The sequence below is a fragment of the Acinetobacter sp. 1542444 genome, from assembly GCF_000581835.1.
GTDB classification, from domain to species: Bacteria; Pseudomonadota; Gammaproteobacteria; order Pseudomonadales; family Moraxellaceae; genus Acinetobacter; species Acinetobacter pittii.
In genome coordinates this window covers 1-57,671 of sequence record NZ_JEYA01000003.1, presented here as the reverse complement: position 1 = coordinate 57,671, position 57,671 = coordinate 1, and the positions used below count along the sequence as shown (strand labels likewise).

The following is a 57,671-nucleotide window of genomic DNA, read 5'->3' as shown; positions in this document are numbered from 1 at the left end:
CGGTCTTAAACGTAAGCTCGCGCCTTCTAAAGCTGCTTCAATTGCATTCTTCCCTTTTTCTTGAGCCAAGGCGGCGAACTCAACAATTAAAATTGCATTTTTACAAGACAATCCAATTGTGGTTAACAGTGCAATTTGGAAATACACATCATTTGGGAGGCCAAAAATATAAGAGAAAATGACACTTCCTCCGACCCCTAGCGGAATAGAGGTCATCACGGCTGCAGGAATGCTTAAGCTTTCATAGAGTGCGGCTAAACATAGGAAAATAAAGCCTGCCGAAATTAAATATAACCAGACGGCCTGATTTGTCGACTTCTGTTCTTCAAAAGATAAACCTGTCCATGCCAAGCCAACATCCTTTTGCTGATTTACGAGTTGTTCAACATCTTTCATTGCCTGACCTGAACTGCTGCCACTTGCAACATCTGCTTGAAGCTGTAAGGCACTATACCCCATATAACGTTTTACAATTTCAGGAGCACCGCCCCAACTGAAGTTAGCAAATGAGCTAAAAGGTACCATTTCATTTTGGTTATTACGTACAGACCAATTATATAAATCTTCCGGTTTTGATCTGAACTGGGCATCACCTTGGATCATGACACGCTTGATACGACCACGGTCAATAAAGTCATTCACATACGTTCCACCCCACGCACTCGACAAAGTGTTGTTAATCGCAGGAAGCTCTAATCCATTTGCTAATGCTTGTTTCTGGTCAATTTTGATATTGAGGTTTGCTTTACTGTTAGTAGATTGCTTATCAAAGTTTTCAAAACTTGAATAGTTTTTGCTCTGTGTTTGCAACTGGCGGAAGGTGTTATCTAGAAAATCTTGCCCTTGACCATTTAAATCTTGAATCCATAAATCCAGACCATCTGTTTGACCCAAACCATTGACCGAAGCAGGTAATGTCACATTAATTTGTGCATTCCTAAATTGACTAAAATATTTCATCGCACGCTTTTGTATAGCGTCAGCTGAATTTTCTTTTCCAGTACGCACATCCCAAGGTTTTAAGGCAATAAAGCCTTGAGCCAAGTTCTGGCCTGTACCAGAATAATTTCGGCCATAGCGGATCAAAACCAAATCCACATTCTTATCTTCTTGAGTTAAGAAATATTGGCGGACTTGTTCTCCAATTTTCTGACTTTGCGAGATTGGAGCGCTATCAACAAGTTTAATTTGAACACTTAAAATGCCTTGGTCTTCTTTAGGAATAAATCCACTTTTTAAACCACTATAGAACAGTGCAAAAACTGCAATCAAAGCCACAAAAATCACGATAACTGATTTACTGTAACGGATGCTTGTTTGAACGATTTTGATATATTGATTTTTAAGTTGATCAATTTTTTTATTAAACCAAACTGCCCAGCGCATAGGCTCTGGATTCGGTTTTAAAATTAAGGCACATAAAGCGGGTGTTAAGACTAATGCCACAACGAGTGATAACGCCATAGCTGCAACTAATGTAATGGAAAACTGACGGTAAATCACGCCAATTGAACCACCTAAAAACGACATTGGAATAAAAACAGCAGTTAAAACCAATGTAATTCCGACTAAGGCTCCACTAATTTCTCCCATCGACTCAATGGCTGCTTCTTTCGGCGTTAAATGCTGTTCATGCATGAGCCGTTCAACATTCTCAACCACCACAATCGCATCATCGACTAGCAAACCAATGGCGAGCACCAATGCAAACAGCGTTAAGGTGTTAATACTAAAACCGAGTACATATAAAACAGCAAAAGTTCCTAAAATAACAACCGGAACGGTAATACTCGGAATGAGTGTAGCGCGCCAGCTTTGCAAAAATAGGAACATTACCAAAATAACTAAAATAATCGCTTCAATAAGGGTCTTTACGACTTCCTTAATCGACTCTTGAACAAAAGGCGTGTTATCACGTGGATAAACAATTTTATAACCCGCAGGTAATTTAGTTGTAAGTTGATCTAGAGTTTGATGAATGAGTTTAGAGGTCTGAATGGCATTTGCACCCGAAGACAGTGAAATACCTAAACCTGCGGCAGGATAACCATTAATGGTATTAAAAGACTGATAGTTTTCTGCACCCAACTCAACTCTAGCAATATCTTTTAAATAGACATAACTCGCTGTTTGATTTGATTTCACTACAATATTTTTAAAATCTTCGACTGTTTTTAGTCGAGAACCAGCTGTAACTTTAGTATTTAAATATTGTCCATCAATAACAGGTAAATCACCGATTGCACCTGCGGCAACTTGTGTATTTTGAGCAGTAATTGCATTCGCTACATCACTTGGCATTAAATTATATTGTTTTAATTTCTCTGGATTTAGCCAAATTCGCATCGCATATTGCGAACCGAAAACATCAGACTCACCCACCCCTTCAATACGGTTCAGGTCATCTACCACATGCGTAGTTAAATAGTCCGATAGCTCAATATTGCCCGATTTACCAGTTGAGTCATATAAGCCTACCACCATAAAAGTATCGCCGAGTGACTTACTCACGGTCACCCCTTGGCGTTGTACTTCATCGGGTAAACGTCTTATGACACCACTAATACTATTTTGTACTTGGACCTGTGCTGTATCTGGATTTGTTCCATTATCAAAACTAATGGTAATTCGGCTACGTCCTGATGAATCACTGGTAGAGCTGAAATAAAGTAAATTATCAATACCTTGTATTTGTTGTTCTAAAATCTGAGTAACACTTTGCTCAACCGTTTGTGCATCCGCACCGCTATAACTTGCCGAGACTGTAATTTTAGGAGGGGCAATATCAGGATAGCGCTCTACGGGTAAATTCAGCACCGAGAAAATACCAAATGCCATAACAATAATTGCGAGTACACTGGCAAAAATGGGACGCTGAATAAAAAATTTAGATAGCATGGCTGCTCAGAATTAGGTCGTCAATTAACAGATGGCAATACCAAATTTGCCCTCTTGATCATCAACGAGCGATATAAAAAAGACAAGTAGAATTAACACAATAAATGCAATTAGAACAAAAACAAAGCAAGAACTGGCATTTCCTACAAACCCATAAACAAGGTTTTAATAAGTGTCACTGAAAATTCATGAATTCTTCATGATCACGTCAAGTTCAATCATCAGACTAAATACGTTTCGACTAAAACAATATGAGTAGAATTATGTCTAAAAGAGCACTTTTATGCTTAAGTTTAATTAGCTTGGTTGGTTGTAATGATGACGATAAAACTGAAAACTCGCCAACCACACCAGAATATCAACTTCCTAAAATTTTAGTGGTAGGACACCGCGGCGCGAGCGCTTTACGTCCTGAACATACGTTAGCTTCATATCAAAAAGCGATTGATGATGGCGCAGATTTCATTGAACCTGATCTAGTCTCTACAAAAGATGGCGTATTGGTTACTCGCCATGAAAATGAGATTCGTGGAACAACCAATGTAAGCACTTTAAGCCAGTTTGCAGATCGTAAAACAACAAAAAATATTGATGGTAAAGACTTAACAGGCTGGTTTACAGAAGATTTCACTTTAAGTGAATTACAGCAGCTTAAAGCGCGTGAACGCATTCCAGAGTTCCGACCAGCAAACACAGCCTATAATGACCTTTACCCTGTCCCGACTCTAGAGCAAGTGATTGAACTGGCTGAAGCAAATTATAAGAAAACGGGAAAAATTATTGGTTTATATATTGAAACCAAACATCCGACTTACTTTAAAAACCAGAAACTGGCAATGGAAGATACCCTTCTTAAAACCTTAGCCAAATACGAATATACACGTGATATTGCACCTGTCTATTTACAGTCTTTTGAAGTGAGTAATCTAAAATATTTAAAAGATCAGCTCGACCTTCATAAAACGATTAAACATGCACAAATTATTCAATTATATGACGCTAAAACCTCTCAACCAGCCGACTTCGTTGAATCTGGTGAAACTAAAACTTATGCTGATTTAGCCACAGCAGAAGGCTTAAAAGACGTAGCTAAATATGCAAACGGTGTAGGACCAAGTAAAGGCTATATTCTTAACTTTAATGACAGTGGCTCAGTTCAAACAACTTCGTTTATCACTGATGCACATACAGCTGGGTTAAAAGTACATCCTTATACTTTCCGCCCAGAAAATTATTATTTACCAACACATTTAAAGTGCAGTCAAGATAAACCAGCGGAGCGCTGTCCATCTGGTGCTTTAAAAGAGTTTGAAGCCTATTTTAAAGCTGGTGTTGATGGTGTCTTTACAGATGACCCAGCACTTGGCCGTGAAGCCGTTATTAATTTTGAAAAAGCTGCAAAATGAATAAAGTTTCTAACAAAAAACAGGGCAATAAATGCCCTGTTTTTTTTATTTCTCTACAACATTATCAAAATAAAGTGGGATCCACTGATATTGCTCAGCATTTACTTTATAAACATGGCCAATGCCCGGAAATGGTAAATGTGGTGCGGCAACCCATTGTTGCTTATTTGAAATTTCAGCAAACATTTTTAAACGTGTATTAATCGCCTGCTCAGAATTCACATCAAAATCTACCCCAGTTTTTGGAGCATCAAATTGCAATGAATGTGAGTGGACAATGTCTCCAACAAAAATGATTTGCTGATCATTACTTTTTAAGCGGAAGCTATGATGACCTGGTGTATGACCACGAGTATCGATTACCTCAAAACCTTGAATGACATCGCCGTCTTTAAATGTCTTGAATGCTTTTTTTGCTTGGTATGGAGCAAGAGCAGTTTTTACGTTTTTAACAGTACCTAAATAATTTTCTTTTTTGTCTGCTGGCACTGTTTTTTCAGAAGCTGGATTTAACCAGTAATCAGCTTCACGCTCATGTGCATATACAGTTGCATTTGGAAATACAGCTTTTCCATTTTGAGCAATACCGCACACATGGTCTGGGTGTAGATGAGTAAGTAAAACAGTTTTTACATCAGCAAGCTTATAACCAGCCAATTCAATATTTTTTGCAATCGAGCCAAGTTGCGGGCCAAAACAACTTGCTGCACCACTGTCTACAAGCGTTAAGCTTTTTCCATCATCAACTAAAAATGCATTTACCGAGGTTTGAATCCCTTTCTCATTAACAGCAGCATATTTCGTTAAGATTTTAGTTTTCTGAGCCTGATTTAAGTTTTTGAATAAATCAGGATTTAAATAAATCGTACCATCAAGCAAAGAAGTTACGCGGTAGTTTCCAAATTGATGGTGATAATATCCTGGTACTTGCGGGGTTGCTGTTGGCTCAGCATAACTTGCATGGATGCTTCCAATTGCAAGGCCCAACGCTACACATAATTTTTTCATCTTTTCTTCTCTATTGAGTTATAAAGTCGAAATCTTTAAAAAAGATTTAATAATTTTTTAAGACCCAAATTATATAATGCATGAAAAGTGTCAGAAATATAAGTATATGAATAGCTATTCTCCCTATAAGGGTAAAAGCGGTCTTAAGCGCATATTAAATGCAACGGGCTACTCTATTTCAGGATTTAAAGCAGCTTATAAAAATGAGGCAGCTTTTCGCCAAATTGTTTTGATTAACATTATTTTGATTCCGGTTAGTTTTTTTCTTGATGTGAGCCGTAGTGAGCATGTGTTACTAATTATTGTATGTCTTTTTGCAATGATCGTTGAGCTATTCAACTCTGCTATTGAGGCAGTGGTTGACCGAGTCTCTCTTGAAAAACATCAGCTTTCTAAAAATGCAAAAGATATGGGAAGTGCTGCCCAATTTGTTGCACTCTCTATCATTGCTATTACATGGTTAATTATTTTATTAGGCTAAAAAAAACCATGCCTACAAGTAAATAAGCATGGTTGTAACAAAAGAGGAACTTCTAGCTGCTGTTCCTGTTTTTAATATAAATAATGGAACTTAATTATTTCTTAAAATTACGTGAAAAATAAAAAAAATCCCTGCATAAGCAGGGATTTTTTTGGTTAAAGCGTTGATGCGTTATTACATCATGCCGCCCATACCACCCATACCGCCCATATCTGGAACAGCTGGTTTATCTTCAGGAATGTCAGTAATCATACATTCTGTAGTTAACATTAAGCCAGCAACAGAAGCTGCATGCTCAAGAGCAGAACGAGTTACTTTAGCTGGGTCAAGAATACCCATTTCTAACATATCGCCATATTCACCAGTTGCAGCGTTGTAACCAAAGTTACCTTCACCACCTTTAACTGCATTGATCACTACAGATGGCTCATCACCAGCGTTTGCAACGATTTGACGAAGTGGAGCTTCGATCGCACGACGTAAAATGTTGATACCTGCTGTTTGGTCTTCATTAGCGCCTTTTAAGCCATCTAATGCATTAACCGCACGTACTAGAGCAACACCACCACCAGCAACAACACCTTCTTCAACTGCTGCACGAGTTGCATGAAGCGCATCGTCTACACGGTCTTTCTTCTCTTTCATTTCAACTTCAGTTGCTGCACCGATTTTAATTACAGCAACACCGCCTGCTAATTTAGCAACGCGTTCTTGTAATTTTTCACGGTCATATTCTGAAGTAGATTCTTCAATTTGAGCACGGATTTGTTGAACACGCTCAGCAATACCAGCAGCATCACCAGCACCATCAACAATAACAGTGTTTTCTTTAGAAACAGTGATTTTGTGCGCAGTACCTAAATCTTGAAGAGTTGCTTGCTCTAAAGACATACCAACTTCTTCAGAAATAACAGTTGCACCAGTCAAGATTGCGATGTCTTGAAGCATTGCTTTACGACGGTCACCGAAACCAGGAGCTTTAACAGCACATACTTTGATAATACCGCGCATGTTGTTTACAACAAGTGTAGCAAGCGCTTCACCTTCAACATCTTCAGCGATGATAAGAAGTGGTTTACCAGTTTTTGCAACTGCTTCTAAAACAGAAATCAATTCACGGATGTTGCTGATTTTCTTGTCTACAAGAAGAATGAACGGGTTTTCAAGTTCAGCAGTTAAAGTATCTTGTTTGTTTGCGAAGTATGGAGAGATATAACCACGGTCAAACTGCATACCTTCTACAACGTCTAACGCGTCTTCGAAGCCAGAACCTTCTTCTACAGTAATTACGCCTTCTTTACCTACTTTTTCCATCGCTTGAGCGATAAGTTTACCAACAGTAGTATCAGAGTTAGCAGAGATAGAACCTACTTGCTCGATCGCTTTAAAATCATCAGCTGGTTTTGCATTTGAACGGATATTTTCAACTACAGTTTTTACTGCGATATCGATACCACGTTTTAAATCCATTGGGTTCATGCCTGCAGTTACAGATTTGATCCCTTCATTTAAAATTGCTTGAGCAAGTACAGTTGCAGTTGTAGTACCGTCACCAGCGATATCGTTAGTTTTGCTAGAAACTTCACGAACAAGTTGAGCACCCATGTTTTCAAACTTGTCTTTTAATGAAATTTCTTTAGCAACAGTTACGCCGTCTTTAGTGATGTGCGGAGCACCGAAAGAACGGTCAATAACTACGTTACGACCTTTAGGGCCTAAAGTCACTTTAACCGCATCTGCAAGTACGTTTACGCCTGCAATCATTTTTGAGCGAGCTGAATCACCAAATTTTACATCTTTAGCTGACATATTAAACTCCGAATCTTTTTAAATACTGAATCTGATAATGAATTGAGTTATGGATTGATTAGCCTTCCAACACAGCTAAAATGTCTGACTCTTTCATGATTAAGAGTTCTTCACCACTTACTTTCACTGTTGTACCTGCATAAGTACCAAACAATACTTTGTCACCAACTTTAACATCCAAAGCACGTACGCCATTCTCAGTGATTTGACCATTACCTACTGCAATTACTTCACCTTGAGATGGTTTTTCAGCAGCAGAACCTGGAAGTAAAATACCACCAGCAGTTTTGGTTTCTTCTTCTACGCGACGAATTACAACGCGATCATGTAATGGACGAATGTTGCTCATAATTAACTCCATCAGACTAAGTCTTTTTGATTAATCGTTATTGCTTTAATCCAGAGCAATAACAAAATATTTAGATGTCACTTTTGTGGGGATGAAAAAAAAGGCTTCAAGGGGAAAATGAAAAAAAACTTATCTTTTTTGGTCATTTTTTAACAGGTTGTGAAGAGTTTTTATTAAATTTAAAGCACAAAATAAAAGAGGCTATTTTCACAGCCTCTTTTATAAAAATAAATTTTAATGTTAAACAAAGAGTTGCTGATTATTCAACAATTCATCTAATGTTGTATTCACCTGATTTAAAGTTATCAATGACACACTACTAAACGTTGTACCTTCGCCATCTCGGTCAAGACTAATAGTCGTGTTTCCAGCACCTTGCTCTACAGTAATAAATTTCGCTAATGTGCTCACGTCTTTAGAATAGTCAATTAATAATTCACTTAAATCAATTTTGTCAGCTTGTAGATCAGTTCTTAGATCACCTAAAGTAAAATCTAACACCGTGTCATGTCCATTCCCGCCAGCCGCATCTTGGCTATTTAGCAATTGGAACAGAATAGTATCTGTACCTTCATTGGTGATATAAGTATCGTTACCTTCACGCCCATTCAAAACATTATTACCAGAGTTACCTGTTAAAAGATTATCTAAAGCATTGCCTGTTGCATTTAAATGAGCAGAACCAACCAGCTCCAAATCTTCAACATAACGCCCGCTTTCTAGACCTGTCGACCAATCAGAATATCCAACCAGACTATAACTCACAGAGCTAACTATTTTATCGTGTCCACCAAAATCCGTATCTTTAAGTTCAGACCCAACTATTTGTGTTTCTGAATAACCACTTTGAATCCACACGTTTTCGTAATGGCTCGTATCTACCCAAGTCTCTTCATTATGACCATCAAACACATATTGTTGCTCATAATAACCCTGTTCAATCCATTGAGATTCATAGTGCCCATCTTGAACGAGTTGTTGTTCAAGATGCCCAACCTCTACAGTATTAGGACCCGATAGTTCATATCCTGCCTGCCACTGATTTAAATTATAATCATAGTAGGTATTCACATATTGATTATACGAACCATCATCTGAATAGTAATTTATGCCATTTGAGTCCATGTAAACATCTATTACGCCATCAACGACCCATGTATCTTGGTAATAGCTTGTATCAATCCAAATATCTTGGGAATAGCTTGTGTCAATCCAAACATTCTCAAAATGGCTTGTATCTACCCATATGTTATCAGTATAACCAGAAGCTACCCATTGCTCCTCATAATGACTTGTATCTATCCAGACATCTTGAAATACATTAACAGTAGCAACGCCATACTCTTGAACAAAATCACTTATATGATCAACTACATACGTATTATCCGTAGCATCACCTTTAAACTGATCAACAGTGATTGTAGTTAAATCATTAATTGCTTTACTGATAGTTTCACTACGATTTCCAGCACGATCAATAACGGTAAGGTCAAATGACGTTGCAGTCCCATACACATAAGTAGAGAAAGTTCCATCTGCCATGACCGTAGTACTCGTTACAGAAGGTTCTTGATCAGCAAAATAATAAGTGACTTCAACAGTAGCATTACTTTCGGCATGCCCTACCAGCCAATTACCCCATTCATTTATGGCAAGCTGGGTGACCACTTTCGGTGCTGTTGTATCATTTATAGCAACAACCGTTGTACCTATACTCACATTTTGATTGGCATCAACTATTTTTACCGTCAATGTTTCGCCATGCCAATATTGTGACCATAATTGAGTTAAGAAACTACCTTCACTTCCGACAGTAGTCTGACCAACTAAATTATTATTAGCATCAAAAATATTAACTGTTGAATATGCTTCCGCTTGTCCTGAAAGTACATTTCCATCTGCTAAAACAAGCTGAGTTGCTGCATTTGGCGCGACGATGTCTATGGGTGCGGTAATTTCGGTGTAAGCGCTTTGATAGCCATTTTGCTCCACAACAATGCGTAAAGTTTGCCCATTCGCCTGAGGTGAGTATAACTGGATATTAAAATGCCCTGTTTCATCTACAGAACCACCACCAATATAATTACTATACACATCATAAATACGCACCTCACTATTGAGCGAAGCAGTTCCCTCAATAAAAAAACCATTTTCAGATACCACAATATGCTCTGCTGATGGCGGTGCATTAGTATCTGCATTAAAAGTAATATTAAATGGCTTACTTATATTTTTGGCTAAATCTATCGCAGTGATGAATAACTGCTCTCCACGTAATATAGGTGGATAAATACTAGCGTTAAAATATCCAGTCTCATCCGTTTGAAATTCTGCTCGTAAATCTCCATCCGCATCCATTACCTGAATGATTGCTTTTGAATCAGTTTGTCCGGTAATACCATAACCGTCATTACTAATCACCACATCATTAATTACTGGAGCAATATTGTCTAAAGGCGCAATAATTTCAGAGATTAGGCTGTATTGATTCGTATTCTGGTCATAAACTCGAACTTGTAATGTCTGTCCCTGTAGATAGTAATCAATTAACTGAATAGCAAAACTACCATCTTCATTCACAACATTATTCCACCCTCCATTAATGATCTGACTATCAGTAGATGTAACAACAATCGACATTCCTGCTGTTGCCTTTCCTGTTAGAATATGACCATCTACATCCAGTTTTAGCTCTGTTGCAGTAATTGGTGAGTTGGTAAATACTGGTACTAATTCATGAGCAACTTCGCTTCGGTTGCCAGCAATATCTTTGACAACAATACTCAAGTTTTGTGTCTGGTATTGACTCAGATTAATCCATTGATTAAATGTGCCATCGTACCAAACATAAGTTGTTGCGATAACTGCACCATATTGATCAATAATTTCAATCGTTGCATTTGGCTCAGCCTCACCAAAAAGCAATCCGTCTGAGGTTAATGTAATATTTGAAGCAGCTGATGGTGCAACATCATCAATTAAAGCATTATGTTTAACCTCAATACTTCGGTTACTTGCTTGATCAATTACAACAAATATAAGCTCTTCTCCATGTAAATAGACTTGATTAAAATAACCTGACACGTTACCAGTACTATCTACATAACCATAGCCTACAACCTCACCCGTAGCATTTTTGACTTCAATCCGAGTATTTACTTCTGCTTGCGCAGTAAAGTTTTGACCGTTTGAGTCGAGCACAATATTTTCAATCGGATTTGGCGAGATATCATCAATCAAAGCATTCTGCTTGACCTCTGTACTGCGGTTACCTGCTCGGTCAACTACAACAAAAGTAAGCTCTTCTCCATGTAAATAGACTTGATTAAAAGAACCTGACACATTACCAATACTATCTACATAACCAGAACCTACGACCTCACCCGCAGTATTTTTAACTTCGATTCGGCTATCGGCTTCTGCTTGCGCTGTAAAGTTTTGACCATTTTCATTTAAGACGATGTTTTCAATCGGATTTGGTGCAATATCATCAGTTAAAGCATTTTGCTTAAATTCAATACTTTGATTACCTGCTTTATCTATAACAATAAAAGTGAGTTCCTCACCTTTTAAATAAACCTGATTGAAGTGACCTGACACATTACCAGTACTATCGACATAACCATAGCCAACAAACTCACCCGCAGCATTTTTGACACTAATAAAACTATTTGCTTCTGCTTGTGCTGTAAAATTTTGCCCATTTTCATTAAAGATGATGTTTTCAATCGGCTTTGGTGCAATGGTATCCATCAAAGCATTTAACTTCATTTCATCACTACGGTTACCTACTCGGTCTATAACAACGAACGTTAATTCTTCTCCATGTAAATACACTTGATAGAAGTAACCCGTCACATTACCAGTGCTATCGGTAGAACCCCAACCTATCTGACTACCAAATGAGTCAAAAATTTCAATCTGACTATTTGCTTCTGCTTGTGCCGTAAAACTTTGGCCATTCGCATCAAGTACAATATTTTTAATCGGATTTGGCACAATATCATCAAATGGAGCCTTAACTGAAACAGCTTCACTCACATTTCCAGCAAGGTCTTTAACAATGACTGTAAACTCTTCACCATGTAAATTGTAAGTACCGAAAGAAAAAGTGAATGTACCATCAGCATTTACGCTATGACTCCACGTATTCATCTGCTGACCATTTTGATCAAAAATCTGGATGAAGGTATTTGGTTCAGCTACACCAGAAAGGGATGAACCATCTTCACTAAAGACCAGATTACTTGCAGCTACAGGAGCAATATCATCAAGCGGTGCTTTTACAGTAGCCCCGTCACTCAAATTACCAGCCTGATCAACTACAACTACTTTAAATACTTCTCCATGCATGTAGTTACTATTTAAATAGAGGTTAAATGTTCCATCCCAATTAACATTATTATTCCAAAGATTTAATAATTGACCATTCTGATCAAATATTTGAATCGTAGAATTGGGCTCAGCCATACCAGTTAGATATGAACCATCTTCGCTAAATACTAAATTAGTCGCATTTTCTGGTGCCGTATTATCAAGAAAGGCTGTTTGTTTTACTTCAACGCTACGATTACCAGCTTGATCAATCACAACAAAAGCGAGCTCCTCACCTTTTAAATAAACTTGATTCAAGTAACCCGAGACATTACCAGCACCATCCACATAACCAAAACCTACAACCTCACCCACAGTATTTTTAACTTCAACTTTGCTATTTGCTTCTGCTTGCGCTGTAAAGTTTTGACCATTTTCATTAAAGATAATGTTTTCAATCACATTCGGAGCAATATCATCAATCAAGGCATTCTGCTTGACCTCTGTACCGCGGTTCCCCGCTTTGTCAACTACAACAAAAGTGAGTTCCTCTCCATGTAAATAGACTTGATATAAGTAACCTGAAACATTCCCCATGCTATCGGTTGAACCAGATCCTATGACCTCACCAGCAGCATTTTTGACTTCAATTTGAGTGTTTGCTTCTGCCTGAGCTGTAAAGTTCTGTCCGTTCGCATCAAGTACAATATTTTCAATTGAATTTGGTGCAATATCATCAGTTAAAGCGTTTTGCTTGATCTCTGCACTACGGTTACCCGCTCGGTCAACTACAACAAAAGTAAGTTCTTCTCCATGTAAATAGACTTGATATAAATAACCTGACACATTACCAGCGCCATCTACATAACCTGAACCTATGACCTCACCCGCTGCATTTTTGACTTCAATTTGAGTGTTTGCTTCTGCTTGCGCCGTAAAGTTCTGTCCGTTTGAGTCGAATACAATATTTTCAATTGGATTTGGTGCAATCTCATCAATCAAAGCATTCTGCTTAACTTCTGTACTACGGTTACCCGCTCGGTCAACGACAACAAAAGTAAGCTCTTCGCCATGTAAATAGACCTGATACAAGTAACCAGAAACATTGCCTGTGCTATCTGCTGATCCATAACCAATAATGTCACCATTGGTATTTTTAATTTCAATCTGACTATTTGCTTCAGCCTGAGCTGTAAAGCTCTGTCCATTGATATCTAATGCAATATTTTCAATCGGATTTGGTGCGATATCATCAGTTAAAGCACTCTGCTTGACCTCTGCACTACGGTTACCCGCTCGGTCAACTACAACAAAAGTAAGTTCCTCACCATGTAAGTAAACTTGCGGGAAATAACCAAATACATTACCTAAACTATCGGTATAACTAGTAGTAATCTTATTTCCAGCCTGATCTAATATTTCAATAGAGCTTCCAGCTTCTGCCTGAGCTGTAAAGCTTTGGCCATCTTCGTTGAAGATGATATTTGCAATCGGATTTGGTGCAATGGTATCAATTAAAGCATTTTGCTTAAATTCGATACCACGGTTACCAACTCGATCTATGACAACAAAAGTAAGCTCTTCACCATGTAAATAGATTTGATTGAAAAAGCCTGAGACATTACCAGCACTATCTGTAGAGCCCCAACCGGTCTGATTACCTAATGAATCAAAAACTTCAATCTGACTATTTGCTTCTGCTTGTGCTGTAAAGTTTTGACCGTTTGCATCAAGTAAAATATTTTTAATTGGATCCGGTGCAATATCATCAAGTGGAGCATTTATTGAAACAGCTTCACTCACATTTCCAGCTTGGTCTTTAACTGTGACCGTGAATGCCTCTCCATGTAAATTATTGCTACCTAAGAAAATAGTAAATGTACCATCTGAGTTTATGGTGTTATTCCATATATTCACGAGCTGACCATTATGATCAAAAACCTGAATCGTAGTATTCAGTTCTGCTACGCCTGTAAGATATGAACCATCTTCTGAGAAAACTAAATTGCTGGCTGGTGTAGGAGCAACCGTATCAGCGGTAATTACAGTATCGGTGCTTACTTGCCCACGAGCATCCTTAATTGATAAGAAAAACTGCTCACCATTAACAAGAGGGCGGTCAAGCTGGAGTTTAAAATAACTTGATCCATTCCAACCGTTATCTTCACCGACTTTAATTTCAGCTACGACTTCACCTTTGGCATCTTTAACAATAAGAGTACTATTATTTTCAGCTTGTCCACTTATCACTCCGTCCGAAGTAAAGCTATCTACATGGGGGGCAAAAGCATAATTAGGCGCCTGTATCTGCGCTGCTAAACTTACATTTCCATTCACATCGGTAGCCGTGACATAAACCGTCTCAGCATTAGTTAAAAATATACCTAGTTCTATCGAAAAACTTCCACTCTCATCAGTCCAGTTATTCCAGAACCATTTATTAAGAATGTTTCCTTGCCCATCTTTAACTAAAATTTCAGAGAAAGGTTCTGCATGGCCATAAACTAAATCACCAGCATCATTGAAATTTAAATCTGTTGGAACAGGTGGAGGAGTCAGATCTACAATGATATTCTGCTCAGGACTCATCAACCCTTTATTATCAATAATTTGAACGGAAATTTGCTCTCCATCAATTAAAGGTCGGTTTACACTCAAGCTAAAATGACTAAATTCATTCCAACTATTGTCATCACCTAATGTAACCTTTCCTAATTCATTACCGTCAGCATCACGCACGATTACTGTACTATTATCTTCAGCAAACCCAGAAATTAAGCCTTCTTGTGTAATACGTTCAACATATGGAATATAAGCAAAGTTTGGAACTTCGATTAGGGCTTCACTCGTATTTTGATTTTTATCTACTACTTGTACGGTAACCGATTCACCTTCTTTTAAAAATTGGAACACCTGTAAACTTGCAAAGCCTTGTTCATCGGTAAAACCTGTAGCAATTAAATTGCCCTCTCCAGAAAATGCACGAATAAAGCTGTTCGGCTCATTAACATGTACTGATAAAGTTTCACCACTGATATCAAACTGTGGAGTTTCTAAAAATACTGCGGGCGTATAGTCTGCAGTAATATATTGTGGATGGCCTGAAATATTATCTTTATCTGTAGAAATAATAATTTGAGTACCTTCCTCCAAAGGTTGGTCGAGAGACAAAGTAAATGGTCTGACTTCACCTAATGCCATTGCATTAAAAGGCGTAATACCTGAACCCTCAAATGCAATGGAGTTAAACTCTTGCAGAATATTTCCATTCTGATCTTTTACAATAAAATGACTGCCTTCGGTCGCATAACCAGTGATCACACCTTCTGGACTAATTCTTGTAATACTAATTGCAGGAACTTCAGTAACTTGGCCAATTGACGAATTTTCACTGCTGTATCCATTATAAGTAGCGACAGCATAAACTTCTTGATTTGAGTTAATTGAAAGGTCTTGTAAAGTAAATTTACCTTCGTCATTAGTTATGGTACTTGCAAGCCAATCACCACTTTTATTGTAAATATCAACTTTACTTCCTTTATATGCGCTACCTGAAATGATAGCTCCATCTATATTATTGAAAGTTAGTGAATCTAGAGTTGGCGAATTTGGAGTATGATCTACATTATAATTTTGGGTCTGTTTAATAATGGCTGTATTGCCAGCTTGATCAGTAAGACTAATATCAATTGATATATTGGTTTGCGATTCTTCTGACCACAAAAACTCTGCTGGAATTTCAGTAACCCACTCTTGGGTAACTTCATCAAAATGAAAGTTATACACAACATCGTTTAGAGTCGTATTTACTGATGTCAGTGAGCTATTTAAATCTGTTGGTAGATTATCTACTTCCAGTCTTATAGAAATAACTTGATCTTTTTCAGCTAGGCTTATTGTATTGTCTTCAGTAATCGACTTTACAGTTACTGTAGTTGATTCAATATTTAAGGAATTATCTATAATTACCTTTTCCACACCAGTTTCTGATGTGTTGCCTGCAAGATCCGTTACTACGGCTTTATAGAGATAACTACCATCAGCTAAATCTTTTTGTTCAGCTGTTGTCTCCTGCCAAGTTTTTCCTTCATCGGTAGAGACTTCATAGTGGTCTAATAAAGCAGCTTGCTCTCCGATTACAATCGGTTGAGCTAGCTTCAAAGTAAAATTATTATCTTGCGTAATTTGATCGGTTGCTGAAACACCTGTATCACTCAAATCAGATAAAGTTAGTTCACCTGCTTGTGGTGCGGTAGTATCTACAACGACTTTTTGTATAGCGGTTTCTGATGTATTACCTGCAATATCTGTAACTATAGCTTTATATTGGTAAACACCATCGGTTAAATCTTTTTGAGCTACTGTTGTTTCCTGCCACGTCTTTCCATCATCTTTCGATATCCAATAAGTGATTTGGCTATTTACTTCTTGTCCGCTAATCTTTAAATCAAAAATTTTATCTTGCGTAATCTGATCGGTTGCTGAAACACCTGTATCACTCAAATCAGATAAAGTTAGTTCACCTGCTTGTGGTGCGGTAGTATCTACAACGACTTTTTGTATAGCGGTTTCTGATGTATTACCTGCAATATCTGTAACTATAGCTTTATATTGGTAAACACCATCGGTTAAATCTTTTTGAGCTACTGTTGTTTCCTGCCACGTCTTTCCATCATCTTTCGATATCCAATAAGTGATTTGGCTATTTACTTCTTGTCCGCTAATCTTTAAATCAAAAATTTTATCTTGCGTAATCTGATCAGTTGCCGAAATACCCGTATCAGCCAAAGCAGATAAAGTCAGTTCACCTGCTTGCGGCGCTGTGGTATCCACAACCACTTTTTGTATAGCGGTTTCTGATGTATTACCTGCAACGTCGATTACTACTGCTTTATATTGGTAAACACCATCCGCCAAATCTTTTTGAGTAACAGTTGTTTCCTGCCAAGTTTTACCATCATCGATAGAAACTAAATACGTTACTTGGCTGCCACTTTCCTGTCCTTCAAGCTTTAAATTGAAGTTTTTATCTTGCGTAATCTGATCAGTTGCCGAAATACCCGTATCAGCCAAAGCAGATAAAGTCAGTTCACCTGCTTGCGGCGCTGTGGTATCCACAACCACTTTTTGTATAGCAGTTTCCGATGCATTTCCAGCTCGATCTGTCACTACAGCTTTGTAAAGATAACTTCCATCCACTAAATCTTTTTGAGTTACTGTTGTTTCTTGCCAAGTCTTACCATCATCGGTAGAGACCAAATATGTTACTCGGCTTCCACTTTCCTGTCCTTCAAGCTTTAAATTAAAGTTTTTATCCTGAGTAATCTGGTCTGCAGTTGATCCCCCAGAATCTAAAAAATTATTAAGATTCAAAGTACCTGGCTCAGGAGGTGTCGTATCTTTAGAATCGTTCCGAGACAATAAAGCAATTGTTCCTGCTCCTGCTAAAGCGCTGACTACCCAAGACCAGAGGGGTACAGAAGATGGACTATCAATAAGCTTTGGCGTATCTTTTAATTCTAAATAATTAACAGTGGTCTGTCCGCTAGCATCTTCTCCCAGATTAGCAGCCCAATAACTCTGCCCTTCATTTAAAAGAATTTGCGGGTTTTCACTAATAAAATAGTTTTCTAAAACAATTTCAGTTCCATCTTTTAGATGAACAATTGCACTGTTTCCTTCTCTTGTTATTGAAGAAATTTTTTCTGGGTTTATATCGATTTTTGCGACTTCTTTAGGATTTACTACAATATTTTTTGTCTGGCCTACATTAATATCAACTGTATTATTTTTTGAAGCATTATTTGCCATTAATGATACTTGTACCATTTTTCCACCATGAAATTTTAAATATTATTAAGTTATTCTAAAATATTAAGATAAATAGATACTCATTTTAATTAAATATTATTAACTATCATAAAACACTAAACCCTTATTGTAGCTACTTTAAATCGCGGCTTTTTATATAGTTAAAAATTTTTTATGTATCCATTAATATTATTTTTAAAATGATAAAACATTTAGAATGTTTTCCTATTCCCCATATATAGAATTTAAAGCTTAGGCATTGTAATGGATAAAATTTTATCAATCTACTCTTAAGTTAAATGTCTTATATAATTTTTATAAATTAAATTAATTGAAAAATCTTTAAATCGTAATTAAACCAATAATGATTAATTTTTCCTTCATTTGAAATGACATTAAAACTATTTGGAACATGATAATGCAAACGGCTAGAAGTTGCTGTTCCTGCATGAATATCATAAATAGGATGATCTATCTTTAATTGATAAATTTGCGTTAAATCATATACAGCAGTTTTATGTAAATGCCCGTGTAACATTCCAAATAGTCCCGTTGTACTCCATTTTTCGAGTGCCATTTTTCCTAATACAGGACAATCTTTAATACCATGCTCATCATCAGGTGGAGTATAAAAAGGTTGATGGAAAACAACTAATTTGATTTTATCCGCTGGCGCTTGCTGTAATCGCTCATATGTAGTTTGAATTTGCTCAATCGAAATATGTCCACGAGTATGATAACGACGGCGAATACTATTCACCCCAACAATATAAAAATGTTCAGTTTCTATAGTTGGTTCAAGCTGGCCAAAAAAATATTGGTAGCGAGTAAATGGTGAGAAAAAACGGTTCCAGATATGGTACAACGGAATATCGTGATTACCAGGCACAACAAGATAAGGAATATTAAGGCTATCTAAAAACTGACGGCATTTATAAAACTGTTGATATCGGGCACGTTGAGTAATATCACCACTCACCACAATGACTTCAGGTTTATGTTGAGTGCAAAAAAGTCGGATTGCATCTAAACATGCCTCAACTTCTGTTCCAAAATGCAGATCAGATAGGTGTAACAACATTTGGCACCATAATATTTAAAGCATTCTTTTCTACAGAGAAATTTAAAGGTGCTTTCATCTCTAATATTTCACCATCTAAAGCTACTGTAAGTTTTGACCTTTTTGCACAATCTACGACCACATGATCTGCACAAAAACTATAAACATCTTGTGTCTCTTCTACTTTACCTTGAATCCACTGCCACAACATGTTTAATAAACTAAGCCTATCACTTTTCGTAATGACCACTCCAGCGACCCGACCTTGTGCAGCACATTCGGCAATTCTTAGTTTCATATCACACAACTGCAACTGGTTATTACCAAAGAAAATTAGAGGGGTTTTGACTGGATATTTCTTCCCATCAACTGTGACGGAAAGTTTCATGGATTTATTTTCTCTTAATAAAACATCCAGAGCTGAGGTATAGGCATGTAAAGGTAAGCGTCCTAAATATTTATTATAAAGCTCACGTTTCTTTATAAATAATGGATAAAGTCCTAGACTCGCATTATTTAAATAAACATGGTCATTAATTGTCGCAATATGTACAGAGCGTGGTGTACCTGTAGCGATGACTTCAGCAGCTTCTAACAAATCTAAGGGAATATCTAAAACTTTAGCGACATAATTAAAAGTTCCCAAAGGTAAAATTCCCATAGGGATATGAGTATGTCTAAGTTTTGATGCTACCGCATTTAATGTTCCATCCCCACCCGCTGCAACAACAACACCTAAGTTTGCATTTTGGCTATGCCGATGAATCACTTGACTCATCAAATCATCAAAAGAAACATCTTCCGCTAATTCAAAAACTTGTATTTCAAAACCAAATTCGGTGAACACGGTCATTAACTGTTCATACATATCTTCATGTTTTGACGCATGAAAACCCGACTTTTGGTTATAAATGATAGAGAGAGGTTTTAAAGTCCGCATTTTTATTATCTTAGAGGGATTCACCCTGAATATTGTATATAAAAACGCCTAACAAAAGTCTCTTTATGTAAATTTTGAATGAAGATCATTTGTTTAATCAATAATAATTCTCAAGAAAAAAATAAGAATCAAGATATTGATTTTTAATGAAATAAATAATATAAATAACATACATACAACATAAAAATATTGAGAATAAGATATTGTAAAAAACTATAAGTTAATGATTTAAATAAGAAAAGTATAAAAAAGTAAAATATCTATTTCTTAGTCTTTAGTCTTATTTTTTTTATGATTTTGTGCTTTAATACAGCCACTTTTTTATTTGATCTTTCATTGTACCTCTCAATGAATGACTTGTACGTTGTACATATTTTGAATAGGCCTCACCATGACCACAGTGAACGCACCAGAATTCGTTCGTCATCCTAAGCTTATTGCATGGGTTGAAGAAATTGCAAACTTAACCAAACCAGCAAAAATCGAATGGTGTGACGGAAGCGAAGAAGAGTATCAACGTCTAATCGACTTGATGATCGCTAACGGCACCATGCAGAAATTAAACCAAGAAAAACATCCTGGTTCTTATCTTGCAAATTCTGACCCATCTGACGTTGCACGTGTTGAAGACCGTACTTACATCTGCTCTCAAAATAAAGAAGATGCTGGTGCGACAAACAACTGGGAAAACCCAGCTGTTATGCGTGAAAAATTAAATGGTTTATTTGAAGGCTCAATGGAAGGCCGTACCATGTACGTTGTTCCTTTCTCAATGGGTCCTTTAGGTAGCCATATTGCTCATATCGGCATTGAGTTAACTGACTCTCCTTACGTTGCTGTTAGCATGCGTAAAATGGCACGTATGGGTAAAGCAGTTTATGACGTATTAGGTACAGACGGCGAGTTTGTTCCTTGTGTACATACAGTAGGTGCTCCACTTGCTGAAGGCCAAAAAGACGTTGCTTGGCCATGTAACCCTGAAAAATATATCGTTCATTACCCAGAAACTCGTGAAATCTGGTCTTTCGGTTCTGGTTACGGCGGTAACGCATTACTTGGCAAAAAATGTTTAGCTCTTCGTATCGCTTCTGTCATGGGACGCGAACAAGGTTGGTTAGCTGAACACATGCTTATTCTTGGTGTGACTAACCCTCAAGGTGAAAAACACTACATCGCTGCAGCATTCCCGTCTGCATGTGGTAAAACAAACTTTGCAATGTTAATTCCACCAGCAGGTTATGAAGGTTGGAAAATCGAAACTGTAGGTGACGATATTGCGTGGATCAAACCAGGTGAAGATGGTCGTTTATATGCGATTAACCCTGAAGCTGGTTTCTTCGGTGTAGCTCCTGGTACAAACACCAAGACTAACCCGAACTGTATGGCAACTCTTCATAAAGATGTTATCTATACAAACGTAGCGGTAACTGAAGATGGTCAAGTATGGTGGGAAGGTCTTTCTAAAGAAGTTCCAACAAACTTAACTAACTGGAAAGGTCAACCTCACGTAAATGGTGAAAAAGCAGCGCATCCAAATGCTCGCTTCACTGTTGCAGCTGGTCAATGCCCTTCTATCGATGCTGACTGGGAAAATCCAGCAGGCGTTCCAATTTCTGCATTTATCTTCGGCGGTCGCCGTGCAGATACGGTTCCTTTAGTTTCTGAAGCTTTCGACTGGGTTGACGGTGTATATAAAGCGGCAACTATGGGTTCTGAAACTACTGCTGCTGCTGTTGGTCAACAAGGTATCGTTCGTCGTGACCCATTCGCGATGCTTCCATTTGCTGGCTATAACATGGCTGACTACTTTGATCACTGGTTAAGCCTTGGTCAACAAGTAAGCACAAAAGCTGAAGCAGCTGGTAATAAATTACCAAAAATCTTCAATGTAAACTGGTTCCGTCGTGATGCTGAAGGCAACTTCGTATGGCCTGGTTTCGGTCAAAACATGCGTGTTCTTGAGTGGATCATTGATCGTTGTGAAGGTCGTGCAAACGCTGTTGAAACACCAATTGGTCTTGTTCCAACATATGACGACTTGAACTGGGAAGGTACTGAATTCTCTAAAGAAGAATTTGACCTAATCACAGCTCAAGATAAAGATCAGTGGATTACTGAAATTGAAAGCCACACTGATTTATTTAATAAACTCGGTGATCGCTTACCGAAAGCATTAAAAGAACGTCAAGCAGCTTTACTTGAAGCTGTAAAAACTGGCTTCTAATTGCTATATATAAAAAAGGTCGCTATATGCGACCTTTTTTATTATGCGGCATCATCTTTTTGTCGACGCTCAGATAAATAAGCTTCTAATACTTTTACTTGTTTTTCATCAAATGCCAGACCTAGTTTTGTTCTACGCCACAATATATCCTCAGCAGTAGTTGCCCATTCATATTCACATAAATATTTGACTTCGCATTCAAATAAGTCATGTCCAAAATTCCGACCTAATTGCTCTACTGCATTTCTCTCTTGGAGCATATTCCAGACTCTTGTACCATATGCATGCGCCCAACGGTTGGCAAGTGACTCAGACACTCCACTTATACGTGACTGAATCTGATGCGTTAAATCCTCTAAGGTTGTCCAGTTTTCAGCGCCAGGTAATGGCTCATCTGCAGTCCACTCTTCTGCCATATCATTAAAAAATGCAGACAGATGATCTAAAGCAGCTTCGGCTAATTTTCGGTAAGTTGTGATCTTGCCACCAAACACAGATAATAATGGCACCTTTCTCTCTTCTGCTTGTAGCGCCAAAGTGTAGTCACGTGTAATCGCTGAAGGATTATCAGACTCATCATCACATAAAGCACGCACACCGGAGTACTGGCTTACAATATCAGTTCGAGTTAACTGCTTTTTAAAATGTGAATTGGCCACTGTTAAGAGGTAATCAATTTCTACCTCTGTGATCTCTACCTTTTGTGGATCACCTATATATTCTTGATCTGTCGTACCAATCAGTGTATATTTTTCTAAATATGGAATTGCAAACACGATGCGTCGATCTTCGTTTTGCATAATGAAGGCTTTATGACAGTCATATAATTTTGGCACAACAATATGACTTCCTTGGATCAGCCGAATTCGATAGGGCGATTTTAGCTTCAGATTTTCACTAATAATTTCTTCAACCCAAGGACCAGCTGCATTCACTAAAGCTCTTGCACGTACCTGATAAAACTCTGCTCCGCTTTGTAACTCCAGATGCCACAACTCTTGTTCCCTATAAGCTTTAATACAACGCGTACGGGTTACGACTTTGGCACCTTTCTCTTTGGCCTGTAATGCATTTAACACCACAAGACGTGCATCATCTACAGTACAGTCAGAATATTCAAAGCCACGTGTGATAGCTGGTTTTAAAGGACTATCTTCTTTGAAGTAAATCAGATTTGATCCTAATAGTTTTTCTCGTTTTCCCAAATGATCATAAAAAAACAGTCCAGCACGAATTAACCATGCAGGGCGTAAATGTGGTCGATGAGGCATAATAAAGCGCATGGGTTTAATAATATGTGGAGCTTTAGCCAACAGCACTTCACGCTCTGCTAGAGCTTCTCTAACCAATCTAAATTCTTTATGTTCTAAATAGCGCAGACCACCATGAATTAATTTGCTGCTCGCAGATGAGGTGTGACTAGCTAAATCATCTTTTTCACATAAAAATACCGATAATCTACGACCTGCAGCATCATTAGCAATACCAACACCATTAATACCGCCACCGATCACGGCAATGTCATATATTTTTGAATAATCATTAGGCTGTACTGTCATTTTTCATTTTCTTTTTATTGTTGATCTTATAAAAATTAAAACATCAAATTGATGAAACAACAATCAAAAAAGTAGAATAATCAATTTTAAATAACTAAGTGTTTAACCGTTAATTAATTATCCTACTATTGAATTCAACCAGTTAAAGAACGAATTAATCCTCAGCCCAACTTTGACTACGCTTAACTGCCTTGAGCCAACCCTTATAAATCATCTCAGATTGCTCAGAAGACATTTTTGGCTCAAATACCTTTTCTATGGCAGATTTATTTCTTAACTCATGTAGATCTTGCCAGAAACCCGTAGCCAGTCCAGCAAGAAAAGCTGCCCCCAAAGCTGTGGTTTCTTTCATTATTGGACGTTCTACTGGTGTCGCTAAAATATCAGCCTGAAATTGCATTAAGAAATTATTTCCCGTTACTCCCCCATCAACACGGAGTGTACGGAGCTCTTCTTCTGCATCTTGCTGCATTGCATCCAAAACATCTCGGGTTTGAAAAGCAATAGACTCTAAAGTTGCACGAATAATATGTTCAATACTAGCCCCACGAGTAAGTCCAAAAATAGCTCCACGCGCTGTTGGGTCCCAATATGGTGCGCCTAACCCTGTAAAAGCAGGTACAACATATACACCGTTACTGTCTTTCACACGTGTTGCATAAAGCTCAGAGTCTTTAGCATTCTTAATGACTTTTAATTCATCGCGTAACCACTGCACGCAAGAACCACCATTAAAAACGGCGCCCTCTAAGGCATAGTTCACCTCTCCACTCGCACCACATGCAATAGTAGTTAGTAATCCATGTTCTGACCGGACAATCTTCTTACCTGTGTTCATTAATAGAAAACAGCCTGTGCCGTAGGTATTTTTTGCCTGACCAGACTCAACACACATTTGACCAAACAGTGCGGCTTGTTGATCACCTGCGATTCCTGCAATGGGGATACCAACTTCTTGCCCACTTATGGTATGTGTATATCCATAAACCTCAGATGAGCTACGCACTTCGGGTAGCATTACTCGAGGAATATCTAAAACTTGTAAAAGTTTTTCATCCCATTCAAGTTTTTCGATATCAAAAAGCATAGTTCTTGAAGCATTGGTAAAATCAGTGACATGAACAGCGCCATTGGTTAGTTTCCAGATTAACCAAGTGTCCACCGTACCGAACAATAATTCACCTCGCTCAGCACGTTCACGACTTCCTTCAACATGGTCTAATATCCATTTAATTTTTGTAGCCGAAAAATACGGATCAATCACTAAACCCGTTGTTTTACTTATGTATTCTTGCCATCCTGCTTTGTGTAATTGATTGCATATCTCAGTCGTTTGTCGACTTTGCCAAACAATCGCATTGTAAATCGGCTTGCCCGTTTTTTTATCCCAAACAACTGTGGTTTCCCGCTGATTGGTAATCCCAATTGCTGCAACTTGTTCACTCTTAATGCCTGCTTGAGCTAATGCTTCTACCCAAACAGCACTTTGCGTAGCCCAAATTTCCATAGGGTCATGCTCAACCCAGCCAGGCTGAGGATAAATCTGAGTAAATTCTTTTTGAGCAATACTGACAACATTAGCATCATGGTCTAAAACAATTGCTCTTGAGCTTGTTGTTCCCTGATCAAAAGCAACAATATATTTTTTCGGGCAATTTGACATCTGAATGTCCCTTTCATTATTCACACACATCTAGTCCACAATGCCAAGACATCATGCCTAACTATATTTACTTAAAATTTTCTTTGGAATATATCATTATTTTTAAGGGGTATAGGTTTTCTTCGCCCAAACTCTACTCATTCTTTATCAATTTTTACTACTTGGAAAAAAATAATATGCCAAAGATCTCCTCAATATTATAAAAGTGAGCTGATCGGCTAATTTGAAATCACATAAATATTCAACTTATTCCTTTGCTTAAATAATAAACATTGTTTTACAGACATAAAAAAAATAAAGTGAAATACTCCTCTAGAAAATATGTAAAAACGGAATAAATCTTCTCTTTTTTAGCATTCAACCCAAGCGAAACATGGAGCGACTCATGGTTGATCAACCTTCTACCGCAACAACTCCACATTCTAATTTAGATACAAAAACTCGTCTAAAATCAATTTTGGGCGGTTCAGCCGGTAACCTTGTTGAATGGTACGACTGGTATGTATATGCAGCTTTCACGCTCTATTTTGCTCATGCTTTTTTTCCAAAAGGTAGCCAGACGGCTCAACTCCTTCAAGCGGCCGCAATTTTTGCTGTAGGCTTTTTAATGCGCCCGATCGGTGCATGGATTATGGGTATCTATTCAGACCGTAAAGGACGTAAGGCGGGTCTTACCCTTTCCGTCACTTTAATGTGTATAGGTTCTCTTCTTATTGCCGTGACACCAAGTTATGAAAGTATTGGTGTATTTGCCCCTCTTCTTTTAGTTGTCGCTCGTTTAATTCAAGGCTTAAGTGTAGGAGGAGAATATGGAGCTAGTGCTACCTATTTAAGTGAAATGGCTGAAAGAAATCGACGTGGTTTTTTCTCTAGCTTCCAATATGTAACATTGATTGCTGGCCAGCTCACAGCCCTATGTGTTCTATTAATATTACAAATGGTATTAACCGAAGAACAACTACATGATTGGGGATGGCGTATCCCATTCTTTATCGGAGCTTTACTTGCTATTGTAGTTTTCCGTATTCGACGTGGCCTATTAGAAACTCAATCTTTTAAAAATGCTCAGGCAGAAACAGACCAGCCAAAATCAGGCATGTTTGCTTTATTTAAACATTACCCTAAAGAAGCTTTCACAGTATTGTTTTTAACCGCTGGCGGGACTTTAGCTTTTTATACTTACACGACTTATCTGCAAAAATATTTGGTCAACACATCTGGATTCACCAAACCTGAAGCCACTCAAATTACAACTTTAGCGCTATTTATTTTTATGTGTCTACAGCCTGTAGCAGGTGCTTTATCCGATCGCATTGGCCGAAAACCTCTTATGATTTTCTTCGGAATAACAGGTGTTTTATTCACATACGTTCTATTTGATGCACTTGCAAATACACATAACTACTGGACAGCTTTCTGGTTATGTTTTGGAGGTCTCGTAATGGTGACTGGTTATACTTCAATTAATGCTGTAGTTAAAGCTGAGCTCTTCCCTGCACACATTCGCGCTTTAGGTGTTGCATTACCTTACGCGATTGCCAATACGTTATTTGGCGGAACAGCAGAGTTCTTTGCTTTAAGTTTTAAAGAAGCTGGGCATGAATCTTGGTACTTTATTTATGTAAGTATCATGATCTTCATTTCTCTGATTATTTATATTTTTATGAAAGATACCAAGCATCACTCAAAAATTAAAGAACACTAATATTTTATCAATAAGGGCTAATATCGTTCGCCGATGTTAGCTCAAATCATGCGATTAAGCCCCAACAACCTTTGTATTTTATGAGATACTAGCTATAAGAAAATAAGGACGATACTGATGAATAGAAGTATTTTATGCTTGGCATTAAGTAGTATGTTTGTTTTAACTGCTTGTCAGACTACCCCTCGACAATATAATGGTTCAACTGGATACCAGATTGAAAACCAAACAAAAACTTCGGCGACTTTAGCTTACACTTTAGCGGGTCGTAATAACCAGCAACTCGATGAACGTAAATTACAACGCGCTTGTCAGAATGTGCTAGGTGCTCAGAAAGTTTATAAATTATCAATTTTGAGTATCAATGAAATTCCTAATCCAGCGAAAGATGAGCATTATGGAATTCAACTCGGCGAAACTCGTGCTTCTTTTGGCTTATCAAATACACCTAGCTTAAATAATGGTGAAGACTATGCGACTCGCCAAGCGCTTGAAGCACGTCCAAGCACACTAAAAGTTGTTCGTTATACTTGTTCATAAAATAAAAAAAGACGCTGTTCTTTTACAGCGTCTTATAAAAACTTACATTTCTAAACTCTTTAGCTTCATCCAGATCAGGCCATGTAGAAGCACTTCTTTCGTCAATCTTTTGATATTTGGGATGACTAAAGTTTTTAACACGACTATCAGCCACCCAGACTTCTGGTGCAAACTTTAAAAATTCATCTAAGAAAAAGCGGTTACATTGATCATATAAAACATCAGCTGCTAGCAAAACATCAACTTGCTCAGCCTTATATAAATCATCTAAATATTCTAGCTCAACATTATTAAGTAAAGCGTTTTCGCGGCAAGCGTTCAAACTAACTTGATCAATATCACAGCAGATGACTCGTTTCGCTCCTGCCATTTTTGCAGCAATTGCAACTACACCCGAACCAGCTCCAAAATCCAAAACAACTTTATCCTTAACATGGTACGGCTCTGCAAGTAACCACTGCGCCATCGCCAAACCAGATGCCCAACAAAAAATCCAATACGGCGTATCATTCCAAATACGACGAATAACTTCATCATCTAAGCGATCAGTTGGAAAAACTGGTGGAATCAACCATAAAGAAATAGGCGTTTCAGGCAACTGTTGTGCCATCAATTCACAATTGGGAATAACTTCATTTAGTGCTTGAAGTAAATGTTCAGGGGCTTTGTTCAATTGAAAGGTGCAGCTCATCAGATTTCTTTTAATTCATTTTTATAACAAGCATAACAGAGTCATTCCATTATGATTTGAATTTTTAGAATAACCTTCGGTTGGACCTACTTTTCTTTCGGGAAAAGTAGGCAAAACCATTGTCATCCGCAAAACTCGGCAGATACTCTCTAGAATCGAAAGCATCGCAGAAACATTAAATTTTTAACGTATTTCTGCCTCAAACAATTGCGGATGACGGTTACGCGTATCAAATAACAGCCTAGCGTTAATCAAATTAACCTAAAGCTTTTTCAGCAGCTTCTACAGTTTGACGAATCAAAGTTGTAATGGTCATTGGACCAACACCACCTGGTACTGGTGTATAAGCAGAAGCAATTTCTTCAATACCTTGAAGTTGAATATCACCTACACCACCGCCATCACGAGGATGGAAACCAGCATCTACAACCACTGCACCTTGTTTAATCCAGTCTTTTTGGATAAGTTCAGCTTTACCAACTGCACCCACAATAATGTCAGCTTGCTTCACAAGCTCAGGTAAGTTTTGTGTGCGTGAATGGCAAATCGTTACTGTTGCATTGGCTTGCAAAAGCATCATTGCCATTGGTTTGCCTAAAATTGCAGAACGACCAACCACAACCGCATGTTTACCAGCAATTTCGATATTGTTTTCTTTTAAAATGGTCATAATGCCTGCAGGAGTTGCTGAACCATATGCAGCTTCGCCCATAGCCATACGGCCAAAACCAAGACAGGTTACACCATCAACATCTTTAGCTAATGAGATAGCATCGAAACATGCGCGCTCATCAATTTGCTCTGGAACTGGATGTTGTAAAAGAATGCCGTGTACATCTGGATTAGCATTAAGTTTTTCAATTTCAGCTAATAATTGTTCTGTTGTCGTTTCTTGTGGCAATTCAATTTTTAAAGAGTCCATGCCTACTCGACGGCAAGCATTTCCTTTCATGCGTACATAAGTTGCAGATGCGCCATCATCCCCAACTAAAATAGTCGCCAAAATTGGGGTACGACCAGTTTTAGCTTTTAAAGCTTCAACACGTACTGACAAATTTTCTTCAATTTGCTTTGCTAATGCGCGACCGTCTAAAACCAATGCCACAGCACATCTCCAAGGTAGACATGAATTTAATGTGCCAATAATACATGATTATTTGGACAAATTTATTCTAGATGTTGCTTTTATGTTCATCTTATCTCAAAACAGTATTGTTTTTTTTGTAAAGGTTGCTAATATGTGCATCACCAAATGTAGGCGGGGTGGCAGAGTGGTCATGCAGCGGACTGCAACTCCGTGGACGCCGGTTCGATTCCGACCTCCGCCTCCAAATTTGGTAAAGCCCGGGTGGTGAAATAGGTAGACACAGGGGATTTAAAATCCCCCGCCCACAAAGCGTGCCGGTTCGAGTCCGGCCCCGGGCACCATTTTCTAGTATAGAAATTGGTGTCATAAAGAATCCAGCGAAAGCTGGTTTTTTTATGTCTAAAAAAAGGATACTTATTAGCATCCCTTTCTCGCCCCATATATTTAAGCAGTTTTTTGCTTATCTTTTTCAGGTGTTAAATTCGCATACAACACCAATTGAGAACCTCGACTAGAATCTACTTTATATTCTGCATTTTTAATTGAATCTACAAAAATCCAATCCGACAGCACCTGCTTATCATCTAGTGTAACCATCAAATAACCCCGCTGATTTAAATTACAATATGCCAATTCATCGATAAGCGTAGTAAAGGCAAATTCAAATTGCTGCAACTGAGCTAGCGGAATACTTAAATATTTTTCAAGACCCGGTGAAGAAACCGAACTTGTCGCCAGTTCAACCCCGACATATTCACCCTTTTGGCTATATAAGTAAGATGTCCACGCATTATGGGTATCGCCCGCCAAAACAATAATTTTCTTATTAAACTCTGCCAATTTAGCGTACAAAAACTCTCGCTCAGCATAGTAACCATCCCAAGCATCAAGGTTATATGGAACTAAAGTTGTGACTCGCGCTTTTTCCTGAACGGTCAAAGTTGGATCGCCCTGCTCTAATCGTAATTTTAATGTGACTAATTCTGTAATTTGCGCATTCATTTTAGCTAAAGCATTAGGTGAAGTTCCGCCTGAAGTAATTTGCCCCAGCGATGCCAATAACTCAGCTGGAATCTACATTTTACTCATTAAGACTTGCTGACCAATCACATTCCATGTTGCTGTAGATTGCTTTAATTTATCGACCAGCCAATCCCTTTGCGTATACCCCATCAAAGTACGCTTTGGATCTGTTAAATCAGCCTGAAACTTTTGAGCATCTAAACCTGAAGATGTAATGTAATCTTTATATTCGAGCTGTTTATCTCGCGCAATAATACGTGTATCCAACATGGTTAATTGAACCAACGAACCAAAGTTAAACTGACGATAAATATTTAGATGATCTGTGTTAGAAACAGGGCGAATTGGCATCCATTCAAAATAAGCCTGTAGAGCAGCCAACTTACGATCAGAAAAAGATCCTTCATTATCTTGATGGTTTTCCGCACCATCACGCCAAGTATCATTTGCTAACTCATGGTCATCCCAAATTACAATAAAAGGATGACGCTGATGAACCGCCTGCAAGTCCTTATCCTGACGATAGAGCGCATAACGTTTGCGATAATCATCTAATTTAATAATTTCTTCATTATTATCGGACGGTAAAGTACGGCCCAGCTTTGCAGCATCTTCTGTCGCATAGCCATCCGCCCCATATTCATAAATATAATCACCCAAATGAATGACTACATCCACATTCTGTTTTACCATTTCACGATAAACGTAAAAATAACCCGCAGGATAATTAGAACAAGAACATACTGTGAAGCTGACCTTATTAGTAGTTACAGGTAATGTTTTTGTTTGCCCTACTGGCGAGACTTTGCTACCAAATCGAAAGCGATAATAATAAGTCGTATCCGCTTGTAGACCTGTTGCATCCACCTTCACGGTAAAATCGTCAGTTTTAGTCGTTTGAACCGTACCAGTCTTTAAATTTTGCTTGAACTGATCATCGGTAGCAATTTCCCAAGTGACCTTAAGAGGTGCACTAAAGTCTACTGGTGTTAACAGCGTCCATAAAATTACTTTATCTTGCAAAGGGTCGCCGCTCGCAACTCCATGTAAAAAATCTGCTTGTGTTTCTGAACCCTCCTCATCGGAACCATCATTACACCCCGTAAAAGCTACAGGCAAAGATAGCGCCCCAAAACCGAACAGACTTTTTTGAATTAATTCTCGGCGTGAAATTTTCTCTGACATAAAATTACCTAAGTTTTAAGCAATGAGTGTCTTAAATTTAGGTAGATAAGATGAACAACTGATCTCAGTTTAATGAACAAATCATGACACAAATTGGTTAATTTATATAAATACCAACAAGAACTGATTGAAAATAAAGCAAACTCTCTGATTTTCTCTTGCCAATCGCGCACTTGTCCTCTATTATTGCGCACATGCCCGGGTGGTGAAATAGGTAGACACAGGGGATTTAAAATCCCCCGCCCACAAAGCGTGCCGGTTCGAGTCCGGCCCCGGGCACCATTTTCAAATATTGAATTTGGTGCTACAAAGAATCCAGCGTATGCTGGTTTTTTTATGCCTAAACAAAATGAATTTTATGATAAGAATATTATTACTCGTTTACACTACCCTTTTTATAACAAAGGTTTACGCCACAGATCTTTTCTCTGGTACCCTTTCTTTCAAAGACAACCATTGGTATTTTTCACGTTGCTCTATTACTAAAGATGATTATTTAGTTAAAGCACCCGAACAGATAATAGATAAATTTAAAACGCTGGAACAAAAACGAGAAACTTATTGGGTCAGTTTGTTAGCGGACGCAGATTATCAAGAGAATGGTGTTTTAGTTTTAAAAGTTAAAGAAATAGACGAAATACATTTAAAGGCATCTTGCCACTTGTTAGATGTATTTGAAGATATTGAAAATCGAGAGTAATCACCACTCTCGATTCATCACCAGCTCTTCCATTTCTAGATCTAAATATCCAGCTTCCTGTGCTACCATCATCATTGCTTCAGCAATATAGTCAGCAGCACTATCATCTAACGAAGAATCTAGATCTTCGAACTGAGGTTTCATTTCATTAATTTCAATCACAGTCTGATGAGCATATCGATAGATATCCTGCTCAGCTAAGGCAGGCTTCTGAACTTTTTTAGCAAATTGTTCAATGAGCTGCTTGAGTTCAGCGACCAAAATATCTGGATAATATTCATCATCAAACATCGGGAGAAGTAAGTCTTCGAACATACAAAAGTTTACACAACAGCAAAAACTTGCCGCTTATAACATATTTTCAAAAGAATAACGATATTTTTCCCTGACTCAATCATCTAGCTCATTAAATTAATGAGTTACTATCTGATTTTATAGAGCCTACTTTACTAGGCTTGTATCATCGCCTTCCAAACTAGAATTGCATCAGTCATTGCTTTGACATCATGCGCTCTAACAATGGATGCTCCTTGCTGAATACTAAGCAAATGCCCCGTAACGCTTCCTACCGCACGCTGATCTGCAGTTGCACCCTTTAATGCTTCACCAATAAAACGTTTACGAGAAAGGCCAGATAAAATCGGATAACCCATTTCACCAAGCTTCCAAAATTCTTTGAGTAGTCTTAAATTTTGCTGCGCATTTTTTGCAAAACCAAACCCAGGATCAATAATAATATTATTTTTTTTCACGCCCGCATTTAAAGCTTCATTCACGCGCTGCTGGAGCTCCGCTATAACATCTAAGGTTACGTCCGTATATTGGTCTAACTGATTCATTGTAGTCGGCTCACCACGCATATGCATGATCACTACAGGTATATCTAGATCTGCTGCCGTTTTTAAAGCATTGGGACGAGTCAGCGCACGTACATCATTCCAAATATGTGCTCCAGCTTCTTTCGCTGCACGAATAACATCAGGCTGACTTGTATCAATTGATAGAACAATATTATGTTTAGCTAAAGCTTCAACTACGGGCACAACTCTTCGTATTTCTTCTTCTACGCTTACTTCAGATGCTCCTGGACGGGTAGACTCCCCACCAATATCAATAATGGTAGCGCCTTGCTCTACCATGGCTAGCGCATAAGCAATCGCTTGATCTACTTGATTATGCTTTCCACCATCACTAAAAGAATCTGGTGTGACATTTAATATGCCCATAACGTGAGGCTGTGATAGATCTAACTGAAGCTGTCCACACTGTAAAATTTGTTGAGGCAAAGGCATTAGTTGCATAAAAAGCTCCAGTTTAAAATCAGGCTGTATTTTAGCAATTATCATCTATATATGGTGTTGATTTGTTTTTAGCTTTTAACAAACTCAAGCCCATAAAAAAAGCCACATGACTGTGGCTTTTTTAATTAACTAATTATTAGTTCATTGCTGGCAATGGTGGTGGTGTAGATGGACCATCTTTTGGTGGTTCAAATGCAGCCACTGGATTTTCAGCAACATATACTTTAGGCGGTTGTGGCTCACGACCTTCCATAATGTCACGGATTTGATCACGATCAATAGTTTCCCATTCCATCAAAGCTTTTACCATCGCATGTGCAATATCTTTATTACCTTCTAAGATATTACGTGCAACTTTGTATTGCTCATCAAGAATACGACGTACTTCTTCATCAACTAACTGTTGAGTTGCTTCAGAAATCGTACGGCTTCCTACATTACCAAAGAAACCATTTTGGTTTTCATCTTCGTAAACCATTACACCCATTTTGTCAGACATACCGTACTTCGTAACCATTGCACGCGCCATTTTAGTAGCTCGCTCAAAGTCATTTGAAGCACCAGTAGATTGCTGTTGGATAAATACTTCTTCAGCAATACGACCACCAAACAAAATTGCAATTTCGTTTAGCATCTTGTCTTTATAGTGGCTAATTTGGTCTTGTTCAGGTAACTGCCAAGTTACACCTAAAGCCCAACCACGCGGCATAATCGTTACTTTATGAACAGGATCTGTGCCCGGTAAGATCTCGGCAACAATCGCATGACCAGCTTCATGATAAGCAGTTGCACGACGTTCTTCTTCACGTAGAACCATCGATTTACGCTCTGGTCCCATGTAGATTTTGTCTTTTGCATCTTCAAAGTCATGCATGTCGACAGTGTTCTTATTACGGCGTGCAGCAAATAATGCAGCTTCGTTAACAAGGTTTGCTAACTGTGCACCAGAGAAACCTGGAGTACCACGAGATAGAACTTTAACATCCACACCCGTAACTGAAGGTAATTTTTTCAAATGTACATTCAGAATCTGCTCACGACCACGAATGTCAGGCAAACCTACCATTACTTGACGGTCAAAACGACCTGGACGTAATAATGCTTTATCCAAGACATCAACACGGTTCGTCGCAGCAATTACGATTACACCTTCGTTACCTTCAAAACCATCCATCTCTACGAGCATTTGGTTCAAGGTTTGTTCACGTTCATCATGACCACCACCTGTACCTGAACCACGGTGACGACCTACTGCATCAATCTCGTCAATAAAGATAATACAAGGCGCATGACGCTTCGCTTGCTCAAACATATCACGGACACGGGACGCACCCACACCCACGAACATTTCGACAAAGTCAGAACCTGAAATGCTGAAGAAAGGAACTTTAGCTTCACCAGCAATTGCTTTGGCTAATAACGTTTTACCAGTACCCGGAGGACCAACCATAAGTACGCCACGAGGAATGGTAGCGCCCAAACGTTTGAATTTTGCAGGGTCTTTTAAGAAATCTACAATTTCAACAACTTCTTGTTTTGCTTCATCACAGCCGGCAACGTCAGAAAAATTAACTTTGATTTGGTCTTCAGAAAGCATTTTTGCTTTCGACTTACCAAAACTCATCGGTCCATTTTTTCCGCCTGCACCACCACCCATGTTACGCATAAAGAACATAAATAACAGAATGATTAACAGTACAGGGAAACTAGCAATGAGAAGTTGCATCAAAATGCCTTGACGTTGAGGAGCTGTTCCCTCTACAACAACATTTTGCTTATTTAAGCTCGGCATAAGCTCAGTGTCTTCAACTTGCGGACGAACAGTTTCAAACTGTGATCCGTTAGTTTTTTCACCATTAATATTTAAACCGTCAATTGTGACTTGCTTAATTTGGCCAGCATTCACCGCTGCAACGAAATCTGAGTATTTCATCGCAGTAGGCTTATTGCGGTCACTGATATTACTGAAAATTAAAATCAGAACACCAAGTATTATTAGCCACAATACGGCATTCTTGAAGTAATCGCTCAAAGCTTTATTCCCATATCGATCTAATTTGATCATGCCCAATCTTGGCTGATCGTCATAAAAACAGCAACTGTATTGCTTGCGGATAACCTAAAAGTACAAAATGCACAATTTTTAGGAGCTTGGCAAGTAAACTTTATTGCAATGCTTTCTTACGCCCTTGTCCAACCAAAAAAACTTCTTTAGAGCGCGCCCGAGAAGCTGCTGGTTTTGCTGTCTTTAACACATCAAAACTATCAACCACTTGTTTACGAAACTCATCGAATCCTGCGCCTTGGAACACTTTAACCACAAACTGTCCATTAGGTCCAAGAACCTTTTGAGCAAAATCTAAAGCCAGTTCACATAAGTAAATCTGTCTAGGTTGATCAACAGCCCTATTACCTGATGTATTGGGGGCCATATCAGAAATTACAATGTCTACTTGTCGCCCATTTAAAATATTTAACAATTTTTCAAATACAGCTTCTTCTCTAAAGTCGCCTTGTAAGAAAGTGACATCAGGCAAAGCATCCATGGGCAAAATATCGGAAGCAATCACTAAACCTTTGCTACCCACAAGTTTTCCAGCAATTTGAGACCAGCTACCAGGAGCTGCACCCAAATCGACTACCGTCATGCCTGGCTTGATCAACTTATATTTTTCTTGGATTTCAAGAAGTTTATATGCTGCTCGCGCACGATACCCTTCCTTTTGTGCTTTTTTTACAAAAGGATCGTCTAGATGTTCCCTCATCCACGCACGACTACTTTTCGACAATTTCTGGTTTGTAATGCGTGTTGCCATAACTCACTAAATATCAAAAAAACTTCTGATCGTTCATTGTACGTGAAAATTACTCTCATTACAGTACGGATGTAGCGTAATCTCACCAAGTTTTACAGTTTTTTTCCAATAATGTTGATCGATTATTTATACAGTTTTTCGTACATCTGAATTTAAGTTTTTTGCTATACTAAGTCGTTTTTAAAATCAGGTATTTTTAATGGCCGCTTTATCTATCCATGAACGTAAACGTTTACGTCAAATTGGTCATGTGCTTAATCCGGTTGTCATGATTGGTGGACAAGGCTTAACAGATGCTGTTATCGAAGAAACTCTTCGTGCTTTAAACGACCACGAACTTATTAAAGTTAAAGTTGCTGGTGAAGACCGTGAAGCACGTACTGCTGTGATTGATGCAATTGTAGAAGCGACTGGCGCAGAAGCTGTGCAAAAGATTGGTAAAATTGTTTTACTTTACAAAAAAGCAGCTAAGCAAAACCAGCATTTGTCTAATCTTGTTCGCCACGCTCATTTAGCAAACTAATTTGATTTGACAAACTATGGCAAGTTACGAACTTTCAGCTTTTGATCGTTTTCATGCTGTTTCTGTTGTTGGCGCAATTGAACAGCAAGCACCGCACACATTAAATGTCGGTTTTTGGATTCGTGATCCAAATCAACTCATTGTCTGGCCCCAAGAAGTCGCGGCTCATCCTCGTCAGGATTTTTTGTGGGAAGAAACTTGTTTCGAAATTTTTGTTGGCGTGCATGATGAAGATTATTATCGGGAAATTAACCTTTCCCCTTCTCAAGCATGGCAGTCTTATCAGTTTGAAGAATATCGCTATCCAGAAAGTATGCCTCCCCTTGCTGCTTACGATATTGAACTGAACCATCTCAAGCGTACTCATTATGGCTTAAATGTTAGTCTTGATTTGGGACAATTTATGCAACAGCATCGCTTGAAATGGGCAAACCTTTATTTAGGTTTAACTGCAGTTTTAAAAACCAAAGAAGGTATGCAGTACTATGCAATGCAGCATAGTGGAAAAAGTGCAGATTTCCATAATAAGCGTGACTGGTTACATCAGTTTTAAAAGTAAAAAAGCGAGAAATTAATTCTCGCTTTTTTTATAGCTAGCTAAAAGCTAAGATGATTAGTTATCTCGTGCTTTATTCCAGGCTTCAACTGCATTATTTTTAGTACGCTTAATACTTTCACTTAAAGAATCTTTGTGCTTCAAAGAAATCTGGCTAATATCACCTTTAAGTTCTTTACTGACTTTAGTCAAATCTTCGATAAGTGCATTAATTTCTGCTTTCAAAGCATTTTTAAGTTCAGATAGTCCTTCTTGTGAAGTGCTAAACTGAGCTTTAATCACATCAAGACGTTGTAGAATATCTTGTTTAATTTGAACAAATTGATTCTGAATATTCTTGTTTAACTCATGAGTTTCAGCTTCAATTTTTTCTTGAGTTTCACTTAAAACTTCTTTGACCTGCTCTTGAGTTTCAGTGATAGCTTCTTTCACCTGAGTTTTCGCTTCTGTAGCAACTTCTTTAATCTGCTCAGTTTTCTCGGCAACACTTTCTTTTACTTGCGCAGTTTTAGCAGTTACTGTTCTTTTCGCTTTAGTTGTAGTAGCAGCTACGGTTTCTTTCACTTCATTCACCTCAGCTTTTACCGAATCAACTACTGCTTGAGCTTTCTCGCTCACATCTTTTGAAACTTGATCATTACTCATGCTATTTCCTCATATTGTTTATTTTTTAACTAGTAATACAATAAATCCAGTTCTAAAAATTCAGCCAGCAAATTGTTAGACAATTTATCAAAAGTAACTGATTCGGATGAGCGGATAATTTTTTTGTAAAAATCAAGCAATGAATTATGTTTTTTAGCAGAAAATAAATAGACTTTTTGAGGTTCCATGCGTATAATGCGCTGTTAAGTTACAAGCGAGCAGACCGATAGGGAGGGGCATGTTTTATCACAACATCGCCTATCTTTTTTGGGTCTACTCGCTTTTTTACAGCCGAAATTCAGGAGCTTTGGTTTGAGCACCCCCGCCATTTTAGCCCTCGCAGATGGAACGATCTTTAAAGGAACGTCAATCGGCGCAACGGGAAGTACGACTGGAGAAGTCGTTTTTAACACAGCCATGACAGGCTATCAAGAAATTTTGACTGACCCAAGTTATGCACAACAAATTGTGACATTAACTTACCCTCATATCGGAAACACTGGCTGCAACGCAGAAGACGTTGAATCTGGTCGTATCCATAAAGTATGGGCGAATGGTTTAATTATTCGTGACCTTCCTCTACTACACAGTAACTTCCGTGCTGAGCAGTCTTTGAGTGAATATTTGCAAGAACACAATGTTGTTGCAATCGCGGATATTGATACACGTAAATTAACACGTATTTTGCGTGACAAAGGTGCACAAAATGGTTGCATCCTTGCTGGCGAAAATATTACTGAAGAAGAAGCAATTGCCAAAGCTCGTGCTTTTGGTGGCTTAAACGGTTTAGACCTTGCAAAAGAATGTTGTGATCCAACTGGTTTTGAATGGTCTGAAGGTTCATGGACTCTAGGCCAAGGCTTCTCTCAACCTGAATTAAAATATCATGTAGTTGCATACGATTACGGTGTCAAAACCAACATCTTGCGTATGCTTGCAGACCGCGGTTGCAAATTAACCGTTGTACCTGCAGAAACTCCGGCTGAAAAAGTATTGGCACTTAATCCGGATGGCGTATTCCTTTCAAATGGCCCTGGCGATCCAGCTGCTTGTGATTATGCAATCGAAGCTGTAAAAACTATTGTTGAAACCACAACATTACCTGTATTTGGTATTTGCTTAGGCCACCAAATCTTGGCACTCGCTTCTGGTGCAAAAACTGTAAAAATGAATCATGGTCACCACGGTGCTAACCACCCTGTACAAAATCTTGAAGATGGTACAGTGATGATTACTTCACAAAACCATGGTTTCGCTGTAGATGCTGAAACTTTACCGGCTAACTTAAAAGCAACGCATAAATCATTGTTCGATGGCACCTTACAAGGGATTCACCGTACAGACAAACCAGCTTTCAGCTTCCAAGGTCACCCTGAAGCAAGCCCAGGTCCACATGATTGTGCCCCATTGTTCGATCATTTCATCGAACTTATCGAAGCATCTAAACAGTAATTAAGGAGCGAATAATGCCTAAACGTACGGATATTAAAAGCATCTTAATTATTGGTGCTGGCCCGATTGTGATTGGTCAGGCATGTGAGTTTGACTACTCAGGTGCTCAAGCGTGTAAAGCACTTCGTGAAGAAGGCTACCGTGTTATTTTGGTTAACTCTAACCCAGCAACCATTATGACAGACCCTTCAATGGCTGATGCAACTTATATTGAGCCAATTACTTGGCAAACAGTTGCACAGATTATTGAAAAAGAACGTCCAGATGCAGTATTGCCAACTATGGGTGGCCAAACTGCGTTGAACTGTGCTCTTGCACTTGATGAGCACGGCGTTCTTGAGAAATATAATGTTGAATTAATTGGTGCAACTAAAGACGCAATTGAGAAAGCCGAAGATCGTAAACTCTTCGATATCGCTATGCGTAAAATTGGCTTGGAATGTCCAAAAGCTGCCATTGCTGAAACAATGGAAGAAGCTTTAGAAATCCAGTCACGCTTTGGTTTCCCAGTAATTATCCGTCCATCATTCACAATGGGTGGTTCGGGTGGCGGTATTGCATATAACCGTGAAGAATTCCTTGAGATTTGTGAACGTGGTTTTGATCTCTCTCCTACTCACCAGTTATTGATCGATGAATCTTTAATTGGTTGGAAAGAGTACGAAATGGAAGTTGTTCGTGACAAAAATGACAACTGTATTATCGTATGTGCGATCGAAAACTTCGACCCAATGGGCGTACACACTGGTGACTCAATCACTGTAGCACCAGCTCAGACATTAACTGACAAAGAATACCAATTGATGCGTAACGCTTCGGTTGCAGTTCTTCGTGAAATTGGTGTTGAGACAGGCGGTTCTAACGTTCAATTCGGTATTAACCCGAAAGACGGCCGTATGGTTGTTATCGAAATGAACCCTCGTGTATCTCGTTCATCTGCACTTGCATCTAAAGCAACAGGGTTCCCGATTGCTAAAATCGCAGCAAAACTTGCTGTTGGTTATACCCTTGATGAATTAAAAAATGACATCACTGGTGGCGTGACTCCTGCAAGCTTTGAACCATCAATTGACTATGTTGTAACGAAGATTCCTCGTTTTAACTTCGAGAAATTCCCACAAGCTGAACCAGTTCTTACCACTCAGATGAAATCTGTTGGTGAAGTGATGGCAATTGGCCGTAACTTCCAAGAATCTGTACAAAAAGCATTACGTGGCCTTGAAGTTGGTGTAAGCGGTTTTGATGAAAAAATCGAAGCTGGAGCAACAAATGCAAAAGAAATTATTCTAAAAGAACTTAAAGTTCCGGGTCCTGAGCGTATCTGGTACGTAGCGGACGCTTTCCGTCATGGTTTCTCTTTAGATGAAGTTTTTGAAGCGACTAAGATTGACCGCTGGTTCCTTATCCAAATTCAAGACATCGTTAAAACTGAAGCTCAAGTGAAAACTTTAGGTTTTGGTGACTTAAACGCTGACAACATCCGTTCATTCAAGCGTAAAGGTTTATCTGACCTTCGTATTGCTCACCTCATGGGCATTTCACAAAAGCAATTCCGTAAACAACGTTGGAACTTGGGTGTTTATCCAGTTTACAAACGCGTTGATACATGTGCAGCAGAGTTTGAATCTGGTACTGCATACATGTATTCAACTTACGATGAAGAATGTGAAGCAAATCCATCAAACCGTGACAAGATCATGGTCATTGGTGGTGGTCCAAACCGTATTGGTCAAGGTATCGAATTTGACTACTGCTGTGTACACGCTGCATTAGCTATGCGTGAAGACGGTTACGAAACAATCATGGTGAACTGTAACCCTGAAACTGTTTCTACCGACTATGACACATCTGACCGTCTATACTTCGAGCCTGTAACACTTGAAGATGTACTTGAAATCGTACGTACAGAGAAGCCTAAAGGCGTAATCGTACAGTACGGTGGTCAAACTCCGCTTAAATTGGCACGTGCTTTAGAAGAAGCAGGCACTCCAATTATCGGTACATCACCAGATGCGATTGACCGTGCTGAAGACCGTGAACGTTTCCAACAAATGATTCAACGTTTACAGCTTCGTCAACCAAACAACAGCATTGTAAAATCTGCTGAAGAAGGTATCTCTGAAGCTGCAAAAGTAGGTTATCCGCTTGTTGTTCGCCCATCTTATGTATTAGGTGGTCGTGCAATGGAAATCGTATATAACGAAGAAGAACTTAAACGTTACCTTCGTGAAGCAGTTCAAGCATCTAATGAAGCCCCTGTTCTTCTTGACCGTTTCCTAGATGACGCAACTGAAGTTGATGTTGACTGTGTATCTGACGGTAAAGACGTTGTGATCGGCGGTATCATGCAGCATATTGAACAAGCAGGTATTCACTCAGGTGACTCTGCATGTTCGATTCCTCCTTATTCTTTATCTAAAGAAATTCAGGATGAAATGCGTCGTCAAACGATTGCGATGGCAAAAGAACTTGGCGTTGTTGGCTTGATGAACGTTCAGTTCGCTGTAAAAGGTGACGATATTTACGTTCTAGAAGTTAACCCACGTGCTTCACGTACAGTTCCATTCGTATCGAAGTGTATTGGTGATTCTTTAGCGAAAGTTGCTGCGCGTTGTATGGCAGGTCAATCTCTTGAGTCTCAAGGGTTTACTAAAGAAATCATTCCAACTCACTTTGCTGTGAAGGAAGCCGTTTTCCCATTCGCTAAATTCCAAGGCGTAGACCCTATGCTTGGACCTGAGATGAAATCTACAGGTGAAGTGATGGGCGTAGGTAAAACATTTGGTGAAGCATTCTATAAAGCTGTTTTAGGCTCAAATGAACGTTTACCTGGTTTACCAACTGAAGGCGAAGTAAAACATGCTTTCTTATCAGTACGTGAATCTGACAAGAAATACATCGCTGATATCGCTAAGAAATTAGTTGAATATGGCTTCAAGCTTGTTGCAACAGGTGGTACTTACCAAGTGCTTAAAGAAGCAGGTTTAGAATGCGAATCTGTAAATAAAGTTACTGAAGGTCGTCCACATATTGTTGACCGCTTGAAAAATGGTGAAATACACCTTATTGTCAATACCACTGAAGGTAAACAGGCTCAATATGACTCTGCAATGATTCGTCGTGCTGCCCTACAAGGCAAAGTGTATTACACAACGACCATCAATGGCGCAGAAGCTGTTTGCCAAGCCTTTGCTGTGAAATTGCCAATGGATGTATACCGCTTGCAAGATTTAACTGTAGGTTAATTTTTTTACCGATAAGTCCCGTCACCTTATCGGTGGCGGGATTTTTTCATTTTTTTAACTGTGTTTTCTCAACTTAAGAGGGACCGAAATGCAACGTTATCCAATGACCCCTGAAGGTAAAATCGCCTTAGAGAAAGAATTACAACATCTGAAATCTGTTGAACGTCCACGTATTACTCAAGCAATTGCTGAAGCACGTGAACATGGGGACTTAAAAGAAAATGCAGAATACCATGCTGCTCGTGAACAGCAAGGTTTCTGTGAAGGACGCATCCAAGATATCGAAGGAAAATTGGGTGCTTCACAAGTCATCGATGTTAAGGACTTAGAACAAAACGGTCGTGTTGTATTCGGTGTTACGGTAACGATTGAAAACCTTGATACTGAAGAACGCAAGACTTATAAAATTGTTGGTGATGATGAAGCTGATTTTAAAATCAATAAAATCTCAGTGAACTCACCAATCGCACGTGGCCTTTTGAGCAAGAGTGAAGGTGATGAAGTAAAAATCGTTACTCCTCAAGGCGAAGTGGAATATGAAATCGTAAGTGTAGAATATCTTTAATTTATAAATAGATATACTTAAACTATAAAACCCCTCAATTGAGGGGTTTTTTATATTTCAGACAAATATTAAAAAAATTCACTAGGCATCTTTTAAAAAGCCTGATGCAAAGATTTTAAAAGCATTTAATGCTTCAGGAAGTACCTGTTCAGGATATTCACTAGAAGCCACCCATAATGCAGCGTTCATGGCAGCCCCATTTAAAAGCACTGCTGCCGCTTCTGGGTCTACAATTTTAATTTGTTCTGCTGTCAATAGCTGTTCAACACACTCACGGGTAGACTGCAGACATCTATTTTGACTTGGCCAATGCGCTGGATCGCCCAGCACTGCAGGTCCATCACGTAACACAATACGCTGAAACTCAGGATTTAAAGCATTTTGAATATAGGTCTGCCCTTCAAGTAGCAATCCTTCCCAAAGATCATCAGGCTGCTCTAAATGCTGCTGGGCATATTCTGCCATTTGTGAATCAATTTGATCGACCACTGCAGCAAATAAACCACGCTTGTCACCAAAATGATGGTACAGCGCCCCACGGGTCAACCCTGCTGCTGCCGTGAGTTTATCCATTGAAGTATCTGTATAGCCATATTCAGCAAATGCACGACGTGCTACTTCAATCAGTTTCTTGCGGGTTTCCGCCATCTTTTGTTCACGAACAGACATGTATTTCACCAGCTAATCATCACAAAAAATTTTAATTGACATACGCCTCGTATGTCAATTATGTTTACATACGAGGCGTATGTGAAACCTGAGCGACATTTACTGATTGGTATTTAAATACTGAAGGAGAACAAACCTGATGAGAACTGCAATATTTCCTAAAGACCGCCATGCCTTATATGAACAGCATGGTTATTCAGCCGCAATTCAATCGAAAGATTTACTCTTTGTTTCAGGACAGGTTGGTAGCCTTGAAGATGGCTCACCTGTACCTGATTTTGAAAAACAGGTGATCCAAGCTTTTAAGAACTTAGCAGAGACACTGAAAGCAGCTGGTTGTACTTTCGATGATATTATTGATGTCACCACCTTTCATACCAATCCAGAACGGCAGTTTGAAAGCATTATGAAAGTTAAAAATCAGATCTTTACACAAAAGCCTTATCCTAATTGGACCGCTGTGGGCGTAACTTGGTTAGCAGGCTTTGATTTTGAGATTAAAGTTATTGCACGTATTCCTCATAATAATTAGTTCAAATTAGCACGCGCTTTAACATTCGATTCACTGGCTGGGCTGAGATTATGGGTTCAGCTTGAATCGCAATTCGGTATAATGGCGTATTCTCTTTTTATATTTCCCTTATGGCTGAAAAGTTAATTGGCTCCCCTGTTCGTCATTGGTGCGAATTTGAGTTTATTTCCAAAACTGTGAAAAATCCCAATATCCATATTAAAGGAAATTATTCTTACTATTCGGCCTATTGGGATCAAGGCTTTGAGCGTTGTGTAGTACGTTATTTACATGACAAGCTCTCTACTCCAGACAAGCCAATTGATCAACTTTATATTGGTAATTTTGTTTGTTTTGGTGCTGAGTGCGTGATCATGATGGGTGGCAATCAGCTTCATAGACCCGACTGGATTTCAACTTTTCCTTTTGATACTCGTAGTTTTTTGGCGGCTGGTGATACTATTATTGCTGATGGCTGCTGGATTGGTAGCCGTGCAATGATTATGCAAGGTGTCAAACTAGGTGAAGGCGCAGTGGTCGCCACTGGAGCCGTAGTAACTAAAGATGTTCCTCCCTATGCAATTGTAGGTGGAGTGCCTGCGAAAATTATTAAATATCGCTTTCCTCAAGAACAAATCGACAAACTACTTGCTTTAAAACTTTATGATTTAGATGAGAAGCAAATTTTGAAAATACGTGAATATCTTCAAACTGATGATATTGATGCTTTATCTACACATATAGAAAATTTGCGCAATTTATAAGAATTTACCTACAAAATTTGTTGTTATAAAAACACAAATGATTACGTGCTTGAATTTAAATCGTCAAAAAATAAGTATAAAGTATTAATAAATAAGCATCATTACAATAAGGAAAATACTCATGTTATATCAACATATTCTGGTACCAATTGACGGTTCTGAAACTTCTATGGTCGCCATGAAAGAGGCCATTAAGCTGGGAAAAGCGTTAAATAGTAAAATTACAGTTGTACAAGTGATGGCACTTGACCCATTTATTGCTGATGTCTACGTAAAAACTGGCCAAACTAATGAGTTGATTGAACGTACAAGAACTTATTTGCTCGACATTTTAGAAAAAGCAAAACAAGAATTTGCCAATGAAGGCATTACTGTTGAAACCAAACTGTTGGAAGGCTTTGTTGTACACGAGGAAATCATTCAAGCTGCTCAAGACTTAAATGCAGATCTGATTGTCATGGGTTCCCATGGCCGCACAGGGGTCCGAAAACTCGTGTTGGGAAGTGTTGCACAAAAAGTTTTAGGGGAAAGCCATATTCCTGTGTTAATTGTTCGCTAAAGTGAGACGCCTGTCTGGCTAAAGTGAGCAAGATAGGCTTCTATTTCTTAAAAGGCATAACCTCTTCACGCGATTGCTCAACCGTTATCGTTTTTTTACTTTTGAAAGCTTCCCAAGAATAATTTTTATAATTTAATTGCCATAAATAATATGGTTGTCCCACATCTTTAAATTGAATGTTTAGTATCATCCATGCCTCATCATGACAATGGGGCGATTTTTTATAATCTTGTTCTGAAAAACATGCTCGAATCATTTCTCGTGAAGAAAAAGCAATATCTTTTAGTGCAACTTGATACTTCCCATGAGGTTTAAGCTTAATAAAGTCGGCATTTTCTTCAAAACGCCCTCCTCCTGAGTAACCCGTAAACCATCTATTAACTACTGCGATTGCAAACTCATTTTTATTTAATGGATATAAAGCTGGAAAGATCTGTAATCCATCTGGTGCCAAATCATCGGTATGAGGCTCTTTATTATTATGTTGATAATCTTTAAAGTCCCATTGATCAACTACTTTATATTGATTATTTTGCTTCTTAACCTGAACAATTTGTGGACTTTCATCTATTAGGTAATAAATCGAATCTTGCGTATTTTTTCCCTTCCACAGGATAGCTTCACCACTGCATTTCTGTCTCAGTTGCTTGCATATCAAATCTATGTCTTGCTGAGAGCCTTTATATTTGCAAAAGGTTGAGTTGAAATATCCTTTTCAGCATAACTCACCTGTGCCATCAAACTTAAAAGTAATATTGCTCCACTACACCATTTATTATTCTTTTGCATGTGTATTTACTCTCTAACATAAATATTAAGGCTGCCAAGCAAACTGCTTTAAGTCAACTTTACCATTTAACAAATAGACACCTTCAGCTTCCAATTTTAATTGCTGAATATTTTCACCTTTTTCATTAAACTTACTTAGGCTAATTTTGCCTTGAGAATTAATCACACGATACCAAGGAACTTGATGATCAGCTTCAAGATTTTTCAAAACATAGCCCACTAATCTCGCATGTTTTGGTAATCCTGCCATACGAGCCACTTGTCCATAGGTTGCAACTTTTCCGTAAGGAATCAAAGCAATGACTTCTAAAATTTGCCGATGTAGTTCATACTGAGTTGTCAAAGTGGACTCCATAAAAATTGACATCATTCATATCATATAAAAAATTTTGAATAAAACTAAATGCAATCCAAGGTGGGCTTGAGGGAAATCTGCATGAAAAAAACATTACTGGTGATTACTGGCACTTTACTATGCGTTTCTTGTACTACACGCCCTCCTCTTCCTTTAGGAGAAACACCTAAAGTCTCTACAGATGGCCGTCCTATTATTCCAGTCACTTTTGTTTTTACAACCAACTCTCCAGAATCTACAAAGTTTGATAATTATCAACAGATGCGTAAGGAAATTAAAATATTAAATAAATACTATGTAGATGATAAAAATAATAAAATTTTTAAATTTAAATTACATCGTTATATTCCTTATGAAGATTTTTCAAAATTACATTGTGATTTAAAACAACAGATTAATCAGCCCTACCCAATTACTATTGAAACCATTCCTGCCAGTGTAAATACGTGTTTTCCGAAACGAACTGCAAGTAAAGAAGTGATTGTTTTTATTTATGATGCCTACTCAACGAAATGGAAATTTGAAGATGTAACAAGTAGAGCTTTTCGTAATAATGGCAAACCCTTTATTTTATTAGACTGGAACCGCCTCAATTATAATATTCAGGCTGGTAGCGTGCATGAAATGGGACATGTGTTTGGTCTAAAACATGTTTGTGCGCCAAAAGCTACAAAACGTACTCCAACCAACATCATGGCAAGCGCCGAATGTAAATTAGGCAGTGGTGGCTTAAGAAATTTAGGATTTACGCCAGTACAACTTCAAACTATTTTATCGACATACAAACAATATCCCTAAAATTTAATTTCAATATATGCTCCTAAGTTATCTTGGGTAGCGATGTAATTTTCAGGGGCCAATGAAGATGTCATGTAAGTACTAGCTTTTAAGAAATCTTCAGCATTGACTGGATACGGCTGCCAAAATGTTTTCAAATTATTGGTGTAAATTGGATAAAGACGAAGTAAGTCTTTTGACAAATCTAACCTTGCTATACAACCAAATGGTAAAGCATTGTGTTTTTCATATTCACCATTGCTATTAAACACAGCATTGCCAATACCAAACACGACTGGCTTTTGGTTGACGATCTGGACAGGTTGAATAGTATGAGCACCATGACCAATGATCAAGTCAGCGCCAGCTTGGGTTAGAATCGTAGCAAGCTTATTCTGCTCTTTTGTAATAGGCTTGAAGTCGACACCCCAATGGCAAATAACAATAATTTTATGTTCAGGATGAGTCAGCCTATAGCGACCTATTTGTTCAAGCAAAACACCATTTAAACACGCGACCCCACTCTTATGACCTAAAGCATAAAAATCATAATCGAGATAGGCAGTGTCTCTGTGCCAGTATCCGTTAAAAATAGCATAACGCTTATTTTCAAAAGAGAGTTGAAAGTAGTTATGAGCATCTTTTTGGTTTACACCTGCCCCGATATAAGAAATGTTAGCCTGATCCAACTGTTGTAATGTATAGACCACTCCATGATCCCCATAGTCTTTTAGATGGTTATTTGCTAACACCACATGATTAAGGTGAATATTTTTGAATGCTGCTAATGTTTGTTCAGCATCAGCTTTAAGAATAAAAGGCTTTTTATGACCTAAAGGAGATTGGTTTTCTAAGGAAAATACCGCTTCAAAGTTAGCAATATTTAAGTCATGTTCACCTAAAAAAGCTTTTATTTTTTTAAAAGAATAGTCATATCCATACTGTTGCAGAGCATCTATTTGCCCTCTAGCCTTACGTTTTTCAGTGTAGATTTCCCCAAAGTAGGTATCGCCTAGAATGTTAATAATGCCACTTGGAGCTGAGCAAACTTTAGGTCTTACAGTCTGTGCTTGAAAACAGTGATAATAAGGAATCAAGTGCTCAGCACGACGAATATCATCTAAAAAAGAAAAGAAACCTATCGTTTGGTTTTCTTCAAAGAACGTCAGATAAATTTTTCTAAAAGAATTTATAAGATATAAGACCTCTACTACATGCTGTCCCATTAATGGTGTCTGAGGGAGATAAGACTTTCCTTGAAAATTCAGCTCCTTTATAAAGAATAGTTCTTTTATATCACTGGGATAGCTATAAATTTTTCTGATCAATAAAAACAAATGCTTTAGTTGATTTTGGGTAGCTTCATTTTTTAAAGTTAAGTTATAGGTAGCGGCTCTTTTAGAGAAAATTAAAGATGCTTGCTCATTTGTACCACAGAGCATCTTACTTAAAGCATCTTTTACATCTGCTGCTTGAGTAAAAATTAAGAACTGCAATAACTCGGTAAATGTATAACTTTCTGATGTTTTTAAACCTAAGTTTTGTTGTCCAATGTGCTTACTCATATTTTGTGGCACAACATAGACATCTTGAGCTTGTACATTTTTTTGCTGAAATTGTTCTAATGCGTAGTCGATTAGAAGTAGTGTTGAAATATCATCGTCAAATTCGAATTGCCATAAAGCTTCATCGAAACTTGTAGTGTCGATATGTGCTAATAGCTTGATCTCAACGGGTTGATACTTCATGGTTCATATCCCTTGTAATCTTTAACGTAAGCGATATAACCCGATAAGTTATGCTCTTGGTCATCGATACGTACTCGAAAACGATCATGACGAATATAAAATGCATGTAAAATTTTATCTGGTCGCGCCATATACATAGCCATTTCCGGATAAAAAAATCCTGTCGTTTGAAAATCAGCTCTAAATTCAATTAATTTTTGAAGCTCAGGCATATACGCCTGCTCAAAAAGTGCTGTACGTCCCTGCTCTTTTAAGCGGCTTACCATTTTATAAGCAGCCATTAACATTTCTAGTAAAGTCGCATAAGTCGTTTTTCGATTACGAATAAAAATAAAATGTTTTAAATAATTATTTAAACCAAAAATAAAATATTTATCTTCAGGGCATATTTTAGTGAGCTCATTGGTACAATAACTTAACCAATGGTCATGATATTTTTCATATCTCTTTTCAATAAAATATTCAAATATTAATTTAACAGTTTCTAATAACCTAGAATCTTGGTTGATTTGATATAACCTTAATAAAGCTAAAGCAGCTTCACCATCATAATAAATAATTCTGAATTTTTCTTTTAAATCATAATCTGGATAATTTAATACATGAGTCGTTGAGCCATTTGAATCTATTAATTTTAAAATACCATTTGCTAGTTTTTCTGCATATTTTTGATAATCATTTTTTTGGGTAATTTCTTGATATTTAGTTAACATTAAAATAGCAGCCGCATTGGCACCTAATTTAATTTCAAACTCCCCTTCTTTACCATCAATCATAAAGCTGATTTCAGAGTCTTTTTCTTTATAAAAGTTGGTCAGCGCATATTGGATAGCAGCATGTATCTTGGGCCAATATTCTGGTTTACTCTGCACTTCAAATGTTTCCAGCAACGCATACACCGAGGTACAGTGGCGTACCGTATTGTAGTTACGAATATCTCGATCATAGGCAGAAAAATAGCCATAGATAAATTTGCCATTTTCTTGAATTTGATCATGCAAAAATGCCGAATTTTTTTCAATTAACGACTGAAAATGCTGTTTCTTATTGCTCGAAATCGCCCTAATACCATTCGCATCATAACCGCTCGCTAAATTAATGAATTGCCCATTTTCATAAAATGCTGCGTAGGTATTAAAAGTCCAAATGTCTTGTAGCTCTTGTAGTTTAATCTGTGGTTTAGTGGCGTTATATTTTTGCTTAATTGCATAATTTAGGTTTGTTTCATCAAAAAAGTTGGGTTTGTCATAGCTCAAACCTCGAATAATTGCCTTTCCATAAATCTCTTGCTCCAGAAAAGCCACTGAACATTGTTCATCAAACCCAATACCTTTACGGTAGTGGTTATTGTGAAATTGATGATGGACTTGCTGCTCTACTACTTTCCAAGCTTGTTTCGTTAAATTATATGCAACATCAATTTTTATATAATCAACAAGTGACTCATGTGCAAACTGGTCATTAATGAAAGCTAATAATTGTATTTTTGCTTGTGAAAAGCTTGTTTTTTCACTATGCCATACGTTACATCTTTGGTCTTTAGGCCCATAAGATATAAATAAAATCGTTTCTTTCTGATGATCTGAAACATGTGGAGCGATATGTTCTAACCAAAGGTTCAGTTGTCTTTGGAAGTTTAAAAATGCTTTCACTCGAAATCAGTCCCTATCCGTTGTTTGTTGTTCTATAAATTTTTCAATCCATCATAGCATGAACATGTAAAAAGCTAAGTTAACGTATTGTTTAAACATAAAAAAAGAGCCCGAAGGCTCTTTTTTTCTATAACTCGATTGTCAGATTAGAAAATGATTTGACCATTGTTGATCAAGTCATTCAATGTGACTGGACCAGTAAGGTTAGTCAATTGAAGCAATGGTGTTTCAGTGTAAGTACCTTCTACAAGTAATCCACCATCACGGTCTACGCTGATTGTCGCAGTTTGAGTACCAGCATCGTAGCTTACTGACACATATTGACCGATTGTTAAGTTAGTTTGAGAACCAATTAACAAGTTACTTAAGTCAATCTTATCAGCCTGATCATCCGTTGCAGTATTACCTACGTGGAAGTCAGTCCATACATCTACACCACCTGCTGTTGTATTACCACCAGTTGCGTTAGTTACGCTTGCAGCCGTTAATGTGTTGTAGATCAAGGTATCAGAGCCGTTACCAAGAGCAAATGTATCATTTGCCGCAGTACTCACTGCAAGGCTATTCAACTCTTGACTCAAGTTAATCGTCAATGAAGAAGTGTATTCACTACCATCAATCACCGAAACTAACTTGTAATCAATCACATCAACTGTCGCATTTGCAGCGCTGTCTAATGGTTTGTAGAAGTAAGAACCATCATTGTATAGATACAACGTACCTTCACCTGTATTCACTCCTTGACCAGCAGCTAGTTCATAAGTACCAGTTGTTGAGTTCATTACATAGAGCTGAGTACCTTCTACGACATCATTAGTAAGGACGTTACCAGTAATCCAGTCTGTTTGACCATCTGGTGTGTATTGGTCTAGATGAGTCGCTGTGGTTGTAATTACTGTATCTAAAGTAACTTGGCCAATAGCAACTAGAGCACTAATGTTGAATACGATTTGGTACGTACCTGCAGACAGATGTGGCACATCTGTCGAGTAGGCTGGAGCACCCAACACGCCAGCTAAAGCCGTCGCTGAACCTGAATAAACCGTATCTACCCATACACCGCCTACAAACTGCTGAATCTTATAAGCTACAGTTGGTAATGCCGATAAGCTTAATGATGCAGTGTAGTTCAACTGTATATGAACATCACTAACAGTGTTCGCACCAATTACAAATTGGCTAGAAGTGACTGTACCCGTAGTACCGTAGATCGGAGTACCAACAATTGGAACAGTACCAATCTGAGCAAATTGTAAGTCACCACTCGCCACTGAAGCGGCAGGATCTACCACTGGTTCCATACTGATTGTCGCATCATCTGTATCAGCTGTTACAGATGGTGTTGGAAGCGTAGCATCTGCCGAAGGATCTGCTGTATTCCAAGTGACATCAACATCTGGCGAACCAACTTGAACATGTAATGTAGCGGTATCAGTTCTACCAGTTACAGGATCTGTCACTGTGTAAGTAAAGCTATCAACTTTACCTACATTCGCCATATCCGCAGTTGCCTGATAACTATAAGTACCATCTGCATTAATAGTCAGAGTTCCATATACGCCTACAACCGTTGCTGGAGTACCCGCTACAACTGTAGTTGTATTACCATTTTCAGCTGTAACAGCAGTTACTACTGAAGTTGTTGTAATGTAGTCCGGCACATAGTTTGTACCGTAAACCGCAGAGTTATCATCAGCGAGTACATTACCAGTTACAGGGTCAACAACCAGTACAGGTGGTTGAGTGATATCACCATGATTCAACGTGATATCCGCAGTAACACTACCTAGAGCTGTAAGTAATGTGTTGCTTTCCATGAACAACTCGTAAGTACCGGCACTTAAGTTATCAATCTTGAATTGAACTTCAGAACCAAAGATACCTAACAAGTCAATTACACCAGTATCAGAACTATCTGCAACTACAGTACGAGTGCCATCTGGATTTACTCGTGTTAATACCACATGTAAACCGTCGACAACCGTAGCAACCGAACCAAAGTTCACTGCAATAATCGCGTCAGTCAGATTACCTGGATCAACTGTAAATGTCGCTGTACCTTCTTTAGAACCGATAACGATACCACCGACACCGAGTAACCAGTTGTAGCTAATCGCGTTATCAAGTACCTCAGTCGTTACTGGATAAACCATGTCTATTTCAGCTGAAGCAACGTTATCCATCGCATCTACTGGAAGCGGACTAGTAATTACAGCTGGTTGAGATGGATCTGCATCGTTCCAAGTCATATCTACACTGTCACTATCGAGACGAACGTAAAGTGTTGCCTCAGAAGTATTACCCGTTACAGGATCAAGCAAGGTGTAGGTAAATTGATCTACCTGACCTAGGTTTGCTCCGTCTACAGTTGGGGTATAAGTGTAGTTACCATCTTGGTCGATCACCAATGTACCGTATGTACCAGTGATTGTTGCACCAGCAACTGGATCAACCGCAATACCATTCACTTGAGAGATCACAGCACTGCTGCTTGCTGCATCAACTTCACCAGTGAGGCTCGCATCTTTGATGACATTGCCAGAGATCGGCTCAACAGAGTAACTAGCCACGATGTATGGATTGTAGACATCCATCGTACCAGTTAATGTTCCGCCCAAACCTACACCTAGCAAGCCTTCATATCCGATGAATGCGCGGTACTGACCAGCATCCAATCCTTCAAGAACTGCTGTTGGTGTTCCACCGACAAGCGTTAGATCGATGAGTGATGCTTCTGGGTTAGTACCACCAATTGATACCCATTGTCCTGTTGCTTCATCAAATTTCTGAACAACAATCGCATAATCGCTAAGTAAATCTGCTGTGATGATCGCATCGAATGTGAACGTTGCTGTACCTTCGCGGTTTGGATCAACAGTAAACTCAATTGCGTCGTTACCAAGCAATTGTAAGTCCAGACCAGCCAACGATACTGCTGCAAGGTAAGTTGAACTACCTAGAGCAACATCATCTGCAACTAGCAACGGTTCTGGGTTGATCTCTGCAGTTACAACATTATCCACTGCTTTCACAGAGCTCAATTGAATATTGAGGTTTGCTTGAGCCGTATCACCAGTTACAGGATCAGTTAATGTGTAGACAAATACATCTGTTTGACCTACACCTGCTGCACTTGCAGTAGGCGTATAAGTGTATGTACCGTCTGGATCGATTACCAACGTACCATACAACCCATTAATCACAGTATCTACCGCTGTAACAGGCTGACCATTTACCGCTGTAACTACAGTCGTAGCGGTTACAACGTCTGTTTCACCACTGGTATTGATATCAGTAATCACATTCCCATCAGCAACTTCAGTGTAATATCCACCTACTTGTGTTGTGTCATAAACATCCATTGTGCCAGTTAAGGTACCCAGTAAACCGATACCTAGAAGACCGTTGTAAGTCATGAATGCACGGTATTGTCCTTCTTCTAGACCATCAAGAACCACACCAGGAGTTGAACCTAGTAAAGTAAGATCAAGAATATCAGCCTCACCACCACCATAGACCGAAGTCCATTGGCCTGTTATTGGATCAAGTTTCTGAACTACTAGAGAGTAATCAGATAATGCATCTACTCCAATTAAAGCGCTGTAAGTAAAGGTCGCATTGCCTTCTTGACCAGCAGCTACTGTAAAGCCGATTGACTCTGATCCTAACTGCAAATCAAGTCCAGCAAGTGATACAAGTGCTAGATAAGTATTGCTTCCTAGTGCTGCATCATCTTGTACAAGCAATGGTTGAGGAGCAAGTACAGCTGTATCAGTGTTATCGAAAGCAATGATAGAGCTTGCAAGAGTATAAGTTTGCGTATCTTGAAGTGTACTAGCGTTTCCTGCGAGGTCTGTGAATGTCGCAGTAGCATCAACAGTTAAGTCTGAATCTGCTGCAAGACCACTACCAGCTACATCAACTGTCCAAGTACCTGCTACGGCATCAACTGTGGCTGTATAGTCAACACCATTTACAGTAACCACAACACCTGTTGTTACTGCATCTGTAGGGATGTTGGTCAATGTACCTGTTAAGGTCACTGATCCACCAGCTTCTGTCGCATCCAAGATGTTATCAGCAGTAACTGGGTCAATTACTAACACAGTTGTAGTGATATCAGGTGGAGTAACATCTAGAGTTACCGTTACGTCTGCATCAGCAACATCTACGTTACCTTGTGCATCTACAGCCTCAGCATGAATCACAATCTGACCAGTCACAGGATCTGCTGCTGTTGCATCCAGAGTTGCAGTGATGAAGCCGTTTGCAAGGTCAGCTGCTGTCACGGTGTAGTTAGTACCGTTGATATTCACTACTGTGCCGTCGATTGCATCAGGTCCCAACGCCACTTGTGCATTGAAGGTACCGTCTGTGCCTAGCTCGTCTGCATTCAAGATACCGTCGCCATTTAAGTCTTCAGGAATCGTGATCGCACCGATCAGGTCTGCAGGCAAGGTATCTACAGTCACGGTGATATCTGCATCTGCAACATCAAGGTTACCTTGTGCATCCACTGCTTCTGCATGGATGGTCACAGGGCCTTCGCCTGTTACAGGAATCGCTGCGGTGATGAAGCCGTTTGCAAGGTCAGCTGCTGTCACGGTGTAGTTAGTACCGTTAACATTTACCACTGTGCCGTCGATTGCATCTGGTCCCAACGCCACTTGTGCATTGAAGGTACCGTCTGTGCCTAGCTCGTCTGCATTCAAGATACCGTCGCCATTTAAGTCTTCAGGAATCGTGATCGCACCGATCAGGTCTGCAGGCAAGGTATCTACAGTCACAGTGACGTCTGCATCTGCAACATCAAGGTTACCTTGTGCATCCACTGCTTCTGCATGGATGGTCACAGGGCCTTCGCCTGTTACAGGAATCGCTGCAGTGATGAAGCCGTTTGCAAGGTCAGCTGCTGTCACGGTGTAGTTAGTACCGTTCACATTCACTACTGTGCCGTCGATTGCATCAGGTCCCAACGCCACTTGTGCATTGAAGGTACCGTCTGTGCCTAGCTCGTCTGCATTCAAGATACCGTCGCCATTTAAGTCTTCAGGAATCGTGATCGCACCGATCAGGTCTGCAGGTACTGTATCAATAGTAAGCGTAGCTGTATCTGTAGCAGTATTTCCAGCTGGATCAGTTGCAGTTACAGTTACAGTATGAGGACCATCTATTAATGCAGGCAAAGTATTGTCTGCAAGAGTCCAAGTACCATCACCGTTATTCACTGCTGGATAGTCAACGCCATCCACATTCACAACTACTGTTGCTGTTGGGTCATTAATCACCCCTGTTAAAGCAGGAGTCGTGTCATTAGTAGTTAAGTCATCTAAAGATACAACTGGAACGCTAGTATCAATCGTCACCACTGCTGTATCTGTACCCGTATTGCCTGCTGCATCTGTTGCAGTCACGGTAATGGTGTGTGGACCATCAGTTAACGCAGGAAGTGTATTGTCTGCAAGCGTCCAGGTGCCGTCACCATTGTTCACTGCCGGATAGTCAACACCATCCACATTCACAACCACTGTTGCTGTCGGATCGTTCACTGTACCAGTGAGTGCTGGTGTGCTGTCGTTAGTCAACACATCATCAAGTACAACCACCGGCGGTGTGATGTCTGCAGAGACTGTGCCTGTACCTGGCAATGAAATATTGCCTGCAGGGTCAGTTGCTGTTGCAGTCACTGTATCGCCATCCACCAGGTTGCCCGGGTTTGGTACTGACCAGCTGCCATCTGTGCCTGCTACCACTGTTGCAGTGGTACCGTCAGGGAAGCTGACTGTCACTGTAGAACCCGCTTCTGCTGTACCGCTCACCGGGTCAGTCGCATTGATTGGATCAAGTACAGGTGCATTTGGTGCGGTGGTATCAATCGTCACCACTGCTGTATCTGTACCTGCATTGCCTGCTGCATCTGTTGCAGTCACGGTAATGGTGTGTGGACCATCAGTTAATGCAGGAAGTGTATTGTCTGCAAGCGTCCAGGTGCCGTCACCATTGTTCACTGCCGGATAGTCAACACCATCCACGTTCACAACCACTGTTGCTGTCGGATCGTTCACTGTACCAGTGAGTGCTGGTGTGCTGTCGTTAGTCAACACATCATCAAGTGCAACCACCGGCGGTGTGATGTCGGCAGAGACTGTGCCTGTACCTGGCAATGAAGTATTGCCTGCAGGGTCAGTCGCTGTTGCTGTAACCGTATCGCCATCCACCAGATTGCCCGGGTTTGGTACTGACCATGTTCCGTCTGTGCCTGCCACGACTGTTGCAGTGGTGCCATCAGGA

The 57,671-nt window shown here is 38.9% G+C and carries 36 protein-coding genes, 3 tRNA genes and 3 pseudogenes (1 of these 42 running past the window's edge); 18 read left to right on the top strand and 24 right to left on the bottom strand.

What is annotated here, in order from left to right:
• A protein-coding gene (locus tag J580_RS12460) for a multidrug efflux RND transporter permease subunit (RefSeq protein ID WP_032004373.1) crosses the window boundary here: on the bottom strand, positions 1–2,898 show its 5' portion. It extends 198 nt beyond the left edge of the window; the window shows 2,898 of its 3,096 coding nt (coding positions 1–2,898); it begins with the start codon at positions 2,896–2,898; its stop codon lies off the left edge, out of view.
• 263 nt (positions 2,899–3,161) lie between these two features.
• On the opposite strand from J580_RS12460, the gene J580_RS12455 reads away from it, so the two are divergent.
• Positions 3,162–4,304: a glycerophosphodiester phosphodiesterase gene (locus J580_RS12455; protein WP_032004372.1), complete on the top strand. Its 1,143-nt coding sequence runs from the start codon at positions 3,162–3,164 to the stop codon at positions 4,302–4,304.
• Positions 4,305–4,349: 45 nt separating this feature from the next.
• Here the strand turns inward: J580_RS12455 and J580_RS12450 are convergent, their stop codons facing one another.
• The gene (locus J580_RS12450) at positions 4,350–5,312 is read right to left on the bottom strand and encodes an MBL fold metallo-hydrolase (protein ID WP_017385783.1); all 963 of its coding nucleotides are present in this window, start codon (positions 5,310–5,312) and stop codon (positions 4,350–4,352) included.
• A gap of 106 nt (positions 5,313–5,418) precedes the next feature.
• On the opposite strand from J580_RS12450, the gene J580_RS12445 reads away from it, so the two are divergent.
• Complete coding sequence (locus J580_RS12445; protein ID WP_002118962.1) at positions 5,419–5,793, top strand: diacylglycerol kinase; 375 nt, start codon at positions 5,419–5,421, stop codon at positions 5,791–5,793.
• A 174-nt stretch (positions 5,794–5,967) separates the two neighbouring features.
• On the opposite strand, the gene groL is transcribed toward J580_RS12445, so the two are convergent.
• From groL to J580_RS12420, 5 genes are all read right to left on the bottom strand, one after another.
• A complete protein-coding gene (groL, locus tag J580_RS12440; protein ID WP_002120607.1) occupies positions 5,968–7,602 on the bottom strand; it encodes a chaperonin GroEL in 1,635 nt (544 codons plus the stop codon).
• 58 nt (positions 7,603–7,660) lie between these two features.
• Positions 7,661–7,951: a co-chaperone GroES gene (locus tag J580_RS12435; RefSeq protein WP_002120604.1), complete on the bottom strand. Its 291-nt coding sequence runs from the start codon at positions 7,949–7,951 to the stop codon at positions 7,661–7,663.
• Positions 7,952–8,191: 240 nt separating this feature from the next.
• Positions 8,192–18,094 carry a biofilm-associated Ig-like repeat protein Blp1 gene (blp1, locus tag J580_RS12430; protein WP_032004371.1) on the bottom strand — a complete coding sequence of 3,301 codons (9,903 nt, stop codon included), beginning with the start codon at positions 18,092–18,094 and terminating at the stop codon, positions 8,192–8,194.
• Between the two features lie 304 nt (positions 18,095–18,398).
• Complete coding sequence (locus J580_RS12425) at positions 18,399–19,157, bottom strand: metallophosphoesterase family protein (RefSeq protein ID WP_017480496.1); 759 nt, start codon at positions 19,155–19,157, stop codon at positions 18,399–18,401.
• A complete protein-coding gene (locus J580_RS12420; protein ID WP_017480495.1) occupies positions 19,138–20,076 on the bottom strand; it encodes a diacylglycerol/lipid kinase family protein in 939 nt (312 codons plus the stop codon). Before J580_RS12420 ends, J580_RS12425 begins: the two co-directional genes overlap by 20 nt.
• Before the next feature lie 391 nt (positions 20,077–20,467).
• On the opposite strand from J580_RS12420, the gene J580_RS12415 reads away from it, so the two are divergent.
• Complete coding sequence (locus J580_RS12415) at positions 20,468–22,300, top strand: phosphoenolpyruvate carboxykinase (GTP) (protein ID WP_005067621.1); 1,833 nt, start codon at positions 20,468–20,470, stop codon at positions 22,298–22,300.
• Positions 22,301–22,341: 41 nt separating this feature from the next.
• Here J580_RS12415 and glpD read toward each other — a convergent pair whose 3' ends face one another.
• Both glpD and glpK read right to left on the bottom strand, forming a co-directional pair.
• Positions 22,342–23,859: a glycerol-3-phosphate dehydrogenase gene (gene glpD, locus J580_RS12410; protein WP_032004370.1), complete on the bottom strand. Its 1,518-nt coding sequence runs from the start codon at positions 23,857–23,859 to the stop codon at positions 22,342–22,344.
• A 154-nt stretch (positions 23,860–24,013) separates the two neighbouring features.
• The gene (glpK, locus tag J580_RS12405) at positions 24,014–25,522 is read right to left on the bottom strand and encodes a glycerol kinase GlpK (RefSeq protein WP_032004369.1); all 1,509 of its coding nucleotides are present in this window, start codon (positions 25,520–25,522) and stop codon (positions 24,014–24,016) included.
• Positions 25,523–25,895: 373 nt separating this feature from the next.
• Here glpK and J580_RS12400 point away from each other — a divergent pair, with 373 nt between their 5' ends.
• Together J580_RS12400 and J580_RS12395 are read left to right on the top strand one after the other, a co-directional pair.
• Entirely contained in the window at positions 25,896–27,227 is a 1,332-nt protein-coding gene (locus J580_RS12400) for an MFS transporter (RefSeq protein WP_005803945.1), read from the top strand.
• A 117-nt stretch (positions 27,228–27,344) separates the two neighbouring features.
• Positions 27,345–27,767 (top strand): hypothetical protein, encoded by a 423-nt coding sequence (locus tag J580_RS12395; protein ID WP_002115580.1) that lies wholly within the window; start codon positions 27,345–27,347, stop codon positions 27,765–27,767.
• A gap of 22 nt (positions 27,768–27,789) precedes the next feature.
• Here J580_RS12395 and J580_RS12390 read toward each other — a convergent pair whose 3' ends face one another.
• Both J580_RS12390 and folD read right to left on the bottom strand, forming a co-directional pair.
• Positions 27,790–28,458, bottom strand: coding sequence for a class I SAM-dependent methyltransferase (locus tag J580_RS12390; RefSeq protein ID WP_032004368.1), 669 nt, complete (start codon positions 28,456–28,458; stop codon positions 27,790–27,792).
• 256 nt (positions 28,459–28,714) lie between these two features.
• Positions 28,715–29,563, bottom strand: a complete 849-nt coding sequence (gene folD, locus J580_RS12385; protein ID WP_002115552.1) for a bifunctional methylenetetrahydrofolate dehydrogenase/methenyltetrahydrofolate cyclohydrolase FolD — start codon at positions 29,561–29,563, stop codon at positions 28,715–28,717.
• A 152-nt stretch (positions 29,564–29,715) separates the two neighbouring features.
• Here folD and J580_RS12380 point away from each other — a divergent pair.
• A tRNA-Cys gene (locus J580_RS12380) sits at positions 29,716–29,789 on the top strand.
• An 11-nt stretch (positions 29,790–29,800) separates the two neighbouring features.
• Positions 29,801–29,886: transfer RNA gene (locus J580_RS12375), tRNA-Leu, on the top strand.
• 103 nt (positions 29,887–29,989) lie between these two features.
• Here the strand turns inward: J580_RS12375 and J580_RS0104255 are convergent.
• A pseudogene (locus tag J580_RS0104255) lies at positions 29,990–31,753 on the bottom strand (alkaline phosphatase D family protein).
• A 196-nt stretch (positions 31,754–31,949) separates the two neighbouring features.
• On the opposite strand from J580_RS0104255, the gene J580_RS12370 reads away from it, so the two are divergent.
• Together J580_RS12370 and J580_RS23540 are read left to right on the top strand one after the other, a co-directional pair.
• A tRNA-Leu gene (locus J580_RS12370) sits at positions 31,950–32,035 on the top strand.
• A 40-nt stretch (positions 32,036–32,075) separates the two neighbouring features.
• A complete protein-coding gene (locus J580_RS23540) occupies positions 32,076–32,453 on the top strand; it encodes a hypothetical protein (RefSeq protein WP_017385773.1) in 378 nt (125 codons plus the stop codon).
• On the opposite strand, the gene J580_RS12365 is transcribed toward J580_RS23540, so the two are convergent.
• From J580_RS12365 to rlmE, 4 genes are all read right to left on the bottom strand, one after another.
• Positions 32,454–32,768 (bottom strand): DUF5713 family protein, encoded by a 315-nt coding sequence (locus J580_RS12365; RefSeq protein ID WP_005067609.1) that lies wholly within the window; start codon positions 32,766–32,768, stop codon positions 32,454–32,456. It lies immediately after the preceding gene.
• 134 nt (positions 32,769–32,902) lie between these two features.
• Entirely contained in the window at positions 32,903–33,754 is an 852-nt protein-coding gene (folP, locus tag J580_RS12360) for a dihydropteroate synthase (protein WP_032004367.1), read from the bottom strand.
• A gap of 136 nt (positions 33,755–33,890) precedes the next feature.
• The gene (gene ftsH, locus J580_RS12355; protein WP_005803954.1) at positions 33,891–35,786 is read right to left on the bottom strand and encodes an ATP-dependent zinc metalloprotease FtsH; all 1,896 of its coding nucleotides are present in this window, start codon (positions 35,784–35,786) and stop codon (positions 33,891–33,893) included.
• Positions 35,787–35,919: 133 nt separating this feature from the next.
• Positions 35,920–36,570 (bottom strand): 23S rRNA (uridine(2552)-2'-O)-methyltransferase RlmE, encoded by a 651-nt coding sequence (gene rlmE, locus J580_RS12350; RefSeq protein WP_000235573.1) that lies wholly within the window; start codon positions 36,568–36,570, stop codon positions 35,920–35,922.
• 199 nt (positions 36,571–36,769) lie between these two features.
• On the opposite strand from rlmE, the gene yhbY reads away from it, so the two are divergent.
• Positions 36,770–37,093: a ribosome assembly RNA-binding protein YhbY gene (gene yhbY / locus J580_RS12345; RefSeq protein WP_002115576.1), complete on the top strand. Its 324-nt coding sequence runs from the start codon at positions 36,770–36,772 to the stop codon at positions 37,091–37,093.
• Between the two features lie 16 nt (positions 37,094–37,109).
• Positions 37,110–37,646 (top strand): DOMON-like domain-containing protein, encoded by a 537-nt coding sequence (locus J580_RS12340; RefSeq protein WP_002115550.1) that lies wholly within the window; start codon positions 37,110–37,112, stop codon positions 37,644–37,646.
• A gap of 60 nt (positions 37,647–37,706) precedes the next feature.
• Here the strand turns inward: J580_RS12340 and J580_RS12335 are convergent, their stop codons facing one another.
• Positions 37,707–38,294: a hypothetical protein gene (locus J580_RS12335; protein WP_005072962.1), complete on the bottom strand. Its 588-nt coding sequence runs from the start codon at positions 38,292–38,294 to the stop codon at positions 37,707–37,709.
• A gap of 29 nt (positions 38,295–38,323) precedes the next feature.
• Positions 38,324–38,482, bottom strand: coding sequence for a hypothetical protein (locus tag J580_RS23140; RefSeq protein WP_081403640.1), 159 nt, complete (start codon positions 38,480–38,482; stop codon positions 38,324–38,326).
• Between the two features lie 124 nt (positions 38,483–38,606).
• Here J580_RS23140 and carA point away from each other — a divergent pair, with 124 nt between their 5' ends.
• The 3 genes from carA to greA all read left to right on the top strand — a co-directional run bounded on the left by carA (position 38,607) and on the right by greA (position 43,556).
• The gene (carA, locus tag J580_RS12330; protein ID WP_005067597.1) at positions 38,607–39,746 is read left to right on the top strand and encodes a glutamine-hydrolyzing carbamoyl-phosphate synthase small subunit; all 1,140 of its coding nucleotides are present in this window, start codon (positions 38,607–38,609) and stop codon (positions 39,744–39,746) included.
• Positions 39,747–39,760: 14 nt separating this feature from the next.
• Positions 39,761–42,991: a carbamoyl-phosphate synthase large subunit gene (gene carB, locus J580_RS12325; RefSeq protein WP_005067595.1), complete on the top strand. Its 3,231-nt coding sequence runs from the start codon at positions 39,761–39,763 to the stop codon at positions 42,989–42,991.
• Positions 42,992–43,079: 88 nt separating this feature from the next.
• Positions 43,080–43,556, top strand: coding sequence for a transcription elongation factor GreA (gene greA, locus J580_RS12320; RefSeq protein WP_002115570.1), 477 nt, complete (start codon positions 43,080–43,082; stop codon positions 43,554–43,556).
• Between the two features lie 81 nt (positions 43,557–43,637).
• On the opposite strand, the gene J580_RS12315 is transcribed toward greA, so the two are convergent.
• On the bottom strand, positions 43,638–44,225 hold the full coding sequence (locus tag J580_RS12315) for a TetR/AcrR family transcriptional regulator (RefSeq protein WP_032004366.1): 588 nt from the start codon (positions 44,223–44,225) through the stop codon (positions 43,638–43,640).
• A gap of 139 nt (positions 44,226–44,364) precedes the next feature.
• Between J580_RS12315 and J580_RS12310 the strand changes: the two genes are divergently transcribed.
• The 3 genes from J580_RS12310 to J580_RS12300 all read left to right on the top strand — a co-directional run bounded on the left by J580_RS12310 (position 44,365) and on the right by J580_RS12300 (position 46,059).
• Positions 44,365–44,757, top strand: a complete 393-nt coding sequence (locus tag J580_RS12310; RefSeq protein ID WP_081403639.1) for a RidA family protein — start codon at positions 44,365–44,367, stop codon at positions 44,755–44,757.
• 110 nt (positions 44,758–44,867) lie between these two features.
• Complete coding sequence (locus J580_RS12305; protein WP_032004363.1) at positions 44,868–45,500, top strand: CatB-related O-acetyltransferase; 633 nt, start codon at positions 44,868–44,870, stop codon at positions 45,498–45,500.
• 121 nt (positions 45,501–45,621) lie between these two features.
• Complete coding sequence (locus J580_RS12300) at positions 45,622–46,059, top strand: universal stress protein (RefSeq protein ID WP_004790445.1); 438 nt, start codon at positions 45,622–45,624, stop codon at positions 46,057–46,059.
• Between the two features lie 40 nt (positions 46,060–46,099).
• Here the strand turns inward: J580_RS12300 and J580_RS12295 are convergent.
• Positions 46,100–46,848, bottom strand: a pseudogene (locus J580_RS12295) (hypothetical protein).
• Positions 46,849–46,873: 25 nt separating this feature from the next.
• Positions 46,874–47,203, bottom strand: coding sequence for an MGMT family protein (locus J580_RS12290; RefSeq protein WP_081403663.1), 330 nt, complete (start codon positions 47,201–47,203; stop codon positions 46,874–46,876).
• A gap of 81 nt (positions 47,204–47,284) precedes the next feature.
• Here J580_RS12290 and J580_RS12285 point away from each other — a divergent pair, with 81 nt between their 5' ends.
• On the top strand, positions 47,285–48,001 hold the full coding sequence (locus J580_RS12285; protein WP_032004359.1) for a metalloprotease: 717 nt from the start codon (positions 47,285–47,287) through the stop codon (positions 47,999–48,001).
• On the opposite strand, the gene J580_RS12280 is transcribed toward J580_RS12285, so the two are convergent.
• The 3 genes and pseudogenes from J580_RS12280 to J580_RS0104245 form a co-directional block, all read right to left on the bottom strand.
• Positions 47,998–49,728: a CapA family protein gene (locus J580_RS12280; RefSeq protein WP_032004358.1), complete on the bottom strand. Its 1,731-nt coding sequence runs from the start codon at positions 49,726–49,728 to the stop codon at positions 47,998–48,000. The two genes, J580_RS12285 and J580_RS12280, sit on opposite strands and share 4 nt — an antisense overlap.
• Positions 49,725–51,380, bottom strand: coding sequence for a poly alpha-glucosyltransferase (locus J580_RS12275; protein WP_032004357.1), 1,656 nt, complete (start codon positions 51,378–51,380; stop codon positions 49,725–49,727). The genes J580_RS12280 and J580_RS12275 overlap by 4 nt, the downstream gene beginning before the upstream one ends.
• A 146-nt stretch (positions 51,381–51,526) precedes the next feature.
• Positions 51,527–57,658, bottom strand: a pseudogene (locus J580_RS0104245) (BapA/Bap/LapF family large adhesin); the annotation flags it as partial.
• Positions 57,659–57,671 lie beyond the last annotated feature (13 nt).

What these genes read in the sequence shown, in the direction of transcription:
- J580_RS12420 (WP_017480495.1), bottom strand. Translation starts at nt 20,076, where the DNA reads ATGCGGACTTTAAAACCTCTCTCTATCATTTATAACCAAAAGTCGGGT.
- J580_RS23540 (WP_017385773.1), top strand. Translation starts at nt 32,076, where the DNA reads ATGCTGGTTTTTTTATGCCTAAACAAAATGAATTTTATGATAAGAATA.
- J580_RS12315 (WP_032004366.1), bottom strand. Translation starts at nt 44,225, where the DNA reads ATGTCTGTTCGTGAACAAAAGATGGCGGAAACCCGCAAGAAACTGATT.
- groL (WP_002120607.1), bottom strand. Translation starts at nt 7,602, where the DNA reads ATGTCAGCTAAAGATGTAAAATTTGGTGATTCAGCTCGCTCAAAAATG.
- J580_RS12280 (WP_032004358.1), bottom strand. Translation starts at nt 49,728, where the DNA reads ATGAAGTATCAACCCGTTGAGATCAAGCTATTAGCACATATCGACACT.
- J580_RS12445 (WP_002118962.1), top strand. Translation starts at nt 5,419, where the DNA reads ATGAATAGCTATTCTCCCTATAAGGGTAAAAGCGGTCTTAAGCGCATA.
- J580_RS12415 (WP_005067621.1), top strand. Translation starts at nt 20,468, where the DNA reads ATGACCACAGTGAACGCACCAGAATTCGTTCGTCATCCTAAGCTTATT.
- J580_RS12365 (WP_005067609.1), bottom strand. Translation starts at nt 32,768, where the DNA reads ATGTTCGAAGACTTACTTCTCCCGATGTTTGATGATGAATATTATCCA.
- J580_RS12305 (WP_032004363.1), top strand. Translation starts at nt 44,868, where the DNA reads ATGGCTGAAAAGTTAATTGGCTCCCCTGTTCGTCATTGGTGCGAATTT.
- J580_RS12455 (WP_032004372.1), top strand. Translation starts at nt 3,162, where the DNA reads ATGTCTAAAAGAGCACTTTTATGCTTAAGTTTAATTAGCTTGGTTGGT.
- rlmE (WP_000235573.1), bottom strand. Translation starts at nt 36,570, where the DNA reads ATGGCAACACGCATTACAAACCAGAAATTGTCGAAAAGTAGTCGTGCG.
- J580_RS12435 (WP_002120604.1), bottom strand. Translation starts at nt 7,951, where the DNA reads ATGAGCAACATTCGTCCATTACATGATCGCGTTGTAATTCGTCGCGTA.
- J580_RS12310 (WP_081403639.1), top strand. Translation starts at nt 44,365, where the DNA reads ATGAGAACTGCAATATTTCCTAAAGACCGCCATGCCTTATATGAACAG.
- blp1 (WP_032004371.1), bottom strand. Translation starts at nt 18,094, where the DNA reads ATGGTACAAGTATCATTAATGGCAAATAATGCTTCAAAAAATAATACA.
- J580_RS12395 (WP_002115580.1), top strand. Translation starts at nt 27,345, where the DNA reads ATGAATAGAAGTATTTTATGCTTGGCATTAAGTAGTATGTTTGTTTTA.
- glpD (WP_032004370.1), bottom strand. Translation starts at nt 23,859, where the DNA reads ATGACAGTACAGCCTAATGATTATTCAAAAATATATGACATTGCCGTG.
- J580_RS12285 (WP_032004359.1), top strand. Translation starts at nt 47,285, where the DNA reads ATGAAAAAAACATTACTGGTGATTACTGGCACTTTACTATGCGTTTCT.
- J580_RS12335 (WP_005072962.1), bottom strand. Translation starts at nt 38,294, where the DNA reads ATGAGTAATGATCAAGTTTCAAAAGATGTGAGCGAGAAAGCTCAAGCA.
- yhbY (WP_002115576.1), top strand. Translation starts at nt 36,770, where the DNA reads ATGGCCGCTTTATCTATCCATGAACGTAAACGTTTACGTCAAATTGGT.
- J580_RS12290 (WP_081403663.1), bottom strand. Translation starts at nt 47,203, where the DNA reads ATGGAGTCCACTTTGACAACTCAGTATGAACTACATCGGCAAATTTTA.
- J580_RS12400 (WP_005803945.1), top strand. Translation starts at nt 25,896, where the DNA reads ATGGAGCGACTCATGGTTGATCAACCTTCTACCGCAACAACTCCACAT.
- J580_RS12390 (WP_032004368.1), bottom strand. Translation starts at nt 28,458, where the DNA reads ATGAGCTGCACCTTTCAATTGAACAAAGCCCCTGAACATTTACTTCAA.
- J580_RS23140 (WP_081403640.1), bottom strand. Translation starts at nt 38,482, where the DNA reads ATGGAACCTCAAAAAGTCTATTTATTTTCTGCTAAAAAACATAATTCA.
- greA (WP_002115570.1), top strand. Translation starts at nt 43,080, where the DNA reads ATGCAACGTTATCCAATGACCCCTGAAGGTAAAATCGCCTTAGAGAAA.
- J580_RS12425 (WP_017480496.1), bottom strand. Translation starts at nt 19,157, where the DNA reads ATGTTGTTACACCTATCTGATCTGCATTTTGGAACAGAAGTTGAGGCA.
- J580_RS12300 (WP_004790445.1), top strand. Translation starts at nt 45,622, where the DNA reads ATGTTATATCAACATATTCTGGTACCAATTGACGGTTCTGAAACTTCT.
- J580_RS12340 (WP_002115550.1), top strand. Translation starts at nt 37,110, where the DNA reads ATGGCAAGTTACGAACTTTCAGCTTTTGATCGTTTTCATGCTGTTTCT.
- J580_RS12450 (WP_017385783.1), bottom strand. Translation starts at nt 5,312, where the DNA reads ATGAAAAAATTATGTGTAGCGTTGGGCCTTGCAATTGGAAGCATCCAT.
- glpK (WP_032004369.1), bottom strand. Translation starts at nt 25,522, where the DNA reads ATGTCAAATTGCCCGAAAAAATATATTGTTGCTTTTGATCAGGGAACA.
- carB (WP_005067595.1), top strand. Translation starts at nt 39,761, where the DNA reads ATGCCTAAACGTACGGATATTAAAAGCATCTTAATTATTGGTGCTGGC.
- folP (WP_032004367.1), bottom strand. Translation starts at nt 33,754, where the DNA reads ATGCAACTAATGCCTTTGCCTCAACAAATTTTACAGTGTGGACAGCTT.